58 protein-coding genes, 1 pseudogene and 1 riboswitch (1 of these 60 running past the window's edge) are annotated in these 57,671 nt (G+C 48.6%); of the genes and pseudogenes, 53 read left to right on the top strand and 6 right to left on the bottom strand.

The window, feature by feature from the left end; translation table 11 throughout:
- The 4 genes from B4C70_RS07485 to B4C70_RS07470 all read left to right on the top strand — a co-directional run.
- Positions 1–773 carry the 3' portion of a dihydroorotate dehydrogenase gene (locus tag B4C70_RS07485; protein WP_290778112.1) on the top strand. Its footprint begins 160 nt before the window's first position, so only the last 773 of its 933 coding nucleotides appear in the window; its start codon lies beyond the left edge, outside the window; it ends in the stop codon at positions 771–773.
- On the top strand, positions 748–1,449 hold the full coding sequence (gene pyrF, locus B4C70_RS07480) for an orotidine-5'-phosphate decarboxylase (RefSeq protein WP_290778109.1): 702 nt from the start codon (positions 748–750) through the stop codon (positions 1,447–1,449). The genes B4C70_RS07485 and pyrF overlap by 26 nt, the downstream gene beginning before the upstream one ends.
- Positions 1,443–2,078 carry an orotate phosphoribosyltransferase gene (pyrE, locus tag B4C70_RS07475; RefSeq protein ID WP_290778106.1) on the top strand — a complete coding sequence of 212 codons (636 nt, stop codon included), beginning with the start codon at positions 1,443–1,445 and terminating at the stop codon, positions 2,076–2,078. The genes pyrF and pyrE overlap by 7 nt, the downstream gene beginning before the upstream one ends.
- Before the next feature lie 80 nt (positions 2,079–2,158).
- Complete coding sequence (locus B4C70_RS07470; protein WP_290778103.1) at positions 2,159–2,968, top strand: GNAT family N-acetyltransferase; 810 nt, start codon at positions 2,159–2,161, stop codon at positions 2,966–2,968.
- 103 nt (positions 2,969–3,071) lie between these two features.
- On the opposite strand, the gene B4C70_RS07465 is transcribed toward B4C70_RS07470, so the two are convergent.
- Together B4C70_RS07465 and B4C70_RS07460 are read right to left on the bottom strand one after the other, a co-directional pair.
- Positions 3,072–4,043 (bottom strand): zinc-binding dehydrogenase, encoded by a 972-nt coding sequence (locus B4C70_RS07465; protein ID WP_290778100.1) that lies wholly within the window; start codon positions 4,041–4,043, stop codon positions 3,072–3,074.
- Between the two features lie 2 nt (positions 4,044–4,045).
- Positions 4,046–4,537 carry a lactoylglutathione lyase family protein gene (locus B4C70_RS07460; RefSeq protein WP_023468778.1) on the bottom strand — a complete coding sequence of 164 codons (492 nt, stop codon included), beginning with the start codon at positions 4,535–4,537 and terminating at the stop codon, positions 4,046–4,048.
- A 104-nt stretch (positions 4,538–4,641) separates the two neighbouring features.
- On the opposite strand from B4C70_RS07460, the pseudogene B4C70_RS07455 reads away from it, so the two are divergent.
- The 4 genes and pseudogenes from B4C70_RS07455 (at position 4,642) to B4C70_RS07435 (ending at position 7,680) form a co-directional block, all read left to right on the top strand.
- Positions 4,642–4,955 (top strand): annotated as a pseudogene (locus tag B4C70_RS07455) (winged helix-turn-helix transcriptional regulator).
- A 19-nt stretch (positions 4,956–4,974) separates the two neighbouring features.
- Positions 4,975–5,664: a metal-dependent hydrolase gene (locus B4C70_RS07445; protein ID WP_023468776.1), complete on the top strand. Its 690-nt coding sequence runs from the start codon at positions 4,975–4,977 to the stop codon at positions 5,662–5,664.
- Positions 5,665–5,869: 205 nt separating this feature from the next.
- Positions 5,870–6,772 (top strand): hypothetical protein, encoded by a 903-nt coding sequence (locus B4C70_RS07440; protein ID WP_290778094.1) that lies wholly within the window; start codon positions 5,870–5,872, stop codon positions 6,770–6,772.
- A complete protein-coding gene (locus tag B4C70_RS07435; protein WP_029342116.1) occupies positions 6,769–7,680 on the top strand; it encodes an FUSC family protein in 912 nt (303 codons plus the stop codon). The genes B4C70_RS07440 and B4C70_RS07435 overlap by 4 nt, the downstream gene beginning before the upstream one ends.
- Before the next feature lie 63 nt (positions 7,681–7,743).
- Here B4C70_RS07435 and B4C70_RS07430 read toward each other — a convergent pair whose 3' ends face one another.
- The gene (locus B4C70_RS07430) at positions 7,744–9,435 is read right to left on the bottom strand and encodes an Rqc2 family fibronectin-binding protein (protein WP_290778087.1); all 1,692 of its coding nucleotides are present in this window, start codon (positions 9,433–9,435) and stop codon (positions 7,744–7,746) included.
- Between the two features lie 168 nt (positions 9,436–9,603).
- Between B4C70_RS07430 and gmk the strand changes: the two genes are divergently transcribed.
- The 12 genes from gmk to B4C70_RS07370 all read left to right on the top strand — a co-directional run bounded on the left by gmk (position 9,604) and on the right by B4C70_RS07370 (position 22,351).
- Entirely contained in the window at positions 9,604–10,221 is a 618-nt protein-coding gene (gene gmk, locus B4C70_RS07425) for a guanylate kinase (protein ID WP_290778462.1), read from the top strand.
- A 1-nt stretch (position 10,222) separates the two neighbouring features.
- Positions 10,223–10,426: a DNA-directed RNA polymerase subunit omega gene (gene rpoZ / locus B4C70_RS07420; RefSeq protein WP_023468770.1), complete on the top strand. Its 204-nt coding sequence runs from the start codon at positions 10,223–10,225 to the stop codon at positions 10,424–10,426.
- Positions 10,427–10,482: 56 nt separating this feature from the next.
- Positions 10,483–11,673, top strand: a complete 1,191-nt coding sequence (gene coaBC / locus B4C70_RS07415; RefSeq protein WP_290778084.1) for a bifunctional phosphopantothenoylcysteine decarboxylase/phosphopantothenate--cysteine ligase CoaBC — start codon at positions 10,483–10,485, stop codon at positions 11,671–11,673.
- Entirely contained in the window at positions 11,670–13,994 is a 2,325-nt protein-coding gene (priA, locus tag B4C70_RS07410; protein ID WP_290778082.1) for a primosomal protein N', read from the top strand. The genes coaBC and priA overlap by 4 nt, the downstream gene beginning before the upstream one ends.
- Positions 13,995–14,003: 9 nt before the next feature.
- Positions 14,004–15,386: a methionyl-tRNA formyltransferase gene (gene fmt, locus B4C70_RS07405; RefSeq protein WP_290778080.1), complete on the top strand. Its 1,383-nt coding sequence runs from the start codon at positions 14,004–14,006 to the stop codon at positions 15,384–15,386.
- Positions 15,383–16,714 (top strand): 16S rRNA (cytosine(967)-C(5))-methyltransferase RsmB, encoded by a 1,332-nt coding sequence (gene rsmB / locus B4C70_RS07400; RefSeq protein ID WP_290778077.1) that lies wholly within the window; start codon positions 15,383–15,385, stop codon positions 16,712–16,714. Before fmt ends, rsmB begins: the two co-directional genes overlap by 4 nt.
- Before the next feature lie 18 nt (positions 16,715–16,732).
- Positions 16,733–17,467: a Stp1/IreP family PP2C-type Ser/Thr phosphatase gene (locus tag B4C70_RS07395; protein WP_290778074.1), complete on the top strand. Its 735-nt coding sequence runs from the start codon at positions 16,733–16,735 to the stop codon at positions 17,465–17,467.
- Positions 17,468–17,469: 2 nt separating this feature from the next.
- On the top strand, positions 17,470–19,404 hold the full coding sequence (gene pknB, locus B4C70_RS07390; RefSeq protein WP_290778071.1) for a Stk1 family PASTA domain-containing Ser/Thr kinase: 1,935 nt from the start codon (positions 17,470–17,472) through the stop codon (positions 19,402–19,404).
- A gap of 25 nt (positions 19,405–19,429) precedes the next feature.
- Positions 19,430–20,335: a ribosome small subunit-dependent GTPase A gene (gene rsgA, locus B4C70_RS07385; RefSeq protein ID WP_050677499.1), complete on the top strand. Its 906-nt coding sequence runs from the start codon at positions 19,430–19,432 to the stop codon at positions 20,333–20,335.
- Positions 20,336–20,337: 2 nt separating this feature from the next.
- Entirely contained in the window at positions 20,338–20,994 is a 657-nt protein-coding gene (gene rpe, locus B4C70_RS07380) for a ribulose-phosphate 3-epimerase (protein ID WP_029342106.1), read from the top strand.
- A 22-nt stretch (positions 20,995–21,016) separates the two neighbouring features.
- A riboswitch (TPP riboswitch) is annotated at positions 21,017–21,126 on the top strand.
- Positions 21,127–21,186: 60 nt separating this feature from the next.
- Entirely contained in the window at positions 21,187–21,747 is a 561-nt protein-coding gene (gene thiT / locus B4C70_RS07375) for an energy-coupled thiamine transporter ThiT (protein WP_290778066.1), read from the top strand.
- Position 21,748: 1 nt separating this feature from the next.
- Positions 21,749–22,351, top strand: a complete 603-nt coding sequence (locus B4C70_RS07370; RefSeq protein ID WP_290778063.1) for a thiamine diphosphokinase — start codon at positions 21,749–21,751, stop codon at positions 22,349–22,351.
- A 54-nt stretch (positions 22,352–22,405) separates the two neighbouring features.
- On the opposite strand, the gene B4C70_RS07365 is transcribed toward B4C70_RS07370, so the two are convergent.
- Entirely contained in the window at positions 22,406–23,809 is a 1,404-nt protein-coding gene (locus tag B4C70_RS07365; protein ID WP_290778060.1) for an amino acid permease, read from the bottom strand.
- A gap of 139 nt (positions 23,810–23,948) precedes the next feature.
- A complete protein-coding gene (gene rpmB / locus B4C70_RS07360) occupies positions 23,949–24,137 on the bottom strand; it encodes a 50S ribosomal protein L28 (protein ID WP_023468758.1) in 189 nt (62 codons plus the stop codon).
- A 283-nt stretch (positions 24,138–24,420) separates the two neighbouring features.
- Between rpmB and B4C70_RS07355 the strand changes: the two genes are divergently transcribed.
- The 11 genes from B4C70_RS07355 to rnc all read left to right on the top strand — a co-directional run bounded on the left by B4C70_RS07355 (position 24,421) and on the right by rnc (position 34,609).
- Positions 24,421–24,783, top strand: a complete 363-nt coding sequence (locus tag B4C70_RS07355) for an Asp23/Gls24 family envelope stress response protein (RefSeq protein WP_023468757.1) — start codon at positions 24,421–24,423, stop codon at positions 24,781–24,783.
- Between the two features lie 25 nt (positions 24,784–24,808).
- Positions 24,809–26,482 carry a DAK2 domain-containing protein gene (locus tag B4C70_RS07350; RefSeq protein WP_369815311.1) on the top strand — a complete coding sequence of 558 codons (1,674 nt, stop codon included), beginning with the start codon at positions 24,809–24,811 and terminating at the stop codon, positions 26,480–26,482.
- Between the two features lie 100 nt (positions 26,483–26,582).
- Positions 26,583–27,245: an L-serine ammonia-lyase, iron-sulfur-dependent subunit beta gene (gene sdaAB / locus B4C70_RS07345; protein WP_023468755.1), complete on the top strand. Its 663-nt coding sequence runs from the start codon at positions 26,583–26,585 to the stop codon at positions 27,243–27,245.
- A 4-nt stretch (positions 27,246–27,249) separates the two neighbouring features.
- Positions 27,250–28,146 carry an L-serine ammonia-lyase, iron-sulfur-dependent, subunit alpha gene (gene sdaAA, locus B4C70_RS07340; RefSeq protein WP_023468754.1) on the top strand — a complete coding sequence of 299 codons (897 nt, stop codon included), beginning with the start codon at positions 27,250–27,252 and terminating at the stop codon, positions 28,144–28,146.
- Positions 28,130–30,160 carry an ATP-dependent DNA helicase RecG gene (recG, locus tag B4C70_RS07335; RefSeq protein ID WP_290778057.1) on the top strand — a complete coding sequence of 677 codons (2,031 nt, stop codon included), beginning with the start codon at positions 28,130–28,132 and terminating at the stop codon, positions 30,158–30,160. Before sdaAA ends, recG begins: the two co-directional genes overlap by 17 nt.
- Positions 30,161–30,245: 85 nt before the next feature.
- Positions 30,246–30,815, top strand: a complete 570-nt coding sequence (gene fapR / locus B4C70_RS07330) for a transcription factor FapR (RefSeq protein ID WP_023468752.1) — start codon at positions 30,246–30,248, stop codon at positions 30,813–30,815.
- Positions 30,812–31,807, top strand: coding sequence for a phosphate acyltransferase PlsX (plsX, locus tag B4C70_RS07325; RefSeq protein ID WP_050677493.1), 996 nt, complete (start codon positions 30,812–30,814; stop codon positions 31,805–31,807). The genes fapR and plsX overlap by 4 nt, the downstream gene beginning before the upstream one ends.
- Before the next feature lie 16 nt (positions 31,808–31,823).
- Positions 31,824–32,744, top strand: coding sequence for an ACP S-malonyltransferase (fabD, locus tag B4C70_RS07320; RefSeq protein ID WP_290778054.1), 921 nt, complete (start codon positions 31,824–31,826; stop codon positions 32,742–32,744).
- Positions 32,741–33,472 carry a 3-oxoacyl-[acyl-carrier-protein] reductase gene (gene fabG, locus B4C70_RS07315; protein ID WP_290778051.1) on the top strand — a complete coding sequence of 244 codons (732 nt, stop codon included), beginning with the start codon at positions 32,741–32,743 and terminating at the stop codon, positions 33,470–33,472. The genes fabD and fabG overlap by 4 nt, the downstream gene beginning before the upstream one ends.
- Before the next feature lie 70 nt (positions 33,473–33,542).
- Entirely contained in the window at positions 33,543–33,782 is a 240-nt protein-coding gene (acpP, locus tag B4C70_RS07310; protein ID WP_029342095.1) for an acyl carrier protein, read from the top strand.
- A gap of 56 nt (positions 33,783–33,838) precedes the next feature.
- Positions 33,839–34,609: a ribonuclease III gene (gene rnc, locus B4C70_RS07305; protein ID WP_023468747.1), complete on the top strand. Its 771-nt coding sequence runs from the start codon at positions 33,839–33,841 to the stop codon at positions 34,607–34,609.
- A 70-nt stretch (positions 34,610–34,679) separates the two neighbouring features.
- Here the strand turns inward: rnc and B4C70_RS07300 are convergent, their stop codons facing one another.
- Positions 34,680–34,880 (bottom strand): DUF1128 family protein, encoded by a 201-nt coding sequence (locus B4C70_RS07300; protein WP_023468746.1) that lies wholly within the window; start codon positions 34,878–34,880, stop codon positions 34,680–34,682.
- Positions 34,881–35,006: 126 nt separating this feature from the next.
- Here B4C70_RS07300 and smc point away from each other — a divergent pair, with 126 nt between their 5' ends.
- The 22 genes from smc to codY all read left to right on the top strand — a co-directional run bounded on the left by smc (position 35,007) and on the right by codY (position 57,401).
- On the top strand, positions 35,007–38,570 hold the full coding sequence (gene smc, locus B4C70_RS07295; protein ID WP_290778048.1) for a chromosome segregation protein SMC: 3,564 nt from the start codon (positions 35,007–35,009) through the stop codon (positions 38,568–38,570).
- The gene (gene ftsY, locus B4C70_RS07290) at positions 38,567–39,571 is read left to right on the top strand and encodes a signal recognition particle-docking protein FtsY (protein WP_023468744.1); all 1,005 of its coding nucleotides are present in this window, start codon (positions 38,567–38,569) and stop codon (positions 39,569–39,571) included. Before smc ends, ftsY begins: the two co-directional genes overlap by 4 nt.
- A 99-nt stretch (positions 39,572–39,670) precedes the next feature.
- Positions 39,671–39,991 (top strand): putative DNA-binding protein, encoded by a 321-nt coding sequence (locus B4C70_RS07285; protein ID WP_023468743.1) that lies wholly within the window; start codon positions 39,671–39,673, stop codon positions 39,989–39,991.
- 12 nt (positions 39,992–40,003) lie between these two features.
- On the top strand, positions 40,004–41,353 hold the full coding sequence (gene ffh / locus B4C70_RS07280; RefSeq protein WP_023468742.1) for a signal recognition particle protein: 1,350 nt from the start codon (positions 40,004–40,006) through the stop codon (positions 41,351–41,353).
- A 93-nt stretch (positions 41,354–41,446) separates the two neighbouring features.
- A complete protein-coding gene (gene rpsP, locus B4C70_RS07275; RefSeq protein ID WP_023468741.1) occupies positions 41,447–41,722 on the top strand; it encodes a 30S ribosomal protein S16 in 276 nt (91 codons plus the stop codon).
- A gap of 62 nt (positions 41,723–41,784) precedes the next feature.
- Positions 41,785–42,294 carry a ribosome maturation factor RimM gene (gene rimM / locus B4C70_RS07270; RefSeq protein WP_023468740.1) on the top strand — a complete coding sequence of 170 codons (510 nt, stop codon included), beginning with the start codon at positions 41,785–41,787 and terminating at the stop codon, positions 42,292–42,294.
- Complete coding sequence (gene trmD, locus B4C70_RS07265) at positions 42,291–43,019, top strand: tRNA (guanosine(37)-N1)-methyltransferase TrmD (RefSeq protein ID WP_290778044.1); 729 nt, start codon at positions 42,291–42,293, stop codon at positions 43,017–43,019. The genes rimM and trmD overlap by 4 nt, the downstream gene beginning before the upstream one ends.
- 112 nt (positions 43,020–43,131) lie before the next feature.
- Positions 43,132–43,485: a 50S ribosomal protein L19 gene (gene rplS, locus B4C70_RS07260; RefSeq protein ID WP_023468738.1), complete on the top strand. Its 354-nt coding sequence runs from the start codon at positions 43,132–43,134 to the stop codon at positions 43,483–43,485.
- A gap of 104 nt (positions 43,486–43,589) precedes the next feature.
- Positions 43,590–44,129 carry a signal peptidase I gene (lepB, locus tag B4C70_RS07255; protein ID WP_034786034.1) on the top strand — a complete coding sequence of 180 codons (540 nt, stop codon included), beginning with the start codon at positions 43,590–43,592 and terminating at the stop codon, positions 44,127–44,129.
- A gap of 147 nt (positions 44,130–44,276) precedes the next feature.
- Complete coding sequence (gene ylqF, locus B4C70_RS07250) at positions 44,277–45,140, top strand: ribosome biogenesis GTPase YlqF (RefSeq protein ID WP_035396901.1); 864 nt, start codon at positions 44,277–44,279, stop codon at positions 45,138–45,140.
- A 51-nt stretch (positions 45,141–45,191) separates the two neighbouring features.
- On the top strand, positions 45,192–45,944 hold the full coding sequence (locus B4C70_RS07245; protein ID WP_290778039.1) for a ribonuclease HII: 753 nt from the start codon (positions 45,192–45,194) through the stop codon (positions 45,942–45,944).
- 12 nt (positions 45,945–45,956) lie between these two features.
- The gene (locus B4C70_RS07240) at positions 45,957–46,823 is read left to right on the top strand and encodes a flagellar hook-length control protein FliK (RefSeq protein ID WP_290778036.1); all 867 of its coding nucleotides are present in this window, start codon (positions 45,957–45,959) and stop codon (positions 46,821–46,823) included.
- The gene (locus B4C70_RS07235) at positions 46,820–47,080 is read left to right on the top strand and encodes an EscU/YscU/HrcU family type III secretion system export apparatus switch protein (RefSeq protein ID WP_214723618.1); all 261 of its coding nucleotides are present in this window, start codon (positions 46,820–46,822) and stop codon (positions 47,078–47,080) included. Before B4C70_RS07240 ends, B4C70_RS07235 begins: the two co-directional genes overlap by 4 nt.
- 87 nt (positions 47,081–47,167) lie before the next feature.
- The gene (sucC, locus tag B4C70_RS07230; RefSeq protein ID WP_290778033.1) at positions 47,168–48,328 is read left to right on the top strand and encodes an ADP-forming succinate--CoA ligase subunit beta; all 1,161 of its coding nucleotides are present in this window, start codon (positions 47,168–47,170) and stop codon (positions 48,326–48,328) included.
- A 13-nt stretch (positions 48,329–48,341) separates the two neighbouring features.
- Positions 48,342–49,259, top strand: a complete 918-nt coding sequence (gene sucD, locus B4C70_RS07225) for a succinate--CoA ligase subunit alpha (RefSeq protein ID WP_023468731.1) — start codon at positions 48,342–48,344, stop codon at positions 49,257–49,259.
- 83 nt (positions 49,260–49,342) lie between these two features.
- Entirely contained in the window at positions 49,343–50,170 is an 828-nt protein-coding gene (gene dprA / locus B4C70_RS07220; RefSeq protein ID WP_290778030.1) for a DNA-processing protein DprA, read from the top strand.
- Positions 50,171–50,217: 47 nt separating this feature from the next.
- A complete protein-coding gene (gene topA / locus B4C70_RS07215) occupies positions 50,218–52,314 on the top strand; it encodes a type I DNA topoisomerase (RefSeq protein WP_290778027.1) in 2,097 nt (698 codons plus the stop codon).
- A gap of 3 nt (positions 52,315–52,317) precedes the next feature.
- Positions 52,318–53,622, top strand: coding sequence for an FADH(2)-oxidizing methylenetetrahydrofolate--tRNA-(uracil(54)-C(5))-methyltransferase TrmFO (gene trmFO, locus B4C70_RS07210; RefSeq protein ID WP_023468729.1), 1,305 nt, complete (start codon positions 52,318–52,320; stop codon positions 53,620–53,622).
- A 145-nt stretch (positions 53,623–53,767) separates the two neighbouring features.
- Positions 53,768–54,673 (top strand): tyrosine recombinase XerC, encoded by a 906-nt coding sequence (locus B4C70_RS07205; RefSeq protein ID WP_231496840.1) that lies wholly within the window; start codon positions 53,768–53,770, stop codon positions 54,671–54,673.
- A 14-nt stretch (positions 54,674–54,687) separates the two neighbouring features.
- A complete protein-coding gene (gene hslV / locus B4C70_RS07200) occupies positions 54,688–55,239 on the top strand; it encodes an ATP-dependent protease subunit HslV (protein WP_023468727.1) in 552 nt (183 codons plus the stop codon).
- The gene (gene hslU / locus B4C70_RS07195; RefSeq protein ID WP_023468726.1) at positions 55,232–56,605 is read left to right on the top strand and encodes an ATP-dependent protease ATPase subunit HslU; all 1,374 of its coding nucleotides are present in this window, start codon (positions 55,232–55,234) and stop codon (positions 56,603–56,605) included. Before hslV ends, hslU begins: the two co-directional genes overlap by 8 nt.
- 16 nt (positions 56,606–56,621) lie before the next feature.
- Positions 56,622–57,401 (top strand): GTP-sensing pleiotropic transcriptional regulator CodY, encoded by a 780-nt coding sequence (codY, locus tag B4C70_RS07190; RefSeq protein WP_023468725.1) that lies wholly within the window; start codon positions 56,622–56,624, stop codon positions 57,399–57,401.
- The last annotated feature ends 270 nt before the right edge of the window (positions 57,402–57,671 follow it).

The following is a 57,671-nucleotide window of genomic DNA, read 5'->3' as shown; positions in this document are numbered from 1 at the left end:
ACGGAAACCCGACGCCACGTGTCGCAGAGAGTGGCATGGGGATGTTGAATGCAATCGGTCTCCAAAATCCGGGTGTCGATGGCATCTTAACGAATAAATTGCCATTCCTAGAGACGTTCGATACGGCGATCATCGCCAATGTCGCAGGTTCGACACCGGAAGAATATGAGTTCGTCGCGGAGAAAATGAGTCGGCATCCAGGCATTCATGCACTGGAATTAAACATTTCCTGTCCGAACGTCAAATCGGGGGGGATTCAATTCGGAACGGATCCGTTGCTTGCCGCTGAGTTGACCCGACGTGTCAAACGAGTCTCGACTAAACCGGTCTACGTCAAACTATCACCGAACGTCACCTCGATCGTCGAGATGGCGCGTGCCGTCGAAGCCGCTGGTGCAGATGGTCTGACGATGATCAATACACTAGTTGGGATGCGAATCGATGTCCGGACGGGACAGCCAATCCTTGCGAACCGTATCGGTGGATTATCGGGTCCGTCAATCAAACCAGTCGCGATTCGGATGATTCATGATGTCGCGCAAGTCGTTTCGATCCCGATCATCGGTATGGGTGGCGTGATGGAGGTCGATGACGTCCTCGAAATGATTTACGCCGGGGCTTCGGCTGTTGCCGTTGGTACCGCAAACTTCGTCAATCCATACATCTGTCAAGAATTGATTCAGCAGTTACCAGAACGGATGGACGAACTTGGCATCGATCATATTTTAGACATCAGGGGGAAAGCATATGAATCAACTTTACATCGCGCTTGATTTTCCGACCGAAGCAGAAGTCTTTTCGTTTCTCGAACGGTTCGAAGAGACACGACCTGCCGTGAAAATCGGGATGGAATTGTTTTATGCAGCAGGCGGAACTTTCGTCCGAAAACTCGTCGAGCGTGGACACGCGGTATTCCTCGATGTCAAAGTCCACGACATTCCAGAAACGGCACGCCGGACGATGCGCATCATCGGACAATTAGGCGTCGAACTGACGAACGTCCATGTTGCTGGTGGAAAAGAGATGATGATCGCTGCGCGAGAAGGACTGCGTGAGACGAACGCTGAGACACAACTGATTGGCGTGACTCAGTTGACATCGACGGATGAAGCGATGTTACGCGATTTAAAGATTGAAGGAGCGATGCCGGCAGTCGTTCGTGAATATGCGCAACTCGCAGAAGCAGCAGGACTAGATGGTATCGTCTGTTCAGCACTCGATCTTCCGGAACTAGTTTCAGCTTGTCGGACAGATTTTCGGTTCGTCACACCCGGCATTCGTCCGACGAACAGTCAAGCGGATGATCAAAAGCGGGTCGCGACCGTTCTTGACGCTCGTCAAAATGGAGCGACGGATTTAGTGATCGGTCGTCCGATTACGCGTGTAGAACATCCAGAACAGATCTATCTGATGTTACTTGAACAATGGAAGGGGCAATTCTCATGGTAAATCCAATCGCTAGTGCGTTACTCCGTATTGAAGCCGTCACCTTATCGCCGAACGATCCATACACATGGGCAAGTGGACTTCGTTCACCGATTTATTGTGATAATCGTTTGACGCTCTCGTACCCAGAAGTTCGTTCCTTGATTGCAGATGCACTCGCTGAGAAAGTGAAGGGACTTGCAGTCGATGTGATTGCTGGAACTGCGACGGCAGGTATTCCACACGCAGCATTCGTCGCGGAACGACTAGGATTACCGATGGTCTACGTACGTAGTGGCAACAAGAAACACGGTAAAGGGAATCAAATCGAAGGTGTCATTCAACCTGGACAACGTGTCGTCGTCATCGAAGACTTATTATCGACGGGGATGTCAGCAATCGAAGCGGCGGAAGCTCTGCAAGCGAAGGGAGCAAATGTCATTCGCATTCAAGCGATCTTCTCATACGGGATGGAGCGCTTGTCAAACAATCTCCGCGACGCAAAGATCGAAGCGGATGCATTACTGACGTTCGAAGCGTTACTCGAAACCGCACAACAACAAGGCGATATTACTATAGAAGAGCAAAAACAGTTGGCGGATTGGTCGAAAGATCCAGTCGCTTGGAGCGAACGTTTTACAGCGAACGCCTAAAATCGATAGATTCCGTCGGACGCCCTACGATTTCTAGTGAATGTTTTGGTACACTAGAAAAATAAAGGAGGTCGTCGACTATGGTGACGCATTATCGTGATTATGAACAGTTCAAAAAGGTCGTCCTCCCGTTTTTGCTTGAACGTCCGGATACCCATCAGTTGATTCTTGGCATATTAGAACGTGGGGATGAACCGCTCTTGATGGCAACGGCACAAGAAGGCGATCATCGTCTCGTCATATTGCAAACGATACCGGAGCAAGCCATCGTCGCAGGGGATGTGTTCTCGCAAGAAGGAATCCGAAAGCTTGCGCGAATTCTGGATAGTCCAGGATTCGTCGGAGAACAGGCTATCTTAGCGCCGCTGTTACTCCCACATTCCATGTATGAGGTACATATGGAACAGGGGATGTATGCATTGACGAAGGTCGAGATGCCGCAGGTTCCGAAAAATGTCGTCTTCCGACCGATTTCGGACGATGAAAGACAACAAGCCTTAGCGTTTGCGTCCGGATTTTTATATGAAGTTGAAACGCGACCTTCTGAGCGACAGCTTACGCAACTCCATCAGTCGATGACGCGACACATCCACCAAGGAAGCTTGATCGGACTGTTTCGTGAAGATGTGCTTGTCGCGATGGCAGCAGCGACGCGTCCGACGCAAACTGGGATTACGATTTCTTACGTCTATACGCCGAAAGAACTGCGTGGAAATGGGTATGCCTCTTATCTTGTCGCCAAACTATCTGAACATCTACTACAGTCTTATCCGGTCGTGACGCTCTACACTGATTGGTCGAACCAGACAGCGAATAAGATCTATCAGCATGTCGGTTTCGAGTTAGTCGGACGATCCTTACATATCAAGAAACAAGACCGCTACCGGTAAGTATCGAGTTTCTTGTTTCGATGTCTAGACATTGATATGCACAACAACAGCCGATCATCCTGTTATCTAAGGACGATCGGCTGTTTCATGTCAAATTGAGAAATCAATTGAATGTAGCGATGATTTTACCACGGACGTGGCGTTCAGATAGACGTTGCAATCCTTTGACGATGTCTGCTGCTGGAATCTCTTCTGTAACGAGTGGATCGAGTTCTTTTGCTGCGACGAATTTTAATAACTCGCTTGCCATATAACCGAGGTTTCGGATGGCACGGTCATCTTCGCTTGCATAAGCAGCCGCGAGTGCCACTTCATGGATCGAAGGGGAGAGCGTGAACGGCTTAACGACCGACTGATCGGGACCACCGGCGATGAAGGCAAGTTGCCCCGAGAAGGCAAGACGTCCGAGATCAGCTGTTGCTTCATCTCGACCGACCGTATTAAAAATCAAGTCAGCGCCGCGACCGTTCGTCCAATCGCGGATGACATCCGTGACATTTTCTTTTTTGTAGTCGATGGCAAGATCGGCACCGAGTCGCTTGACCCACTCATGATTTTCCGTCGAAGCAGTCGTCGCGACCTTAAGACCAAGGCGTTTTGCGAGTTGAATGCCGATGCCACCAACACCACCTGCACCAGCATGGATAAGGATCGTTTCTTTCCCTGTCGTGTTCATCTTCTGAACGATGGCTTCATAGGCAGTCATGCCTGCGCAAAGAATCGCAGCGGCTTCAGCGAATGAGATGTCTTCCGGAATCAGGGCGAGGGCACGTGTATCGACGAGGGCATATTCAGCAAAAGCACCATCGCGTTGCAGGTTCGTATGAATCGCTACACGATCGCCGATTTTCACTTCTGCGCCGGGTCCGATTTGTTCGACGACACCAGCTAGATCGACGCCTGGAATATGCGGGAACGTCCAAGCTGGATTGTTGGTCGCCTTATAGTCGACGGGATTCAGCGCGACGGTTTTGACACGAATCAAGGCTTGACCTTCTCCTGGCGTCGGTGTTTCGACCTCTTCGAATGTCCATTGATCAATGGCTGTACCTGAGTGATTTAACCATGCTTTCATGTTTAATACGCTCCTTCCGAATAGGTGAGTTCATACGAGTGAGAGTAGATTTCGACGAGGTTACCGAATGGATCCTCACAGTAGACCATTCGATACGGCTTGTCTCCCGGATAGTATTCGCGGATCGGCATCCGTTGTTTGCCGCCGTGGGCGACGATTTTTTCGACGAGTCCTTCGACGTCTGGATCTTGGATCGCATAATGGAAGATGCCTGTTTTCCAGAATTCGAAGTTATTTTCGGGTTGTTCATTGTTCGGGAACTCGAACAACTCGATTCCGATGCGGTCACCTGTCGCCATGTGAGCAATCCGGAACTTGTTCCATCCTGCACCAAAGACATCCGTACACATGACACCGATGGCAGAGTCATCTTCGAGGACATCAGATGGTTCCATGATGATATACCAACCCATCACCTCTTGATAAAAACGGACGGCTTCGTCGAGATTCGGTACAGAAAGACCGATGTGCGAAAAATTACGTGGATACGTTATGCTTAACACTCCTTTTGCAAAATGATTTACGCATACTCTAACTTACGCTACACTCGATTGCATAGTACGCACTTTGAAGTAACTACTCTGGAGGAGAGAACAACATGTCGACAGAACAATTTCCGGTCAATCGGGCGCTCGCCATCATCGGCGGAAAATGGCGTCCACAATTATATTGCACGTTAGAGAACGGTCCGAAACGTTTTTTAGAGTTACAACGTGCCATTCCCGGAATTTCTCGGAAAGTCTTGACGGATCAATTAAAAGAACTCGAACGTCTCGGAATGATGAACGGATTGAGTATGATGAAGCCGTCTTACATGTCGAATACAAATTGACAGAAGCGGCATTTACACTGCAACCAGCCATGAAAGGTTTATGCGCATGGGGGGAAGGGAATCAATTATCCGAATCCTAATCGAGAGGCAGTGAATTAGATGAAGCTAACTTATCATGGACAGTCAACAGTAACGATTGAAACGAATGGTCACCATCTCGTCATCGATCCATTCTTTAGTGGTAATGAAAAAGCGACGACGAATCCAGATGACGTCAAGGCAGATTTTATTTTGTTAACCCATGCCCATGCCGATCATATGCTGGATGCAGAGCGTATCGCGAAAGCCACGGGAGCAACAATCATTGCTACGCACGAACTGGCGACGTATCTGAGTTTCAAAGGCCTCAACGTTCATCCGATGAATCTCGGCGGACAGTTTGAATTCCCGTTTGGTAAAGTGAAGATGACACAGGCATTCCATTCATCAAGTATCATCGATGAGGAAAAACAGACGATTACGTACATGGGGATGCCGGCTGGATTCTTGCTGACGATCGAAGGAAAGGAAATCTATCATGCAGGCGATACGGCACTGTTCGGGGATTTAGCCCTTTATGGCGCTCATCACGAAATCGATTTAGCCTTCTTACCGATCGGTGATAACTTCACGATGGGTCCGGATGATGCGTTGATCGCTGCAGATATGTTGCAAGCGAAAGCCGTCGTACCAATCCACTACGATACATTTGATTTAATCAAACAAGATGCGAACGCATTCTGTGAAAAGATTGAAGCGCAAGGTCAAACGGGTCATCCACTCGCGATCGGCGAGTCACTCGAATTATAATCCGTTCTTAAGCAAAGGAGAGGAAACGTCAATGTTCCTCTCCTTTTTGTCGATTATTGTTCTGGAATGTCAGTGGTTCATCCGATGACGCTTCCTTCTTCCGCCCGATGGCGAAACGGTGAACTTCTTCTATGATAAGAAGGGGGCTGTTGACAGCCGATTCAGATATTCGGAATAATGGTAGACATGAGATGGAGGGGCTGACATGGAAGAGCATAACAGTAGGAGTGTGCGGAAACGAAAACAATCGTCGTTCACACGCTTAAAAAATAAACAAAAACAAAAGATGGATGCACGGTTGAACCGGATTGGAGAAAAAGGACCAGTGAAGCGACCGCTTTATTTATACGGTGGTGTCATTCTCGGACTTGTCGTCATCTATTCAATCACATTGCTCGTCTCAACGGAATTGTTATCACGAGGCGAAACATTCAAAACGACGAATCGCTATAAATCTCTCGCCATCGAGGCGCCGCACGCAACGGTACAATTCATTCGAAGCACAGATGGAAACGTCCAAATCAAGCTCGTCGATAGTGCGTCGAGTGGCAAACGACTGAAAATCAGTACATCGACGAATACGGTGACGGTGACAGGACGAGATGGTTGGCTATCTCGACTTGGCAATCGTCCGAGCGAAAAAACAGCAGACTATACGATTCAAGTGGGACTACCAAGTTATATGAACCGTGTCGATGTCGATGCTGGAACACTTAAAGGAATGGGCATCTACGCAAAAACGATCGAGATGGACGGAGAAGCGATGAGTCTCGATAAAGTAAAAGGTGATGAGATTACACTGAATGCTACACGTGCGATTTCCGTCAAGGAAATGGACGCCGTCCATGCGCAGGTGACAGGCGAGAGTGTCTCACTGGCAGACTATATGGCGAAATTGAGTCTTGATGTCACGACGATTGACGGCGCGACGAAGCTAAAACCAGATAAATCAGCCGGTACGATTACGATTGACACGGGAGGCGATATTAAAGCCTCTGACCGATATACGAAACAAAAGAATAAGGATGAGACGATTTATGAACTGTCGAAACAAGAAAAACCGGAAGTGACAGTCAATAGTGAAGTCGGGCAGGTGACGCTCGAGTGAAATTAAAGTTTCGGATTGGACTTCGAACGATCAAGACCGGTATCGCGGTAGCTCTTGCACTCAGCATCTCTTGGTATGTATTCGGTATTTATTCAGGAATGGGGGCTGTCGCAGCCATCGTTGCGATGCAACCGACGATCCATCGTTCATTTAAAATCGTCTTCAATCGAATTTTCGGAACGGTACTCGGACTGATGTGTGGACTCGCCATCGTTGCGACACTTGGTGCCAATCCACTGACGATCGGACTCGCCGTCGTCGTCTCGCTCGTCCTCAATTCGATGATTGGACGAACGGATATGTCGACGTTCGCGGCTTTTGCCATCGTCTTGATGTTCGAGAGCCCGACCGCTGACTACGTCCACTATGCCTTATCACGGTCGTTGTTGACTGTCGTTGGGGTATTATCTGCCGTCCTCGTCAATTACATCGTCTTCCCGCCACATTATGAAGACCGCTTACTGTTACTCGTCAAAAAAACGACGCAACAGTTGATGGAAGATTGGCGAAGCCTTGTGCAAGATGATGGACGCTTGCTGACTGTCCGTAAACAAATCCTCAAACATGAGGAAATGATGTTGATGCTTCAAGAGGATCAAAAATATCCACTAGTGGCGAGCGGTCAAAGTGAAGCGTTCATTCGACTGAAGGAGCTTGTTGATCTTGAAGACAAGTTGCTCGTCTTGCTTGAAAGCATTGCTAGTCACCGGGATATCCCGATGACAGAAGAACAAGAAAAGACGCTCGGTCAGGAAATTGATTTCTTACTCAGCCATCATTACGATGTCATCTTCTCCCACGAACGAAAACAAGCGATGTTCTCATTCGATCAAGAATTAAGCGAGGCGAAGGATATCATCCATGGGCATTTGCTCGATTACCGGGAACAGTTAGAAAAAATGAAGTGAAGATGAAAAAGCGCTGTTTCTCCTAAATGTCACTTAGGAGAAACAGCGCTTTTTTGTGTAGCATCATTGACGTAAGGATTGGACGACATCTGGATCAGGTGTGACGTAAAGAGTCGTTTGATCCGTGTAGATGACGAATCCGGGCTTTGCACCACTCGGTTTTTTGACATAACGTAGTTCCGTGAAGTCGACCGGAACTTGGCTCGACTCACGTGCTTTCGAGAAATAAGCCGCGACAATCGCTGCTTCCTTCAACGTCGTCTCGTCCGGTGCATCACTTTGAATGATGACGTGTGATCCCGGGATATCCTTCGTGTGTAACCACGTATCGGACCTGCGTCCGAACTTGAACGTCGCGTAATCATTTTGTTTATTATTCTTTCCGACGAAGAATGGAAGACCAGTCGAAGAACGGTATTCTTCGAGTTGTGGGAGCTGCGGTTTCTTTTTCTTCTTTTGTCGTTCGCGCAGATAACCTTCTTCGACGAGTTCCTCGCGCATTTCCCGGATGTCTTCCGGGGATGCGACATCGAGTTGCGCAAGTAAGCCTTCGAAGTACGCAATCTCAGCTTGGTTCTTCTCGAGCTGACGCGCGACTTCGACTTTGGCGGTTTTTAATTTGTTATACCGTTTGTAATAACGTTGCGCGTTCTCATTCGGCGAGAAACGAGGATCAAGCGTGATCGTGATCTCAACACCATCTGGATCATAGTAATCGACGACGGTCGCTTCCTTCATCCCGCGTTCGAGCTGATAAAGATAGGTCGTCAGCAGTTCCCCTTTATGTTTCCATTCATCCATCCGTAACGTCGCTTCTAAATCTTTTTCGAGTTTTGAGCGCTTTAAGATATTCTTATCGTACTCGCTCTTGATGAACCGTTCGAGATCGGCTGCTTGTTGTTTGACGCGATCGCGGTTTGCTTTTTGATGGAAGAAGGCGTCGAGGACTTGACCACTCGTCTCGAACGTCTTCTCGTCGATGATGGATCCTTCCGTTAGCCGGACCGGTGCGAAGCGTTCCTTACCACCTTCCATCCGTTGTAAGACATAAGGACCATCGAGTTCCTTCAGGACATCTTGAAAGGCAGACGCAAGATTCGTCCGGTTAGCAAGACCTGCCCGTGTGACGACTTCCTTTGCAATTTGCGGAGATAGACCACTGAAGAGACCAAGTAACTGTCGATCGAGTTTCCCAGCGTTCCAGTCGATTCGGTGAAGGGTCTTTTCGATATCTCCCGTAAGCGGATCAACTTTATCCTGTGCCGGCGGAAGCTGGTATGTCATCCCTGGCATGATCGTCCGGAAGGTATTTTGACTGAGTGGTAAGTGTTTGATCGCATCGAGGATCTTATCTTGTCCATCGGTCAAAATGATGTTCGAGTGACGTCCCATCAACTCGACATAGATTTTTTTCGCTTCCTCATCACCGAGTTCGTTCCGGGAGCGGACGCGCAAGACGATGATTCGGTCACGTTCGAGTTGTTCAATTGATTCGATGAACCCACCTTCGACATGTTTGCGGAGCATCATACAGAAGAGTGGGGGTTCACTCGGGTTGCTGACCGCTTCCGACGTAATGTGCATTCGTGCATACATGGCATTCGCAGAGGCGAGCAACAATACGTTTTTTCGCTCGGCCCGGACCTGGAATACTAAATCCAATGTATACGGTTGGTATACCTTATTGATCCGTCCTCCGACGAGCGGTTGGAGTTCTTCGACGACGCGTGTCGTCATCAATCCGTCAAAAGCCATACGATTACCTTCTTTCTTGATTTCGTTCTCACTTTCTAAAGGTAACAGAAATGGCATCGTTATGGTATGATAAAGCAGTCGAGCTAAAAAAGATGACTTGCGAACTTCCCGTCTCTACTGCTAATATGAAACAATGTGAAGTTTGTGAGATGGAGGGGTTTTGAAGTGATTTTCAAAGAGCGTGGCTTATTACTCGTATTATCTGGTCCAAGTGGTGTCGGAAAGGGAACGGTCTGTCGTGCCTTGCGCGAAGATCAGGATAATGATCTGCATTACTCGGTATCCTGTACGACGCGCCAACCGCGCGAAGGAGAAGCAGATGGTGTTCACTATTTCTTTAAATCGCGTGAAGAATTCGAAGAGATGATTGCGAACAATCAACTCTTGGAATATGCTGAATTCGTAGGGAATTATTATGGAACACCTGTCGAATGGGTGAACCAGATCCTAGATGAAGGAAAAGACGTCATTCTCGAAATCGAAGTTCAAGGGGCCATGCAGGTCAAAGAACATTTTCCGGAAGCTGTCTTCTTATTCCTTGCACCTCCAAGCCTCCAAGAATTACGGAACCGCCTCGTAGGGCGTGGAACGGAATCAGAGGAAGTCATCAAGCAACGTCTTCTCGTCGCTAAAGAAGAGATTGAGATGATGGATGCGTATGACTATGTCGTGACGAACGACGAAATTCATAAAGCCTGTGATCGAATTCAAGCAATCGTCACAGCGGAACATTGCAGTCGGGAACGTGTCGCTTCCCTATATAAAAAAGCCATGGAGGTTAAGTGATATGTTATATCCATCAGTTGATAAGCTTCAAAAGAAAGTGCCATCGAAATATACGATCGTTACAGTTGCCGCTAAGCGTGCGCGTCAAATCCAAGACGGGAAACGCGTGAGAGTCACGAACCCAAAATCGCATAAACCGGTCGGGAAAGCTTTAGAAGAGCTTTATTTCGAAGAAGTATCCGTCACGAACCAACCGCAAGACTAATTTTGAAGCAGCCACTTGTCATCGTGGCTGTTTTTTTCAATAAGGAGGACACCTACATGTTAACCAACCGAAACATTCTACTGTGTGTCGGCGGTGGAATCGCTTCCTATAAATCAGCAGCACTCGCTTCAAAACTCGTCCAAGCAGGCGCACACGTTCAAGTCGCGATGACGCGTAATGCGCAACAATTCGTCGGTAAGACGACGTTTGAAGCACTGACGCGAAAAGCGGTCTATGACAATGTCTTCATCGAGCATGATCCGTCAAAAATCGCCCATATCGATTTAGCGGACGAAGCGGATTTAATCGTCGTCGCACCAGCAACCGCGAACTTGATTGCAAAACTCGCGCACGGGATCGCAGATGACTTCATTACGACGACGATCCTTGCAGCAACGTGTCCCGTCATCGTCGCACCGGCGATGAATGTCAACATGCTCGAACATCCGGCGACTGTCCGCAATATCGAACAACTCAAGCAGGATGGTGTCCAGGTGATTGCACCGGGAGTCGGAAATCTCGCATGTGGTTGGGTCGGAAAAGGTCGTTTACCGGAACCAGAAGATTTGGTCGCAACACTCTCAACGTTCTTTGAAGAAAAATATCTAGCTGGGCGAAAAGTTTTGATCAGTGCAGGTCCGACCGTTGAACGGATTGACCCGGTTCGTTATTTGACGAATGATTCTTCAGGGAAAACTGGAATTGCGCTAGCAGAGGCGGCACGAGACGCAGGAGCAGATGTCACGCTCGTCCATGGTCCCCTTCGGATCGGATTACCGACCGGGATGGCGACGATTGCTGTTGAATCAGGGGAAGAGATGCTTGAAGCCATGTTACGTGACTATGAGACGCAAGACATCGTCATCATGTCCGCTGCCGTAGCTGACTATCGACCGTCTGTCCAGTACGATCAGAAGCAGAAGAAAATTCACGGACCATTGCGGATTGAACTCGAGGAGACGACGGATATTCTGAAGACGCTCGGTGAGCAGAAACAACATCAGGTATTAGTTGGATTTGCAGCGGAGACGACGGACGTCGAGACGTTCGCGAAACAGAAACTCGTCCGAAAGAAGGCGGATTTCATTGTCGCGAATGATGTCTCTCGTTCTGACATCGGATTTGTCAGCGACGAAAATGAGGTCGTCGTCTTCGGGAAGAATGATTCCGTCACGCGATACGATCAACAATTGAAATCGACGCTCGCTAAAGCGCTCATGCGCCAATTTGCGGAGGCATTGGCATGATAGCTGAAGTCATCGTCGATGTCGCAGCGGCCACTGTCGATCGTCCATTTGATTATGCCGTGCCGGAACTTTGGCAGGAGCTGATCGTTCCCGGGATGCGCGTCGAGGTTCCGTTCGGTCCACGTGCGTTGCTTGGGATCGTCGTCGGGACGAAAGCCACATCTGATCTGACGAACGTCAAATCGATCGTTCGTGTCTTAGATGAGACGCCGACCTATACGCAGGAATTACTCGAGCTGTCGGCTTATCTATCAGAAACGACATTGTGTTTTCAGGCGACGGCACTGCTTGCGATGCTGCCGGCTGCCTTGAAGGTGAGTTATGATAAACTGGTCATAGTCGAGTCGGGCCCACTTCGGGCATATCAAGGTAAGAAAATGAGTCAATTACCAACGGAAGTCCAACAAATCATCTTAACAGCGGCGAAACAAGCTGACGTGACGCTTCAACCGGTCATTCGTGAGAAAAAGACGTCTAAGACGGATAAACGGATTCGTCTCCTCGAGGAACAGGCAACTTTTACGAAACAAGCGAGCCAACAAGTGGCACTTTACTCGTATATCCAAGAATTTCCGAATGCGCTTTGGAGTGAAATCAAGCAGGCGACAGGCGCAACGAGCGCAACATTGAACGCCCTCGAGAAAAAGGGCATCATTGAAGTTGAGACGATTGATGTACGGCGAAATCCTTACGAGCATCTCGTCCAAGACATCTTTGTGCCGTCCTCTTTGACGGAAAAGCAACAGGAAGCTGTCTCGGCGATTACGGCTGAAGCTGAGACCGGAACGTTTTTGTTACATGGCGTAACAGGAAGCGGAAAGACGGAAGTCTATCTTGAATCGATTCATGCACAACTCGAACGCGGTAGACAAGCGATCTTGCTCGTCCCTGAAATCAGTCTGACACCGATGATGGTCAAACGGTTCAAACGTCGTTTCGGAGAACGGGTCGCTGTCCTGCATAGCGGTCTATCGCTCGGAGAAAAGTATGATGAGTGGCGCAAAATCGCTCAAGGCGAGGTCGATGTCGTCGTCGGTGCACGGTCCGCCGTGTTTGCGCCGCTGACGAATATCGGAATCATCATTCTCGATGAAGAACATGAAACAACCTATAAACAAGAAGAGAATCCGCGCTATCATACGCGTGATGTTGCAAAATGGCGAGCGGCCTATCATCGTTGTCCCGTCGTGCTCGGAAGTGCAACGCCATTACTTGAGACGTATGCGCGGGCACAAAAAGGGGTCTATCGTTACTTACCGCTTCGCGAACGATTCGGTGGGGAACTGCCTCCGGTCGACATCGTTGATATGCGTAAAGAACTTGAACGGGGCAATCGGACTCCGTTCAGCCTCGCGCTCGTCGAAGGTATCAAAGAACGAATCGAGCGTGGGGAACAGACGGTATTACTTTTGAACCGTCGTGGGTACACGACATTCGTCTTATGTCGGGATTGCGGGGAAACGCTTCAATGTCCGCATTGTGCCGTCAATTTAACGTATCATCAACATGAAGATCGCTTGAAGTGCCACTATTGTGGATTCGAGGCGGCGATGCCGAAAACTTGTCCGTCCTGTGAATCGACGAAGATTCGTCAGTTCGGAACGGGGACGCAAAAAATCGAGGAAGAGTTGGCGCATTTGATTCCGGAAGCGCGCATTATCCGGATGGATCAAGATACGACGTCTCGTAAAGGCGCACACGAGAAGTTACTCGATGCCTTCGAGCGTAAGGAAGGAAACATTCTTCTCGGGACACAGATGATCGCAAAAGGTCTCGACTTTCCAAATGTCACGCTCGTTGGGGTGCTCGCTGCCGATGCGACGCTCGGTATTCCGGATTTTCGGGCAAGTGAGCGAACATTTCAGTTGATCACGCAAGTGTCGGGTCGTGCCGGGCGGGGGCAACTCGCCGGACAGTCGATCATCCAGACCTATAATCCGGAACACTACGTCATTCAGACGGCAAAACAGCATGATTTCGAAACGTTCTATAAGCGGGAGATGCAGTTGCGCAAACTCGGGGGACACCCTCCATTCTGGTTCCTTGGTCTGATCACGGTCTCGGCGACACATCCACTCGAAGCACAAGCAGAAGCGCAACAGATTGCTTCTGAGCTGCGGGCTTTCGAATCGGAGGATTTAGTCGTCAATGGACCGTTCGATGCGCCACTTGCTCGACTGAAGAATATGTACCGACAACAGGTCTTAATTAAACATAAAGGGCAGGAAGATGTCCGGACACATCTCCGTGATATCTTAGCCCGTCGTCAAAAATCAAAAACACAAGTCGCGATCGACTTGAATCCATTTGTATTCATGTGAGGTGTCTGTATGTATAAAGTAGTAGAAGTACCAAATGATGTATTACGACAGGTATGTGAACCTGTCACGAAGTTCGATAAAAAACTCGGTAAGATGATCGACCGGATGTTCGATACGATGTACGAATATGATGGTGTCGGCTTAGCGGCACCGCAAATCAATCAACCGATCCGTGTAGCTGTCGTCCATACGGATGATGAGACAGGACCGATCGAGCTGATCAATCCGGAAATCATCGAAGCCGATGGTTCACAAATCGATGACGAAGGATGCCTCAGCATGCCAGGCATTTTCGGACCGGTCGAACGGTTCGACCGCATCGTCGTCAAGTCTCAAGATCGTCTCGGGCGGACGGTCAAAATCAAGGCAAACGGCTTTTTTGCACGTGCCATCCAGCACGAGATGGATCATTTAGACGGTGTCCTGTTCACGGATAAACTCGTCGAGCAAGAAAAACCGCGCGTCGTCTTCATGGGGACGCCTGAGTTTGCGGCAGGAACACTGCGTGAAGTGATCGATGCCGGATATGACGTCGTCGGTGTCGTCTCACAACCCGATAAGCCGGTCGGACGAAAACGGGAAGTCAAACCGACACCTGTGAAACTCGTCGCGATGGAACACGATATTCCTGTGTTGCAACCGAAACGGATTCGTGAAGACTATCAGGACGTCCTTGATTTAAAACCAGATCTCATTATCACGGCAGCTTACGGTCAGATTGTACCGACAGCGATTTTGGAAGCACCACGTTTTGGGGCGATCAATGTCCATGCGTCACTCTTACCGAAATATCGTGGCGGTGCACCGATTCATCAAGCAATCATCGATGGTGAAAAAGAGACAGGCGTGACGATCATGTACATGGTCGATCGATTGGATGCCGGTGATATGTTGTCAAAAATCATTGTTCCGATCGAAGAGAACGATACAGTTGGAACGATGTTTGAAAAATTAGCGGACGCAGGAGCGCGTCTGTTGCTTGAGACGTTACCGCGTTTGTTCGCAGGTGAATTGACACCGGAAGCACAAGTCGAGGCAGAAGCGACGTTTGCACCGAATATCTCACGTGAACGGGAACGGCTTGATTTTACGTTACCGGGTGAGACACTCTATGATCAAATCCGAGGAATGAATCCTTTCCCAAGTACGTACACGATGCTTGGTGATGATCGATTGAAAGTCTTTTTCGCGACGAAAGTCAAAGGAACGGGACGACCAGGTGAAATCATTGCTTTAGAAGCGGATGGTCCCGTCATCGCGACAGGTTCGGAAACAGCGTTGAAGCTGATCGACTTACAGCCGTCCGGAAAAAAACGGATGGATGGTGCCACGTTCATGCGCGGGATCGGTCAATCGCTTGAACTCGGACAACAAGTAGGTGAGAACGCATGAACGTACGTGACGCAGCAGTAGCGACACTAATGAAAATTGGTCAAGGTGGTGCCTTCTCGACAATCACAGTTCACCAGATGCTTGAAAAGCGTGCTATCTCAGCAACGGATGTCGGCTTGTTCACAGAACTCGTCTACGGGACGCTCAGTCGTGAATTGACACTGGATTATATTTTGGAGCCGTATCTAGCGAAACAGAAAAAACTTGATCCGTTCATGCGTCCATTATTACGGATGAGTGTGTATCAATTGTTTTATCTTGATCGTGTACCGGATCATGCCGTCATCCATGAAGCTGTCGAGATTGCTAAAAAACGTGGGAAAGTCCACGTCTCGAAAGTCGTCAACGGAGTGCTCCGGAATGTATTACGGGCGGGAATGCCCCATTTCGCTGAGATTGAGCCTGTTGCAAAACGAATCAGCGTCGAAACGAGTCATCCGCAGTGGCTCGTCGAACGCTGGATTGAACTGTTTGGTCCGGAAGAAACGCTTCAAATCTGTCAATTGAATAACACACCTGCACCGGTCACGGTTCGCATCAATCGGACGAAGACGACGCGAGAGGAAGCGATCGAGCTTCTACTCGACCAAGGTGTGACGGCAAACCCATCTACGGTCGCGCCAGATGGTCTCGAAATCGAACGAGGAAGCGTTCAAAAAACGGATCTGATTGACCGTGGGTATCTTTCTCTGCAGGATGAGAGCTCAATGCTCGTCGCCCGTGCACTCGGTGCAGAAACATCTGATCATGTACTTGACAGCTGTGCCGCACCTGGTGGGAAAGCGATGCATATTGCTGAAGGTTTGACGACGGGAACACTACAGGCACTTGATCTTCATCCACATAAGATTAAATTGATTGAACAGCAAGCGACACGATTAGGTCTTACGACTGTTCAAGCAGAAGCGTTAGATGCTCGTAAAGCAGGAGACCGCTTTGAAGTAGAATCGTTTGATCGGATTCTTGTCGACGCACCTTGTTCAGGACTCGGTGTCATTCGAAGAAAACCAGATATCAAATGGACGAAACGCCCGGAACAACTCGAGCAACTCCCGAAAATTCAACGAGATATTCTGACATCTGTCTTACCACTCGTTAAAAAGGGTGGAACCTTTGTCTATTCGACTTGTACGATTGATCCGACCGAGAACGAGGAGCAGACAGCGTTCATTCTCGATCAAGGGTTCGATTTTGACACATCCTTTGCGGCACGCATGCCAGAATCCGTCAGACATTTGATCGGGGATCGAGCAGAACTCAAGTTGTTACCGACGACAGTCGGAACGGATGGCTTCTATATTGCCGCGTTTAAAAAACGAGAAGATTGACACGAACGGAGGACTGTCATGGAGTTAGCTCACCTTTCGACTACTGGGAAAGTCAGGACTAAAAATGAGGATACGGTATTACTCGTCGGGAACGCTGAACGTGGTCTTGCCGTCGTTGCGGACGGTATGGGAGGTCATGCTGCTGGCGATATCGCAAGTGCAATTGTTCGCGAGGTATTTGAAGCATCCTTTTCACTCATGCCAAATCGTCCGATGGAATTGTCTGAATGGATAGAACAACGTGTAGCCGAGGCGAATGCCCGGATTCTTCAGTTTTCAAAAGACGAGCAACTTGCAATCGTCGGAACGACCATTGCCTGCGTATGCTGGATCGAAGATTTGCTCGTCATCGGTCATGTTGGAGATAGTAGGGTCTATGCCCTTGAAGGTACGGCGTTAAAACAATTGACGGATGATCATTCTTACGTCAACATGTTACGACAAATGGGGGAACTTTCGGATGAGGAAGTCGAAAATCATCCACGTAAGAATGTCATCACACGATCGGTCGGCTCGAACGAAACGGTCGAAGTCGACATTCAAGTCAGAGATGCTCCAGACTATGACCTCGTCCTCGTCTGTAGCGACGGGTTGACCGATGAAGTGCCAGATGATGTCATCGAACAGATCATCTTACAGGATGAGCCGCTTGATGAGATCGTTGGACGATTGGTGAAAGAAGCGAATGCTCGAGGAGGCGCGGATAACATTACGATTGCCGCCATCCGGTTCAAAGAAAGAAAGAGGGTCTGAATATGCGATACGGAGATCGATTAAATGACCGCTACCGCATAGAACGGCTAGTTGGAAGTGGCGGGATGGCGAATGTCTATCAAGCCTATGATGAGATTTTAAAGCGTCATGTTGCCATTAAGATTTTACGGACTGAATTTTCGCATGACGAACAGTTCATTCGTCGATTCGAACGTGAAGCGCATGCTGCTACCAGCTTGAATCATCCAAACATCGTTGCCGTCTATGATGTAGGCGAAGAAGATGCCATCTATTACATCGTCATGGAGTATATCGATGGTATGACATTAAAAACATTTTGTGAAAATCAAGCATTACCTGTGCCGCAGGCCGTCGATATCATCGCTCAAATTTGTGATGCGATTGATCACGCCCATGCACACCGGATCATCCATCGCGATATCAAACCGCAAAACATGTTGATTCGAGAAGATGGTACCGTCAAAGTAACGGATTTCGGAATCGCTGTGGCGATGTCGAATGCGACGCTGACGCATACGATGTCCGTTCTTGGGTCCGTCCATTACTTTTCACCGGAACAAGCAAAAGGTAAATTTGCGGATGAGAAGTCGGATATCTATTCGCTTGGTGCTGTCTTATACGAACTCGTCACAGGACAAGTCCCGTTCGAAGGTGATTCACCGGTTGCGATCGCTTTAAAGCATCTGCAAGATACACCGCGTCGCCCATCCGTCTTGAATCCGAAAGTGCCGCAAGCACTCGAGAACTGTATCATGCAGGCGCTTGCAAAAGCACCGCATGACCGTCAACAGTCCGTCGCAGCGTTTAAGGCAGATATGGTGACGGCGTTGTCTGACGAACGGGCAAATGAAAGCATCCGTGGCGCAGAAGAGGATGAGATGGAAAAGACAATGGTTTTATCACCTGTCCAAGTGCCAGAAGAATCAAAAGCGGAACTAGAATCACCCGCCGTCGCAACTGTTCAACCGAAAACACCGGAAAAGAAAAAGAAAAAACGCTGGTGGATCATCCTCTTGTTACTCCTTTTACTGGGTGGGGCGGCTACGACGTTCGCGATGTGGCCGGATCCAACGGTCACCGTACCATCTGTCGTCAAGACGGATGGAGACGATGCGGAAACGAAGCTTGAGAAACTTGGATTTGTCGTCGAGACAACGGAACGGAGTAGCGATACGGTCGAAGAAGGCGATGTCATCAGTCAAACGCCTCGTGAAAAAGCACAGGTCAAGAAGGGCTCGACAGTCAATTTGGTCGTTTCTACTGGTAGCGCTCCGGTTGAGGTATCGGATGTGACGGATGAAGCTGAAAAAGAAGCAATTGCAACGCTAAAAGAAGCAGGATTCGCAAAAGTCGAAGTCGAGCGAGAGAAGTCGGATGAAATCGCGCGAGGAAATGTGATTCGACAGTCAATTTCTGCTGGAACGGAAGTGATCGCAAAAGAACAGACGATTACAATCACTGTCTCAGAAGGAACTTCGTCCTTTGAATTGAAAGATTTGACGAACTTATCGAGTGATGAAGCAAAAGCGTATCTCGATGAAATGGGTCTCGACGGCACGTTTGAACAAGAATTTTCAAGTGACGTCAAGCTCGATCAAGTCATCCGTCAATTCCCGCAAGCAGGAGCACAAGTCGAACCGAACGACTCCGTGACTGTGTTCATCTCAAAAGGTGAGGAAGAAAAAACGGTGACGGCAACGTTCCCTGAAAAGGTCGTCTATGATGCGGTCAGCGAGAACGAGGACGAGGAACCACCGAAACAAGTCATCCGGATTGAGACGGAAGACGCGAAAGGGAAGCGGACCGTCATCGAGGAATCGATTGATCAAGATGAGACATTCGACGTGCCGGTGACGATTGATCCAGGAGAAGAAGGAAAAATTACGATCTATAAAGACGATACGGTGTATCGTTCAAAAACCATCACGTACAATCAAGCAAAAGACGCACAATGAATGTGATGAAAAAGGAGTGCATAGGATGACGGAACAACGCATCGAAGAGAATCGAGAAGGAACGATCATACGTCTGCAGGGTGGCTTTTATGATGTCATGACACCAGAAGGAGAGGTCCGTTCACGGGCAAGAGGGAATTTCCGAAAACGCGGCATCAGTCCAGTTGTCGGAGACGAAGTCGTTCTTCATATCGAAAGTGAGACGGGATATATTCTCGAAGTGAAGGAGCGGGACAACTTTTTAGTACGCCCTCCAGTCGCGAATATCGACCAGGCATTGCTCGTCGTCTCGGCGGCAGAACCTGATTTTTCAGCGCACTTGCTCGACCGATTTCTCGTTTTGATCGAAGCGAAGGAAATTCAACCCGTCATCCTGTTGACGAAGATGGATTTGCTGGACGATGTTAAAGGACCGGCTGTCCGAGAGGCGATTGCCGCTTACCGGAAGATTGGGTATACGGTCATCGAGACATCAAGTGAGACGTTGGCAGGTGTTGAGCAAGTCCGTCCGTTACTTGCTGGAAAAACGAGCGTTCTCGCCGGACAATCCGGTGTCGGGAAAAGTTCATTGCTCAATGCACTGGAACCCTCTCTTGATTTAGAAACAAGTGCGATCTCGAAATCACTCGGACGCGGACGTCATACGACGCGCCACGTCACATTGATGCCGCTTGCCGAAGGATTGATTGCCGATACGCCAGGTTTCTCGAACCTCGATTTTCCGTATGATATGGAAATCGAGGATGTACGGTGGAGTTTCCCTGAATTCGTGGCTGTACAAGATGATTGCAAATACCGAGGTTGCTTGCATTTGAATGAACCCGGTTGTGCCGTCAAGGAAGCCGTCGAAGCCCAAGAAATCATGTCCTCTCGTTATGAGAACTATGGTATGTTTATAGACGAAATCAAGAATCGAGCCCGGAGGTATTGAAGATGATTAAAATTGCACCATCTATCTTATCAGCAGATTTTGCGAATCTCGAACGCGATGTTAAAGCAGTCGAAGCAGCAGGCGCGGACTATATCCATTTTGATGTCATGGACGGTCAGTTCGTACCGAACATCTCATTTGGATTACCTGTGCTTAGCAGCTTACGTCAAAAGACGGATATGATTCTCGATGTCCATTTGATGATCGACCAGCCAGAACGTTTCGTCGAGGATTTCGTCAAAGCAGGGGCGGACATCGTGACGTTCCACGTCGAAGCGACGAATCATGTCCATCGTGTCTTGCAACAAATCAAAGCAGCGGGCGCAAAGGCAGGAGTCGTCTTGAATCCCCATACGCCATTATCAACGATTGAACACGTCCTTGAGGATGTCGATATGGTTTTATTGATGACGGTCAATCCGGGCTTCGGTGGACAAGCCTTCATCGAGCGTGTCATGCCGAAACTCGCAGCACTTGCACAAATGAAAGCAGATCGTGGTCTGACATTTGAAATCGAGATTGACGGTGGCGTCAATCCGGAAACGGCAAAGCTTTGCATCGATAACGGTGCGAACGTTCTCGTCGCAGGATCAGCAATCTACAATGCACCAGATTATGCGGAAGCGATCACTAGCATTCGTCAAGGGGCTGCCGTATAATAAGAACGAGAAAACGAAATATGATGACCGCAAGGGGTGTCGCTTGAAAAGCGGCTGAGAGGAGTCTTTTAGACTTTAACCCTTCGAACCTGTTCCGTTCAAACGGACGTAGGGATGTGGCGCACGCAGGCAGTACGGCGTTCGTCGTACTGCCTTTTTGCGTCCTCTCGTACAATGAAGGAGGAAAATAGCATGAAACGGTTACAAGTGATGATGGAAATTGCCATCTTCGCCAGTCTCGGAGTCGTCTTTGATTTACTGATTCCATTCAAAATGCCACAAGGAGGCTCAATCAGCTTAGCGATGTTACCGATCTTCGTCATGGCATTTCGCCACGGTGTCGTCGGAGGGGTCGTCACGGGAGCGCTTGTGGGTACGATTCAATTGATGTTCGCTCCACAAGTCTTGACGATTGTTCAACCGATGCTTGACTATACGATTGCGTATGGTGTCGTCGGATTAAGTGGTCTGTTCGCGCGTCAAGTCAGACTAGCTGCGCGCAATGGACAAAAGAAAAGCTTGATGGCGTTCGTTCTCCTGGCGACGTTATTAGGCGCAGGACTCCGTTATATCTGTCATGTCATCAGTGGAATCGTCTTTTTTGCTGAGTATGCCGAAGGTCCAGTCGTACCGTATTCATTGATTTATAACGCGACATACATGGTACCGTCTTACGTTCTTTGTGGTGTCGTTGCGGGTCTTTTATTTACGACTGCGCCACGCTTACTCCGTTATTCGGCACGAGGTGTCTGAGATGCGGGCGATTCTCGTCTGTGCCGGTCCGCGAGAAGAAGCGCCGGATTTACGGACGTTTTGTCAGCCAGGTGACTTTATCGTTGGTGTCGACGGTGGTGTTCAGACGATTGAATCGTTTGGGCTGACATGCGACCTGAAGATTGGTGATTTTGATTCTCTTGGTTATGTACCAGAAGGGGCAATCGTTCATCCGGCCGAGAAAGATGAAACGGATCTCGAACTGGCACTTCGTACAGTCTCAGAGAAGAAACAGTTTGAGGATACCTTCATTATCGGGGCGACAGGTGGGCGGCTCGACATGACCGTCCAAAATGTATATCTATTGAAGCGATACCCAGAGGCACGACTCGTGACGAAACGAGAAGAGGTACGATACTTGGCTGAGGGAACGTATGCAGTCGAAGCAGGGAGCTATCATTATCTTTCGTTCATTCCACTCGTACCATCGACTTTAAGCTTATCCGGAGTCAAATATCCACTTGATGCACATCCAGTACCGGTCGGAGGTTCCTTGACCGTCAGTAATGAATGGTGTGCGTCAGAAGCGAAGGTAGAGCTCCATCAAGGAGAACTATTGATGATGCGGACGCTTAAGGAATAGCACAATCATAGGAAAGAGGCCGTGGATGACTCCGCGGCCTCTTTTTAGATGAAATTATTCTTCGAATTGAGAAGGGGCGACACGGATGTCGCTTTGAGCGGATAGATGTTTTCCTTTGACGAAGAGATGATAACTTCCCCACATGACAAGGAAGAAAGGAACACCGATGTATAGAGCGATTCGTTGATCCGCTTGAAACGCAAGACTGACGAGGACGACGACGTTAAGTGTCAACGAAATCAGTGGTAACACCGGATAGAGTGGTGTCTTGAATTTCAGTTCGGATACATCGTGTCCGTTTCGGACGAACTGACGACGAAATGCAAGCTGCGAAGCAGAGATTGAAATCCAGCCGACTTGAGCCCCGAGTCCGGCTAAGGACAAGAGCCAAATGAAGACGGTATCTTCTGCAAAAAATGCGGTCAGAAGCGATAACATCGCGAACATCATCGTAAAGAGCAACGCCCGCATCGGCACACCACGTGCATTGACGTAAGATAATTTCTTTGAAATCATCCCTTCTTGCGCCATTGCCCATAACATCCGAGTCGTCGCATATAATCCGGAGTTTCCGACGGACAATAGTGCCGTCAAGACGACGATGTTCATCAAATCAGCAGCGTACGGAATACCGATCGCATCAAAGACCATGATGAACGGACTGCTGACTCCGCCAGCTGTTTCATACGGAATTAATGCACCAACGATCGTAATCGATAAGACGAAGAAGATGAACGTCCGCCAGACTGTATTGCGGATGGCTTTTGGAATCGATTTTTCGGGCGTGTCGGACTCCCCAGCCGCAACACCGATCAATTCCGTTCCTTGGAAGGCGAAGTTGACGGCAATCATCGTCGTCAAGACACCGAGAATCCCGTTTGGAAACCAACCGCTTGCCGTAAAATTCGCAAATAACGATGTCGGACGATCTGCTTCCATCGGTAACCAGCCGAACCAAGCAGCGCCACCTAGAATGATGAAGAACAGGATCGCGAGGACCTTCAAACTCGAGAACCAGAATTCAGCTTCACCGAATGCTTTGGCGGAGACGGCATTCAGACCGAACAGTAAGACCGTAAAGACGGTACACCAGACGACAACGGGTACGTTCGGAAACCAGCGGTCCATCAAACTGCCGGCAGCTGTAATTTCGAGTGCCACCGTCACGGCCCAGCCGAGCCAATAAATCCAACCGACGGCAAAGCCGACCCCTGGTCCGATGAAGCGGGTCGTATAGGTCTGAAATGACCCCGAGACCGGCAGATAGACCGCTAATTCTCCTAGACATAACATCGTCAGATACATGATGGTCCCACCCACGATGTAACTGAGGACCGCCCCGAGAGGTCCTGCTTGTGAAATCGTTAATCCTGACCCTAAAAATAAGCCTGTTCCGATGATTCCGCCGAGTGAAATCATGAACAGGTGTCGACTCGTCATCTCTCGTTTGAGTTGCATGATGACTTCCCCCAATTCTGACAAAATAAAGTACGTTCCTATTGTAAGCGTTTTCATAAAAGCAACAATTAGTTTATGAGAAAAATAAATGAGGGCATAAAAAAACCGGAAGGGAAGATTCCCATCCGGTGGTTGCGCCTTATACGCGTTCGACTTTACCTGATTTAAGAGCTCGAGCTGAAACCCAAACCTTTTTCGGCTTACCATCGACGAGGATACGTACTTTTTGTACGTTGACTCCCCAAGTACGTTTTGTTTTGTTCAATGCGTGTGAACGGTTGTTACCCGACTTTGGCGATTTCCCAGTAACGTAGCATTTACGTGCCATGCGTTCCGCCTCCTTTTATGTTGTTTTGCGTTCGTCCTAATAGACACTTTGCTATCTTAGCATGGTGTCAGGGCGGTTGCAACATAAAAAAAGTAGCTGACAAGAAAAAAACTTGACAGACAACCTCGAAATTTAAAATAATGGATGAGGATGATGGTAAAAGTTCGTTTGACCGCTACTATTTTTCACTTATTCATTGTATAGTCAGTACGGCGACTTTTCAATAGTAGGTCCTTATAGTAGAATTATGAGAAGAATACAATATTCAAAGGGGGCTACTCAGGTGGCGATCGAGATGAAAACGACCTATGGAAAGATTGATGTAGATAATGATGTCGTCGCGCAACTTGCGGGCGGCGCAGCAATGGAATGTTTTGGTGTCGTTGGTATGGCATCCCAGTCTCAAATCAAGGATGGTCTTGCTGAACTCTTAAAACGTGAGAACTTTGCACGCGGTGTCATCGTTCGACAGGCTTCAGAGCAGGTCCATATCGATATGCATATCATCGTAAGCTATGGAACGAAAATCTCAGAGGTGGCGAACAACGTACAGAGTCGCGTGAAATACACGCTCAGTCAGGCACTAGGTCTTGACGTGACATCTGTGAACATTTTTGTCCAAGGAGTCCGCTTGACGAATGTCTAAGGCGGGAATAGAGGAGGAAACTTTAGTGAGTGTAGATCGTTTAACAGGAGCGCAGTTAGTCAAGATGATTCAAAATGGCGCGGCGAATCTCTATCAAAATGCAGATTTCGTCGATTCATTGAACGTCTTCCCTGTGCCAGATGGTGATACGGGAACGAACATGAATTTGACGATGACTTCAGGAGCAAAAGAAGCAGGTAAATCCACTTCGGATTCTGTATCGGAAGTCGCGAACGTCTTCGCACGTGGATTATTGATGGGGGCGCGCGGAAACTCTGGCGTCATCTTAAGTCAATTGTTCCGTGGATTCTCGAAATCAATCGAAGGCAAAACAACGATTGATACGAAGGAATTCGCAGATGCGTTACAAAAAGGTGTCGATACAGCATACAAAGCAGTCATGAAACCGGTTGAAGGAACAATCTTGACGGTTGCCCGTGAAACAGCTGTCGCTGCTATCGCACAATCTGAGACGACGACGGATTTCTTAGAGTTGATGCGTCAACTCGTCGAAGCTTCGAAAGTATCGCTCGACGGAACACCAGAACTTCTTCCGGTATTAAAAGAAGTCGGCGTCGTTGACTCTGGTGGTCAAGGTCTCGTCTGTATCTATGAAGGATTCCTCGCAACACTCGAAGGAAAAGAACTCGACAAACCGCATGCGCCTGTCATGGAAGCACTCGTCGAAGCAGAGCATCATAAAACGGCTCAAAGCTTCATGTCGACAGAAGAAATCCATTACGGTTACTGTACGGAAATCATGGTTCGTTTCCAAGATGACAAGCTTGCGAATGCACCATTCAGCGAAGAAGACTTCCGTAACGAATTAGCGGAATTCGGTGATTCATTGCTCGTCGTAGCGGATGAAGAACTCCTTAAAGTTCACGTCCACGTTGAAACACCAGGAGAAGTCATCACAAAAGGACAACGTTTCGGTGAACTCGTCGCTGTTAAGATTGAAAACATGCGTCAACAACACTCGACGATCCTTGAAGAAGAAGGTGCGAACCAAGTCACTCCAGTCGCTGCACCGAAGGCAAAAGCGAAAGCAGCCCTCGTGACAGTCGCAATGGGTGAAGGAATCAGCGAACTCTTTAAATCACTCGGTGTCAGTGTCGTCATCGAAGGCGGACAAACGATGAACCCGTCGACTGAAGATATCGTTAAGGCGATCGAGGATGCACACGCTGAACACGTTTATGTCTATCCAAACAACTCAAACATCATCATGGCCGCTGAACAAGCAGCATCTGTTGCGAATTGTGGTGTGACGGTCGTGAAATCAAAAACAGTTCCACAAGGTTTAGCAGCAACAATCGTCTATAATCCAGAAGCGACTGTCGAAGAGAACGAAGCGCACATGGCAGATGCGATTGCAGCCGTTAAGTCGGGACAAGTCACATATGCCGTACGTGATACGAACATCGATGGTGTAGAAATCAAGAAGGACGACCATATGGCGATTGCTGAAAAACAAATCGTCGCTACGGACGCTTCAAGTCTTGGTGCAGTCAAGAAACTCGTCGATACACTCGTCACTGAGGACGACGAAATCATCACGGTTCTTTACGGTGAAGGCGTCTCAACAGAAGAAGTTGACGCACTCGTCGCGTACATCGAATCGGTCAATCCGGATGCTGAAGTGGAAGTCCACGACGGCAAACAACCACTTTATTCGTACATTTTAAGCGTCGAATAAAACCATCATACTGAAAAAGGGCGACTAGCCTTTTCACGAATCCCACCATCTGCGATAATAGAGGTGGGATTTCGTTTGTTTCATAGAGAGGGGAAAAGAAATGAAATATCGTAGCGTCTTTGACATCATCGGACCAGTCATGGTTGGTCCATCGAGCTCGCATACAGCAGGGGCTGCACGGATTGGATTGATGGCGGGTAAATTATTCGGGGAAACGCCTACTGTCATCCACATCACGTTTTACGGTTCATTCGCGGATACGTATCGTGGACATGGAACGGATGTCGCCATCATCGGCGGTGTTCTCGGATACGATACGTTTGACGACCGGATTCCACAATCGATCGATATCGCGAAGTCGAAAGGGATTGAGATTCATTTCGAGACGAGTGAAGCGTTGACGGATCATCCGAATACGGCTCGTGTCCATTTGACGAATGGAGTAGAAGAGTTTGAATTGGTTGGTATTTCAATTGGTGGGGGAACGATTGAAATCACAGAATTAAATGGTGTACCGCTTCGTTTGTCCGGTGGGGGACCGGCACTCGTCGTCTTGCACCATGACCGCTTTGGTGCGATCGCAGCCGTGACGAGCATTTTGGCTGATTACGAAATCAATATCGGGCATATGGAAGTGTCACGGCATGAAAAAGGAAAACAAGCACTTATGGCAATTGAGATTGATGACCGGATAACGGCAGAAGTGTTGGAAGAAATCGATCGGTTACCTCAAGTCGAGCGTGCCGTCATGATGGGAGAGTGAAGACATGTTTAAATCCGTAAAAGAACTCGTCGCCATCGCGACGGAACGAAATATTCCGATTTCGGAAGTCATGATCGAGCAAGAGATGACGGTTCGTCATTTAGAGCGAGATGAAGTCTATGCGATGATGGAACGAAACCTACAAGTGATGGAAGAAGCAGTCGCTCGTTCACTTGATGGTGACGGTGTCCAGTCGGTGACAGGACTGACCGGTGGGGATGCTGTCTTGCTTCAACGGTACCGTGCTTCGGGTAAAGGATTATCCGGTGATTTATTACTGGACGCCGTTAGTAAGGCAATCGGAACGAATGAAGTCAATGCTGCGATGGGAAAAATTTGTGCGACACCAACGGCAGGGAGTGCCGGCGTCGTACCAGGTACACTATTTGCTGTCAAAGATCGGTTAAACCCAACGCGTGAGCAGATGTTACGCTTCTTGTTCACATCCGGTGCGTTCGGCTTCGTCGTCGCGAACAATGCATCGATTTCCGGAGCGGCTGGTGGCTGTCAAGCAGAAGTCGGTTCAGCAACAGCGATGGCAGCTGCTGCCATCGTTGAGATGGCAGGCGGAACACCGGATCAGTCAGCGCATGCTTTTGCGATCGCGCTGAAGAACATGCTTGGACTCGTCTGTGATCCTGTTGCAGGACTCGTCGAAGTGCCATGCGTGAAACGCAATGCGATGGGCGGGGCGAATGCTGTTGTCGCTGCCGACATGGCACTCGCTGGAATCACGTCACGGATTCCGTGTGATGAAGTCATCTCAGCCATGCATGAGATTGGTCAGATGATGCCGTCTGCGCTTCGCGAGACAGCAAAAGGTGGACTCGCGAATACGCCGACGGGTCGCTGGCTCGAAGCGAAAATCTTCGGAGAGTTATCGAATGAATCCATCACGTGACGTCAAGACATTAAAAGGTGTCGGACGGGATTTAGCGAAAAAACTAGAAGAGATGAATATTCTCACCGTTGCGGACGTGCTCGAGCACGTCCCGTTTCGTTATGACGACTTCGTGACGGGAAGTCTAACGGAAGCAATCCATGAGGATAAAGTCAAGTTCACGGGTCAAGTCCAGTCTGAACCACTTGTGCGCTATTACGGCAAAGGAAAGAATCGTTTAACGTTCCGTCTGCTCGTTGAAGAACGGTATAGTGTGACCGTAACGATGTTCAACCGGGCATTCTACAAAGACCAATTGCAACTCGGAGCAGAAGTGACGGTCAGTGGCAAGTGGGATTTACACCGGATGACGATCTCTGCGACGGAATTGCAATTCGGGGCAATCGAAGGCGAATTGACACCCGTTTACTCGCTCCGGGGTGACATGCGGATGAAGACGTTTCGACGCGTCGTCGACTTGGCGTTCAAGGAGACTGAGGCATTAGCTGAACGAATCCCGGATAGCATCCGGAAGACGTATCGGTTGCAAGACCGGATGACGATGTTGAAGTCGCTTCATTTCCCAACGAATCGACAAGAGTTAACGGCTGCTCGTCGCAGTTATGTCTACGAGGAGTGCCTCTATTTCCAGCTGAAATTACAGGCGTTACGTCTTGGACGACGGAAAGGTCGAGGGATTGCTCTTCCCCTTCATGAAACGGATATTGCCAATTTCATCAAGAGCCTGCCGTTTCCGCTGACAGGTGCACAGCAACGTGTGACAAAAGAGATTCTAGACGACATCGGTCGAGGCGAACGAATGAATCGGTTGCTGCAAGGGGATGTCGGAAGCGGGAAGACCGTCATCGCTGCCATCGCCTTGTTCGCGACGGTTCGTGCCGGAAAACAAGGCGCCTTGATGGTGCCGACCGAAATTTTAGCGGAACAGCATGCAGCGTCGCTCGCCCCATTGCTTGAACCACTTGGGATCCGAGTCGGTCTACTGACGAGTTCCGTTAAAGGGAAAGCGCGTGCACACTTGCTCGAAGCCCTCGCGACAGGAGAGATCGACGTCTTGGTCGGAACACATGCGCTGATTCAAGACACTGTCCAGTTCAAGGCATTGCACCTCGTCATCACCGATGAACAACATCGCTTCGGTGTCGAACAACGGAAGCGGTTGCGCGCGAAAGCTGAACAGGCAGATGTATTATATATGACAGCGACACCGATTCCGCGTACGCTTGCGATATCGGTCTTTGGAGATATGGATGTTTCGATCATCGATGAGATGCCGGCGGGACGAAAGGAAATCGAGACCTACTGGGCGAAACCGCAACAGATGGAACGTGTTTTCGGGTTCGTCGAGAAAGAATTGTCGCAAGGTCGACAAGCCTACGTCATCACGCCATTGATCGAGGAATCCGAATCACTCGAAGTTCAAAATGCGATCGAATTACATGCGACATTGACCGAGCGGTTCAAGCCCTATCATGTCGGTTTGATGCATGGGCGCTTGACTTCTTCAGAAAAAGACGAGGTCATGCAGGCGTTTAAGGAGAATACTGTTCAAATCCTTGTTTCAACGACGGTCGTCGAGGTCGGCGTGAACGTTCCGAACGCGTCGATCATTGTCATTCATGATGCAGAACGCTTTGGTCTTGCGCAGTTACACCAATTAAGAGGGCGCGTCGGTCGAGGCGATGCCCAGTCTTACTGTATTCTAATCGCCGATCCCTCTTCCGATACGGGAAAAGAACGGATCAAGACAATGACGGAGACGAACGATGGCTTCAAGCTAGCGGAAAAGGATTTAAAACTGCGCGGAGCCGGAAATTTCTTCGGTACCGAACAAAGTGGATTACCGCGCTTCGTCTTGACTGATCCTGCGCTCGATATACAAGTCATGGAAACTGCGCGACAAGATGCAGTCCGCTTACTGCGATCGGACGCCTTTTGGCAAGCGCCGGAATACGATGTCTTGCGTGACTACATCGAAAGACAAGGGCTACTTGAAGGAGAAAGAATCGAATAATACTTGAAAGTGAACAACAAGGGATATATACTACTGTTAGTACCAGGTAATAATAGTGGTCATCCTTCTTGTGGGAGGAACATACATGCGGGTACCTAAAAAAGAGAGACAACAAGAATTATTACAGACGATCGAGCAAAATCCGTTCATCACGGATGAAGCGCTGGCGACGCGATTCCGTGTCAGTATCCAGACGATTCGTCTCGACCGGATGGAATTAAAGATTCCGGAATTACGGGAGCGAATTAAACACGTCGCGACCGAACGGCTGGATGATGTGCGTACGTTGACTGAAAATGAAGTCATTGGTGATATGATTGACCTGAAACTCGATACATCTGCGATCTCTATCCTTGAGATTTTGCCGGAACATGCGTTTAGTCGGAATGCGATCGCCCGCGGACATATTTTGTTCGCGCAGGCAAACTCGCTTGCGATTGCGCTCATCGACGATGAACTCGCGTTGACGACACGTGCGAACGTTCAGTTCACACGCTCCGTTCACGTCGGAGAACGCGTCGTTGCGAAGGCATTCGTCAGTTCCCATCGTCAAGATGGTCGTTCTGACATCACGGTGGAGAGTTATGTCGGTGAAGAATGTGTCTTCATCGGTGAGTTCACGGTGTATCGAAGTAGTAAGGAGGAATCGAAATGATTTTAGCAGTTGACGCTATGGGGGGCGACCACGCACCCCGTGCCATCGTAGAAGGGGTCGTTGCCTATTTGGCAGAACGTCCAAACGAAAACATCGATATCCGACTAGTCGGAGATGAGTTGAAATTACGCTCATACACAATCGAGGATCCGCGCGTGACGATCGTCCACGCGGCATCCGTCATCACCGGAGAAGATGAACCGGTACGTGCGATTCGCCGCAAGAAAGATAGCTCACTCGTTGTGGCTGCAAACCTGGTGAAATCAGGAGAGGCAGATGCCTTGATTTCAGCAGGCAACACGGGAGCGCTCATGACTGCCGGATTGTTCGTCATCGGTCGAATCGAAGGAGTTGACCGTCCTGCACTGGCCCCGACTTTCCCGACACGTAATGGGAAAGGTGTCGTCATCTTAGATGTTGGCGCCAACCCGGATGCGAAGGCAGAGCATTTGCTCGATTATGCCATCATGGGGTCTGTCTACGCAGAACAAGTTCGCGGCATCACACGTCCAAAAGTCGGACTCCTGAATATCGGATCAGAAGCCGGTAAAGGGAATGCACTGACGAAGGAAACGTATCCGCTACTTGAGACAGCACCGATTCATTTCGTTGGGAACGTCGAGGCGAGAGAAGCGATGAGCGGTGACGTCGATGTCATCGTCACGGAAGGTTTTGCCGGCAATACGTTACTTAAGAGTACAGAAGGGGCTGCCAGTATGATCATGGGTGTCATGAAAGAACAATTCATGAGCTCTTGGACATCAAAGCTCGCCGCTCTCGTACTAAAACCGAAGTTGAAAAAAATGAAGCAGTTGCTTGCTTATGAAGAATATGGCGGTGCCGGACTATTCGGCATAGCGGCTCCGGTCATTAAGGCGCATGGTTCAAGTAATGCCTACGCATTCAGCCGAGCGCTCGTTCAAGCTGAGAAGATGGTCGAACAAGAAGTCGTTGCCAAAATCGTTCAAGCGAAGGCAACAGAAGCACGTTAAGAAGGAGTGAGACGAGATGGGGAAAACAGTTTGGATGTTTCCGGGACAAGGGTCACAAACCCCTGGAATGGGACAGACGCTCATCACGCAAGACGAGACACGCCAAGCACTCGCTGACCTCGGAACGCGAATTGGTCTGGATCTGACGACGCTGATGACGACAGGGACGAAGGATGAATTGAAAGCGACAGATATTGCTCAACCAGCCATCGTCGCACACAGTGCATTACTCGCACAGCAGTACGCAGCACAAGGACATACACCTGATTTCGTACTCGGACACAGTGTTGGAGAATATAGCGCGCTCGTCGCAGCTTCTGTCATCACACCGTCTGAAGCCGTCTATCTCGTCCGCGAACGCGGAAAACTCATGAATCAAGTCACGGGTGGAACGATGGCGGCGGTCATCGGCATGAATGATGTCGAGGCAGCCCATCACGCGGTCGAATCGATTGCGGCGACGGGAGAAATCGTTCAAATCGCCAACTACAACTGTCCCGGGCAATTCGTCATCTCCGGACAAATCGCAGCGGTCGAATCCGCTACAGCGAAGTTAAAAGAGCTCGGAGCAAAACGTGTCTTACCGCTTGATGTTTCAGGTGCATTCCATTCGTCACTCATGACACCATTCGCACCACGATTCGAAGACATTCTCGTCTCGTCACCGTTTGAAGCGGCGAAGACGAAATTCATCTCGAACGTCGACAGTGCGCTCCATGATCAACCAGACGAATTGATTCGTTTGCTCGTTCAGCAGCTCTACTCACCGGTTCGATTCGAATCATGCGTTGAGCGTCTGATCGAAGAAGGTGCGGATACATTCATTGAGTTTGGTCCATCATCTCCGTTGAGCGGTCTCGTGAAAAGAATCAAAAAAGATGCGAAGATCATCAGCATCACGACACTTGAGCAGTTGGAAGCGGAGGGAATTCGTTGAGTAAAGTAGCACTCGTCACTGGCGCGTCACGCGGCATCGGAGCTGCCATCGCGAAGCGATTGGCAACAGATGGTTTCCGTGTCGTCGTCAACTATGCAGGAAGCACGGACAAGGCGGAAGCTATCGTCCGTGAAATCAAGGAAGCAGGCGGAGAGGCACTCGCGATTCAAGCGAATGTCGCTGAAGCAGATGCTGTCAAACAGATGATCAAACAGACGATCGACACATTCGGTCAACTGGATTGTGTCGTCAATAATGCCGGCATCACGCGTGATGGTTTGCTGATGCGTATGAAGGAAGCGGATTTCGATGCTGTCATCGATACGAACCTGAAAGGGGCGTTTCTCGTCACGCAAGCCGCGACACGTCCGTTGTTAAAAACAAACGGTCGTATCATCAACATCGCATCAGTCGTCGGTATTTCCGGAAATCCAGGGCAAGCGAACTATGTCGCAGCGAAAGCGGGTCTGATCGGGCTGACGAAATCCGTCGCACGTGAGCTCGCTAGTAAAGGCGTCACAGTCAATGCCATCTGTCCAGGATTCATCGAGACGGACATGACGGACGAATTGACAGAAGAACAGCGGAACCTGTCACTCGGGCAAATTCCTTTGAAACGCTTCGGTCAAACCGACGATATTGCTTCACTCGTCAGTTTCATCGCTTCAGATGAAGCACGATACATCACAGGACAAACTCTTGCCGTCGATGGCGGCATGACGATGTAACACAACTAACGGTAGTACTTTGCCAAATCGGCAATCATCTTATATACTCAACTCATGGAGGGATTTTAAAATGACAAAAGAACAAATCTTAGTAGACGTACAAGAAGCAATCGCAGAAAAATTAGGAAAAGAACAAAGTGAAATCACACTTGATAAATCGTTCAAAGACGACCTCGGTGCTGACTCTCTCGAAGTCATGGAACTCGTCATGGACTTAGAAGACAAGTTCGAAATCACGATCGAAGATGAGCAAGCAGAAAACTTGAAGACTGTCGGCGATGTCGTCAACTACATCGAAACACAAGTCTGATCATTGAAGCTGACCCACCGCAATTTGCGGTGGGCTTTAGCTGTTTAGGAGGAACTATGACGAATCAAAAAGGACGTCGTGTCCGAAAAGGACCCTATGTAAAACGACGCAAGGATGCTCGGACGCTCGCTCAAATCGAGCAGAAATTCGAAGCGTTACAAGAGCGCCTGAATATCACGTTTTCTAATGTCGAGCTATTAAAACAAGCCTTCACGCATTCTTCGTTCGTCAATGAACAACGCGAGTCTGAAGGGGATAACGAACGCCTAGAATTTTTAGGGGACGCGGTCTTAGAGTTGACGGTGTCACGCTATCTATTCGAACACTACCCGGAACGTTCCGAGGGGGAATTAACGAAATTGCGAGCGGCAATCGTCTGTGAACCGTCACTCGTCCAATTTGCGAATCACTATCAGTTTTCCGATATGATTCTGTTAGGTAAGGGGGAAGAACTGACCGGTGGTCGGAATCGTCCAGCCTTACTTGCGGATGTCTTCGAATCCTTCATTGGCGCCTTGTATCTTGATCAAGGCATCGAAGCAGCCGAACGATTCCTCGCCGAAGCGGTTTTTCCGAAAGTGGCGACAGGCTTTTTTGAAGAACAGACAGATTTCAAGAGTCAATTACAGGAAGCGATTCAACGTGTCGGTTTAGGTGTCATCGAGTATGAAATCATCGAGGAGCGCGGTCCGGCGCATAGTCGGGAATTTATCTCGCGTGTCCAAGTCGCGGATGAGCTGGAAGGGATCGGGACAGGCCGATCGAAAAAAGAGGCAGAACAGCAGGCGGCAAAACAAGCCTTACTTGAATTAAAGAAACAGTTTTAAGCAACAAAAGGCCGACCATCTCTCGAATGCGTGAGAGATGATCGGCCTTTATCGTGTGGAGTTCGCTTGATTAGACAGTCTTGAGGGATTTCAGTTCGTCGACGATCGCATCGACCTCTGCAAGTGATAACGAGTCGCGCATCATGACGAACTCATAAATCTCTTTTAAGTCCTCGTTTTTTGAGCCATCGAACTGTTCTGCTTTAATGACCCCTTTGTTGATGATGTTCAATTTATCTAAGATTGCTTCAATCATTTGTTCAATCGTCATCGTGTTATTCGCTCCTCTTCTTCTTGTTTCGCGTGATACTACCTTAAAACCTATCATGTTGCTAGCGTTTCGGCTATGGTAAACTGAAAGAAATTCAAAAGAAATTTAAACATACGGGTGATCAAGATGTACTTAAAAAGAATTGAAATCAATGGCTTCAAATCATTTGCCAGTCGAACTGAATTAGAATTTCTTCCGGGTGTCACGGCAGTCGTCGGACCGAACGGAAGTGGGAAATCAAATATATCGGACGCTGTCCGTTGGGTGCTCGGAGAACAATCTGCGAAGTCACTGCGCGGGGCGAAGATGGAAGACGTCATTTTTGCCGGCAGTCTGTCTGAACACCGGAAACAATTTGCCGAGGTGACGCTCGTCTTAGACAACGAGTCGGGAACGGTTGCGTTGCCGTATCAGGAAATAAGTGTCACGCGGCGTGTCAGCCGCAACGGAGACAGCGATTATTTTTTAAATAAAAAACCATGTCGCCTGAAGGATGTCCTTGATCTGTTCATGGACACAGGCTTGTCGCGTGATGCTTTTGCAATCATCGGACAAGGGCGAGTTGAACAAGTCATCTCCGGTAAACCGGAAGAACGCCGTGCTGTCATCGAGGAAGCAGCAGGCGTCTTGAAGTATCGTCATCGCAAGAAGCAAGCCGAGCGGAAATTAAGTGATACGGAAGCGAATCTATCGCGTGTCGATGATATTTTATATGAACTTGGCGGACGAATCGAGCCGTTACGTGAACAAGCGGCGCTCGCGAAAGAGTATCTCGTCGCTCGAGAACGGCATGATGTCCTCGAGCGTGCTATCTTGGCGCATGAAATCACGACGTATCAGACGGAGCTCGAAACATTAGCGCGTGACATCGCACAATGTGAAGAACGCCTTGCGTCTCAAAAGACGACTTACGAAGAGACCGTCTTGTCCCGAGAGAATCAAGAATCGACGCTCGAAGAAGAACGACAACAAGAAAACGCGTTGCAGGAGCAACTTCGACATGTCTCGACGCGACTTGTTGAGATCCAAGGTGCCCTTAACCTAGCGAAAGAGCGTGAAAAACACGGGACCGAGACGAAAGAGCGACTCGAACAAGAGGTTGCCGTCGTCGAAGAACGCGTCAAGGAACTGGAACTCGAACTGACCGCTTTACAGGAACGCCAAGCAGAAGTCGATCAGGAAGCAAAACGGATCACGGCTGAACGGGAAAGAGCCGATCAAGCACTGACACAAACCGATCGTGATTTCGATAAGGAAGCCGAAGTATTACGTTCGGAAGCCTTTGAAGTGGCGAGTCGATTAGCTGCGACGAATAATGCCTATAATCGAGCGAAGCAAGATCTCATGCAGGCAGAAGAACAACAACGTTCATTTACGGCGGACAGCGGTACGAAACAGTCGACGCGTCGTCAACTCGAGGAAGACGTAGCTCGTCTAGAGGCGGAAGTCGCTTCGATCCGGACGAAGTTGGACCAAGCAACGGAAGAAGAGACGACGGCACTTGCAGCACGAAATGAACAACAACATGCGTTACGACAAGTCGAACAGTCCGTTGCGGATTTAGAGCGACGTCGGCATAAGACGGAAGACCGGATTGAATTCCTTGAATCCGTCAAAGCCGACTATAGCGGTTATTTCGGTGCCGTGAAGACGATTTTAAAACAACGAGATCAGCACCCAGGTATTTACGGAGCGGTCGCGGAGTTGATTTCGGTTCCGGCGCGGTTTGAAGCGGCAATCGAGACAGCGCTTGGTGGGTCGATGCAAAACATCGTCGTTGATACCGATGCGACAGGACGTCGTCTGATCCAGGAGCTTCGGCGATTAAATGCCGGTCGAGCAACGTTCATGCCGCTCGCCTCACTCCAAGCACGCGAAGTCAATCGTTCAGTACGAGAACAAGTCGGTGGAATGTCTGGGTTCGTCGGGATTGCAAGTGATCTCGTGACGACAGACGAGACGTTGACGAAATTAAAGATGAACTTGCTCGGTACGACACTCGTCGTCGAGTCACTTGAACAGGCGAACCAAATCGCCCGTTCGACGGGACATCGCTATCGTCTCGTTACGCTCGAAGGAGATGTCGTCAACGTCGGCGGTACGATGACCGGCGGAAGTCGGAAAAAAGGCACACCATTGTTCAGTCAATCGCGCGAACTTGACGAGTTAAAAGAGGGACTGACGCGCGGACAAGCAGTCATTCGGGAGCAGATGCGCCGCTTGGAAGATCTGAGAGCGGCGATCCAGACTCTTGATGCTACGGCTCGGACACGGACAGAAACGATTCAAACATTACAAGGGCAACTCGAACAATCGCGCGATACGTTAGCAGATGCGAACCGTCATCTCGCTGTCATGACGTCTGAATTGTCGGTTGAAGATCGACAGATGGCACGTGTACTCGAACAAGAACAGGAAGCACGTCAGATCATCGAGACGTCGGAAGTCGAGATCGCAAAATGGACGGAGCGTCAAACGGAGCTCAGACAAGCCTTAGATCGTCTTAAGGATGCGCAAGCCCGTGGTGCCGTCACGATGGACGAACTGAAGAAGGAACAAGCAGAAGCAGTTCTCGAAGAGCGGACGATTCAAATGAAACAAGCGCAACTTTCGCAAGAGATCGAACGCCTGACGGAACAGCTCAGTCACGCGAAGCTTGAACGTGGTCATAAACGCCGTGACTTGCGTCATGTCCTCGAAGGATTCGACGAAGCGAAAATCGATGCCTTGCATGCGGAACAGCGCGAACAGGAACAGGAACAACAACGGGTCGAGACCGAACTCGTCGCGATCGGGCAACGGATTCAAGTACAAGCAGAATCCCTGCGCTTGATCCGGATCCGCGAAGCGAAGACGAAGGACGATCAACAAACGACGAAACAGGCACTCGAGCAGCTACGACTCTCGCAAGGGAAAACGAGCACGCGTCTTGAGACAAGACAAGAAATGCTGGAAGAGATGGGATTACTGCTCGAACTGATTGCACCACTTGATTTATCGTATGAAGAGGCAAAAGAGGAAATTCATCTGCTCAAACGCCAACTCGAAGAAATCGGCATCGTCAACATCGGTGCGATTGAGGAATTCGCAGAGGTCGATGAACGGTTTACGTTCCTATCCGCGCAACGGGATGATCTCGTCGCTGCTAAAACCGATCTCTATGGCGTCATCGAAGAGATGGACCGAGAAGTCATTCGATTGTTCCGTCAAACGTATGATGCTGTCCGAGAACACTTCCGGGAAACATTCCGCGAGTTATTCGGGGGCGGTGAAGCCGATCTAGTCCTCGTTGACCCGAGTGATCTGTTGACGAGTGGAATTGATATCGTTGCGAAACCGCCTGGTAAGAAGCTGCAGAATTTGTCGCTCTTGTCCGGTGGAGAGCGTGCCTTGACAGCAATCGCCTTATTATTTGCGATTCTAAAGACACGTCCTGTCCCGTTCTGTGTCCTCGATGAGGTCGAGGCGGCGCTTGACGAAGCGAACGTCGCGCGATTCGGCGAGTTCGTCCATCAGCTAGCACGCGAGACACAGTTCGTCATCATCACCCATCGGAAAGGAACGATGGAGGCGGCAGATGTCCTTTACGGCGTCACGATGCAGCAAAACGGGATATCTGAAGTGTTATCCGTTAAACTAGAAGAGGCACGACGTACATTAAGTGAAGAACCAAAGGAGATTAAACGATGAGTTTCTTTAAAAAACTGAAAGACCGCTTGACGACTTCGACACAAGAAGTCACGACTAAATTTACGGAAGGCTTGACGAAGACACGCGACGGATTAGCGAGTGCCGTCAATGATCTCGTCTACCGCTTCCGTGAAGTCGATGAAGACTTTTTTGAAGAGTTAGAAGAAGTGTTGATCCAAGCAGACGTCGGTGTGACGACGACGATGGATTTGGTCGAAGAATTAAAGACAGAAGTCAAACGACGTAACGTCAAGGATCCAAAACAAGTCCGGGATGTCCTCGTTGAAGTCGTCGCGAACATGTTAGTCGAAGAAGAAGAGACAGCCCTTGATCTTGATCATGAGCTGAATGTCATCCTCTTCGTTGGTGTCAACGGGGTCGGTAAGACGACAACGATCGGGAAACTTGCGAACCGATTAAAACAAGAAGGTAAGAGCGTCATGTTAGCAGCGGGAGATACGTTCCGGGCTGGTGCGATCGATCAACTGCAAGTCTGGGGCGAACGCTCCGGTGTACCGGTCATTCGTCAAGGCGAAGGCTCCGATCCGGCTGCTGTCGTTTATGACGCCGTCCAAGCAGCGAAAGCACGTAAGGTCGACGTCCTGATTTGTGATACGGCAGGACGCCTACAAAACAAGGTCAATTTGATGAACGAGCTCGAAAAGGTCAAACGCGTCATTGAACGTGAGATTCCAGGCGCACCCCATGAAGTGTTACTAGCACTTGACGCAACAACAGGGCAAAACGCGATGGTGCAGGCAAAAGCCTTCAAACAAGCGACGAACGTTAGCGGAATCGTTTTAACGAAACTTGACGGCACAGCAAAAGGTGGGATTGTTCTTGCGATCAAGAACGAGCTGAATCTACCGGTGAAGTTCGTGGGTCTCGGTGAAAAAATCGATGATTTACAACCATTTGACGCAGAACAATTCGTATATGGACTGTTCGGCGATGTCTTTGAAGAAAAAGAAAACGTCGACACGGAAGAAAGCGCGGAATAAGCGACGTTTCATGTAAAGAAAAAAACTTGACAACACACTGTGAGGGCTGTACTATACTATCTGTAAAGGAATTTCACTTAACATTGCGGAGGTGCTCGAATGACACTTGATAAAACGAACCGGATGAATTATCTGATTGACTTTTATCAGGAGCTTTTGACGCCAAAACAACGGAATTACATGTCACTCTATTACTTAGATGACTTTTCCTTAGGTGAGATCGCCGATGAGTTTGAAGTCAGCCGACAAGCAGTCTACGACAACATAAAACGCACGGAAGCCATGCTCGAGCAGTATGAAGAACGACTATCGCTGTTCAAGAAACACGAACGGCGAAAGCAGTTACTCGATCAGCTGAAGCAATGCGACCTTCCGGGTGAAGCCCTAGTGATCATTGAGACATTGGAGCAATTAGAGTAGGAGGCATTCTTAATGGCATTCGAAGGATTATCGGAACGGCTTCAAGCCAGTCTCGCTAAAATGCGAGGTAAAGGTAAGATTTCTGAAGCAGACGTCAAAGAGATGATGCGCGAAGTTCGCTTAGCGCTACTCGAAGCCGACGTCAACTTCAAGGTCGTCAAACAATTCGTAAATGATGTAAAGGAACGCGCCGTCGGACAGGATGTCATGACGTCTTTGACGCCAGGGCAACAAGTCGTCAAAATCGTCCACGATGAATTGACGAATCTGATGGGTGCAGAAGTGTCACCATTGACGCTTGCGAACCGTCCTCCGACCGTCATCATGATGACGGGTCTGCAAGGGGCAGGTAAAACAACGACAACGGGTAAACTTGCCAATCATTTACGTAAAAAACATAATCGTAGTCCTTTGCTTGTTGCGGCGGATATTTATCGTCCGGCAGCAATCAAACAATTAGAGACACTCGGAAAACAATTGGAGTTACCGGTCTTCTCGATGGGAGATCAGGTTAGTCCACAAGAAATCGTTACCGGTGCACTCGATTATGCAAAAGAGCATCATCACGATATCGTGTTGATCGATACGGCGGGTCGCTTACACGTCGATGAGGAACTGATGCAGGAACTCGTTGATGTTAAGGAGATCGCCAAACCGCATGAAATCTTCCTTGTCGTCGATTCGATGACGGGTCAGGATGCCGTCAACGTCGCAGAGAGCTTCAACGAGAAGCTTGGCGTAACGGGAGTCGTTCTGACGAAGCTCGACGGAGATACGCGAGGTGGTGCAGCACTCTCCATCAAGGCAGTCACCGGAGCACCGATTAAGTTCGTCGGTCTTGGAGAGAAGCTCGATGCCATCGAACCATTCTATCCCGAGCGGATGGCGTCTCGGATTCTAGGCATGGGAGACATGCTGACACTGATTGAAAAAGCAGAGTCACAAATGGACGCTACGCGTGCCAAAGAGTTAGAAAGCAAAATGCGCGATGCATCGTTTACATTCGATGATTTCATCGAGCAGTTGCAGCAAGTGAAACAGATGGGTCCACTCGACGAACTGTTGGGAATGATCCCTGGGGCAGGTAAAGGGAAGATGAAGGGGTTGAAAAACGCCCAAATCGATGAGAAGCAACTCGTGTATGTCGAAGCGATCATCCAATCGATGACGAAACGAGAGCGGACTGAACCTGAAATCTTGAATGCGAGCCGTCGGAAGCGGATTGCCCGTGGTAGCGGACGCAGTATCCAAGAAGTCAACCGCCTCATTAAACAGTTCGAAGACATGCGGAAAATGATGAAACAATTTTCCGGACAGATGGGCAAAGGGAAAAAGAAAGGCTTTGGCCTTCCATTCTTTTAAAAGTCTTTTCTCTTTTGCTGTAACGTTGTATACTAATGAAGTTGTCAATTTGACTAAACGAAAAAATCATTTACTATTTGGAGGGACTTACGAATGGCAGTTAAAATTCGTCTTAAGCGCATGGGCGCAAAAAAATCACCTTTCTACCGTGTGGTAGTAGCAGACTCACGTGCACCACGTGATGGTCGTTTCATCGAGCAAATCGGATACTACAATCCAGTTGCTAAACCAGAAGCAGAAGTTAAAATCAACGAAGAGCTAGCTCTTAAATGGCTCTCTGAAGGTGCTAAACCTTCGGACACAGTTCGTAACCTCTTCTCACAAGCTGGTATCATGGAGAAATTCCACAACGCGAAACTCGCGAAGTAAGACGTTAGGAGGTGAGCGAAAGCTTACCTCCTTTTTTTAATTCAAGAAAGGAAGTGAAACGAATGGAATGGTTGGAAATTGCGAAAATCGCCAACACGCACGGTCTAAAAGGGGAATTGAAGTTACTCGCAAGCACGGATTTTCCGGAAGAACGCTTTAAGGTCGGAAAAGAAGTCTTTCTCGGCTCTGAAGGCACGTATACACCGGTAACGATCAGTGGCTACCGAAAGCATAAACAATTCATCATGGTGACGTTCAAAGGGATGCATCATATCAATGACGTCGAGAAGTACAAAGGATTGAAACTCTATGTCCATGCAGAAGACTTACAGGACTTAGACGAGCATGAATTTTACTATCATGAGATCATCGGTTGTACTGTTTATGACGGTGAGACGAAAATCGGAGTCGTATCCGACATTCTAGAAACAGGCGCAAATGACGTCTGGACGATCAAACGCGACGGAAAAAAAGATGTCCTGATTCCGTATATCGAGCAAGTCGTCGCTTCCGTCGACGTCGAACAGAAACGCATTCAGATCACGCCGCTTCCGGGACTGATCGAGGAATGAACATCCGTGTATTGACGCTGTTTCCAGAGATGTTTTCAGCGCTTGATCATTCGATCGTCAAGCGAGCGCAAGACGATCAACACATCATACTCGAAACAATCAATTTTCGAGACTTTTCAACGAATCGACATGGTAAGGTCGATGATTATCCGTATGGCGGAGGAGCCGGCATGCTGTTGACACCTCAACCCGTCTTCGATGCGATGGCAAGTCTACCGGAACGAAAACGACGAATCATCGTCATGACACCGACCGGTAAACGGTTTTCGCAACGAATGGCGGAAGAATGGGCAAACGAAGAAGAACTTGTCTTCTTATGTGGTCACTATGAGGGATTTGATCAGCGAATCCATGATCAGTTGGTGACGGATGAGGTCTCGCTCGGAGACTTCGTCTTGACGGGAGGAGAACTCGCTGCGATGACGATGATCGACGCAGTCGTCCGCCTCTTACCGGACGTCCTCGGTGCTTCTGCGAGTCACGAAGATGATTCCTTCTCGACGGGACTTCTCGAATACCCGCACTATACACGTCCGGCAGAATATAAAGGGTATCGAGTACCCGATGTCTTGTTATCAGGCAACCATGCTCGGATTGAAAAATGGCGACGGGAACAGTCGCTGAAGCGGACATATGAGCGGCGCCCTGATCTTCTAGTGGATGCATCGTTAACGGATGAAGATCAACGTTATTTAGACTCGATTTCAGGATTGTCAAACGACTGAATCTATGATAAGTTAAAACATGTGGCAAAAGCCACCCATTAACGATGTTCCGCTGTCGGATGCTTGAAGCAAATGAAGATAAGAACATTGGTGAAAAAAGGAGAAATCATTCATGAACACACAACAATTGTTCCGTGAACTTACACAAGAACAAATCAAGTCAGACGTCCCTGCGTTCCGTCCTGGGGATACAGTCCGTGTACACGTTAAAGTCGTCGAGGGTACGCGTGAGCGTATTCAGCTCTTCGAAGGCGTAGTCATCAAACGTCACGGTGGCGGCATCAGTGAAACATTCACAGTCCGTAAAATTTCTTACGGAGTTGGCGTTGAGCGTGCTTTCCCGCTCCACTCACCACGTGTTGCACAAATCGAAGTCGTTCGCTACGGTAAAGTCCGTCGTGCGAAACTTTACTACCTCCGTAACCTTCGTGGTAAAGCGGCGCGTATTAAAGAAATTCGTCGTTAATCATGTGAAAAAGTGGCTTGTCTCCGGACAAGCTTCTTTTTTTTGCAGTTTATGCGTATACTAGTCCTTAGGAAGAAATTGCGTTAATCAAGGGAGTGGAATTCGTGAAGGAGTTATTCAGTTGGGTAAAGGCGCTCGTCGTAGCGCTCGTCATCGCGTTCATCATTCGAACGTTCCTGTTCGTACCTGTCATCGTTGATGGGGAATCGATGATGCCGACCTTACACAATGCGGATCGAATGATCGTCAATAAGGTCCCGTACTATTTTAATGAACCAGAAAGAGGCGATATCGTTGTCTTCCATGCAACGGAAACGCGAGACTACATCAAACGGGTCATCGCTGTTCCGGGAGATACGATGTATTACAAAGACGATACGTTGTATGTCAACGATAAGAAAGTCGCCGAACCGTATCTGAAAGAATACAAAGCCCAGATGAGTGGTGTGCCATTGACAGAAGACTTCACGCTTGAAGAGCGAACAGGAGAGACGACTGTTCCAAAAGGGAAAGTATTCGTCATGGGAGACAATCGTCAAAATTCAAAAGATAGTCGTGATATCGGTTTCGTGGATGAAGAACAAATCGTCGGAACGACGAACTTCGTCTTCTATCCATTCAATGATGTACGCTCTGTCGATTAAAACGAAAGAAGATGAGACGCTTGCCGTTAAAAGTAAGCAGCTCATCTTCTTTTCTTGTCTTAAGTTGCGTATACTAGGGAGTGGATGTTTTTTCATGTATCGTATGATCAGCAAGAAGTCCAGGAATATATGAAAGAGGTGAAGGATATGACGATTCAATGGTTCCCCGGTCACATGGCCAAAGCACGTCGGGAAGTCACAGAAAAATTAAAGTTGATCGATGTGGTGATCGAACTAGTCGATGCACGTCTTCCGATGTCGAGCCGTAACCCGATGGTCGAACAGATTACGGCAGGTAAACCGCGACTGATCGTCCTCAACAAGGCGGATATGGCAGACAAACGAGTGACGGAGCAATGGATGCAGGCATTACGAGCAGATGGTGTCGATGTCGTGGCGGTTGATGCGAAGCACAATAAAGGATTGAATCAAATCCATGAGGGCGCTTTACGACTAATGAAAGAAAAACACGCACGGATGCGGGAGAAGGGTCGGAACCCGAGTGCGATCCGTGCCTTGATCATCGGCATTCCGAACGTCGGGAAATCGACGCTCATCAATCGACTTGCCGGTCGAAATATCGCAATCACGGGTGACCGTCCAGGTGTGACGAAACGCCAGCAGTGGATCAAGATGAAGACAGGTGAGATGGAATTACTCGATACACCAGGTATCCTCTGGCCGAAGTTCGACGATCAAGTCGTCGGGTATCGGTTAGCAGCGACAGGAGCGATCAAGGATGATATCTTAAACATCGACGATATCGCGCTATTTGCCCTTCGTGAGCTAAAGACACGGTATCCGGAGCAATTGCGTGAGCGCTATCGTCTCGACGAAGTATCGGGAGAAGCGGTTGATGTACTCGAAGCAATCGGTAAAAAACGTGGTTTCGTCTCAGGTGGCTATGTCGATTTCGAGCGGACGAGCGAAATGCTCCTGCATGAACTACGAACGGAAAAGTTAGGTCGAGTGACGCTTGAAACGGTCGAAGAGTGGGAAACGCATGCATAACGGACTTGGACATCCTTTGATGTCCAAGTTTTTTTCAAAGGAGCAGGATGTATGAAGATAGCAGAATTAAAAGAACGATTGCAAAAAGCAACACTAGAAGAATTTATTCAGTTAAAGCAGGAACTGGCGTCAGATACGCGAAAAGGGGTGCATACACTGTTTCGTCAGACAGAACGACGATTTGCGCACGAAGAGCAGCAACGGATCGATTTCAAGGAACGACTCGCATTTGAAGACGAGTATCGTCAGCAAGGATACGTTCGAATTGCAGGAGTGGACGAAGTCGGGCGAGGTCCACTAGCTGGTCCGGTCGTCGCAGCAGCTGTCATCTTACCAGACGGATTCTATCATCCAGGACTAACGGATTCAAAACAGATGAGTAAAGTACAGCGGCAAGCGGCACTGAAGCATCTGCAAGAAGTGGCTGAGATTGCAATCGGCATCATCGAACCGGCTGAAATCGACGAAATCAACATCTATCAAGCATCGAAACGGGCGATGCAAGACGCAGTACACCAATTGCAACCGGATGCCTTACTTGTCGATGCGATGACACTCGACGACGATACACCACAACTCTCTCTTATCAAAGGAGATGCGCGAAGTGTCTCGATTGCTGCTGCAAGTGTCGTTGCGAAAGAGACACGAGATGCGATGATGGAACAATACGCAATCGAGTATCCGGGATATGGATTTGAAACACACGCAGGTTACGGAACACCCATACATTTACAAGCGCTCGATACACTGGGCGTCACACCGATTCACCGGAAAACATTCCGTCCTGTCAAAGAACGTCTTTAGGAGGAATCGAGCATGCAAATCGAACATCGTGCCTTACTTCCATTTAAAATCATCGATCATGCGAACCTACCGTTACGGGAAGGCGCAAACATCGTCGGTAAAGTATTGAAGCTGTTGCCCGACGGATTAATGGAACTCCAAGTCGGTCAACGCGTCTTGACGGCAGGAACGACGGCTGAACTAAAAGAAGGGAACATGTATCGCTTCCAAGTCGTTTCAGCAGAGGGACAACCGGTTTTAAAAATCATCTCGACCGAGTCTGTTCCGCAAAAGTCGGCTCTCCCCCAGTTACTCGACTCCTTTTTACAACGCCAGACGGTACCGACTGCGGAAACACGGGAACTCCTAAGGCAAATTGGTCAACTGGTGACGGAAGGAGAAGCGAAGCAGTTAAAACACGCCCTTACCGAACTCGTTCAACTGGCAAAGGGTGACGAGACAGGTCGAACGCTTGATCGAAAGACGAGTGATCAGATTTTAGCGCAACAACTCGTCCAAGCAACGAACGAAACAGGGAAAGGAGTCTATTTATTTCAATTACCTCAATTTGGACCATTCGAAGATGTTGATCTCATGATGGAAGCACCGTTCGAACGGACGTTTGATCCGAATCATGCCCGTGTCGTCTTATATCTTCAATTACCGACGCTCGGTGAGGTCGCTGTCGACGTCTTGATCGCAGACCGAAATGTTTCGATTTCCGTCTTTCATCCAAATGCGCACGTCAATACGTTCATGCAAGCCTACACACCGCAAATCCAGACTCGTCTTGAGGAACAAGGCTATGCATTGACGCGATTCGATTGGGTTGAACAGACGAAAGAGCGCGTACCGCATGATATCTCAACGCGTAACGGAAGGGTGGATCTTCATATATGAAAAAAGCAATAGCTCTATCATACGAAGAACAGATGCATGCCCCAAAAGTCGTTGCTAAGGGATCGGAACACATCGCAGAACGGATTTTAGAAGAGGCATTAAAACATGATATTCCGATCCGGCAGGACGAAACGTTGATGACGTTACTAGATGCTGTTCAAGTATCGGAACAGATTCCGGAAGAATTATACGGTGTCATCGCTGAGTTATTTGCCTTTTTATATCGTCTCGATCAAGATGAACTTCTGAAAAAATAAAGCTTTCGGTCGATAACGATAGACAGCGCTTCCAATTTTAACTACAATGAAAGAGCCGAAACTAAAGGGGTTAAGGGGGATTTTTTCATGAATGTACATGAGTATCAGGCAAAAGAATTACTTCGTTCGTACGGTGTACCCGTACCAAACGGAATCGCAGCCTTCACCGTCGAAGAGGCGGTCGATGCATCAGAACAATTGTCAGGCCCGATTAAAGTCGTCAAAGCTCAAATTCACGCGGGGGGACGCGGTAAAGCAGGTGGCGTCAAGCTTGCGAAATCGCAAGAAGAAGTGAAGGAATATGCGACGGAGTTACTCGGCAAAACGCTCGTCACGCACCAAACAGGTCCAGAAGGAAAAGTCGTTCAACGTCTTCTCGTCGAAGAAGGGTGTGCGATTGACAAAGAATACTATCTTGGAATCGTACTTGATCGTGTGACAGGTCGTGTCGTCATCATGGGATCAAGTGAAGGTGGTATGGACATCGAAGAGGTGGCGGAAGCGACACCAGAAAAAATCATCAAAGAAGTCGTCGATCCTGCAGTTGGTCTTCAAGGATTCCAAGCGCGTAAACTTGCGTTCGCAATGGGCGTTCCTGTGAAGCTCGTCAACAAGTTCGTCGGTATGGTCACGAAACTCTACAATTTCTTCGTCGACAAGGATTGTTCGATCGCAGAAATCAACCCACTCGTTACGACGAAGGATGGCGAAGTCCTCGCACTGGATGCGAAGTTGAACTTCGACTCAAATGCATTGTATCGTCATGTGGACATCGTGGCGTTACGTGATGAAACAGAAGAAGATCCACGCGAAGTCGAAGCATCAAAGAGTGATTTGAACTACATCGCGCTCGATGGAAACATCGGTTGCCTCGTCAATGGTGCTGGTCTTGCCATGGCAACGATGGATATCATCAAACACTTCAGTGGTGATCCTGCGAACTTCCTCGATGTCGGTGGTGGTGCGACGAAGGAAAAAGTAACAGAAGCCTTCAAACTGATCTTATCGGATGAGAACGTCAAAGGGATTTTCGTCAACATCTTCGGTGGAATCATGAAATGTGACGTTATCGCAGAAGGTATCGTTGCGGCGACAAAAGAAGTCGGTCTCGAATTGCCACTCGTCGTTCGTCTTGAAGGGACGAACGTTGATGCAGGGAAACAAATTCTCAAAGATTCAGGTCTAGCGATTACAGCAGCTACATCAATGGCAGACGGCGCAGAAAAAATCGCTGCGCTCGTGAAGTAAGGGGGAGCTAAAGATGAGTATTTGGGTGAACGAATCGACGAAAGTCATTATTCAAGGGATTACTGGTAACCAAGGGATGTTCCATGGTGAACAGATGATCGACTACGGCACAAACCTCGTAGGCGGTGTTACACCAGGAAAAGGCGGTACAGAAGTACTCGGTGGTGTTCCTGTCTTTGATACGGTCGCGCAAGCGGTCGAAAAAACGGGTGCGAACGCATCGATCATCTACGTACCACCAGCATTCGCAGCGGATGCAATCATGGAAGCAGCAGATGCGAACATCGCGTTGATCATCTGTATCACGGAAGGTATTCCAGTTCTTGATATGGTCAAAGTAAAACGTTACCTCGAAGGAAAACCAGTTCGTCTCATCGGACCGAACTGCCCGGGCGTCATCACTCCAGGTGTCGCGAAACTTGGTATCATGCCAGGATACATCCATACACCAGGTCATGTCGGTATCGTCTCACGTTCTGGGACTTTGACATATGAAGCTGTCCATCAATTAACGACGGCTGGCATCGGTCAATCGACAGCTGTTGGTATCGGGGGCGACCCGGTCAATGGAACGGACTTCATCGATACGCTCAAAGCATTCAATGAAGATCCAGAAACAAAAGCCGTTATCATGTTAGGGGAAATCGGTGGAACAGCTGAAGAAGAAGCAGCTGAGTGGGTCAAAGCGAACATGACGAAACCAGTCATTGGTTTCATCGGTGGTCAAACAGCTCCTGCCGGCAAACGGATGGGTCACGCAGGTGCGATCATATCTGGCGGTAAAGGAACAGCTGCTGAAAAAATCAAGACACTCCGTGCAAACGGAATCGAAGTGGCAGAAACACCAGCTGTCATTGGTGAGACGTTAATCCGTGTCATCAAAGAAGCAGGGATCTATGACGAGTGCGTGACGAACAGCACAGTCAAATAAATCAAAAAAAGAAGCTGTCCTGATCAAATCAGGACGGCTTTCTTCTATATAAATAAGAAGCTTAAATAAGGAGCGCTGATCTCATGAAACGTGAACTGTATGTCCGCTTCGCCATGTGTCAGGTACCGTACACGATCGTCCGATTGATTGAGCAATTCGGAATCGTTCCAAGTCATGAATTACCCGTTTCGACGCGTCTTCGAAAACGGTATGAACAAGCATTACAGCTTGATTGGATCGAAGAGTCGATTCTAGTCAAAGGAGATCCACTGTTTCCGACTGTGTTACTGACGATCCCTCAACCGGTCTATGCCCTCTTTTACCGCGGTGATCCGTCCTGCCTAACACTTCCACGCGTCAGTATCATCGGTAGTCGAACCCCCTCACCGCACCATCTTTCCCGCATGCGTTTCTTGCAACCCTTCTTTCATCCAGATCTCGCCACCGTTTCCGGAGGTGCCTATGGTATCGATGCCCTCGTCCATCGCTTGTCCTTAAAACATCAGCAGACAACGATTGCGGTTCTCGCAGGAGGACTTGATCGTCTATATCCTACTTCCCATGCTTCTCTTTTTGAACGCATCCTCTCGAACGGTCTTCTTCTCTCTGAATATCCACCCGGAACTCCTATTCAAAAATTTCAATTTCTAGAACGGAACCGGATCATTGCTGGATTATCTTCATCATTGATCATCGTCGAAGCGGCGAAACGAAGCGGTACGATGAATACTGCCAGTCATGCGCTTGACCAAGGAAAAGATGTCTATTGTTTGCCGGGTTGTCCCACGGAATCGTTCTTTACCGGAACGAATCAATTGATCGCAGAAGGAGCGATTCCACTCCTTGATCCGGAAGAAGTTTCAAAAAGTATTCGGCTGAACGTTGACAAATGGGAATCGAGACTACTATGATAAGTGAGATTAAAATACGAGTACGCCTCTAATAGGGAGCGATTGCAATGGCAAAATATCTAGTAATCGTCGAGTCACCCGCTAAGGCAAAAACCATTAAACGTTATCTCGGATCCAACTATACCGTGAAAGCGTCGATGGGGCACGTCATTGACTTGCCGAAAAGCCAAATGGGAGTCGACGTCGAACATGACTATGAACCGAAATATATCACGATCCGTGGTAAAGGTCCGGTCTTAAAAGAACTCAAGACAGCTGCGAAAAAAGCACAAAAAATCTATCTCGCAGCCGACCCCGACCGTGAAGGGGAAGCGATCGCATGGCATTTAGCTAAAGCATTAGGCGTTGATGAATCAACGGAGTGCCGCGTCGTCTTCAATGAAATCACGAAAGATGCCATCAAGGATTCGTTCAAGCGACCACGCAAGCTCAACTATGATCTTGTCGATGCGCAGCAAGCCCGTCGTATCTTGGACCGCCTTGTTGGTTACAGCATGAGTCCGTTATTATGGAAGAAGATTAAAAAAGGGTTATCTGCGGGACGCGTTCAATCCGTTGCCGTCAAGATGATCATCGATCGTGAACAAGAAATCAATGCGTTCATGCCTGAAGAATACTGGACGATCAAACTCGAACTCGATGCAAACGGTGAAAAGCTCGAAGCGAACTTCTACGGAGTCGATGGCAAGAAGCGTGAACTTCATTCGCAAGAAGAAGTCGATCAAATCTTGAATCAACTCTCAGAAGACTTTACAGTTGATTCCGTCACGAAAAAAGAGCGGAAACGGAATCCGGCGTTACCGTTTACGACGAGTTCTTTGCAACAGGAAGCAGCACGTAAGCTGAACTTCCGAGCGAAGAAGACGATGATGATCGCACAACAGCTATACGAAGGAATCGAAATTGGAAAAGAAGGTACAGTCGGTTTGATCACGTATATGCGTACCGATTCGACACGGACGTCAGATTCGGCGAACCTCGAAGCACACGGGTTCATTGAGCAGGCGTACGGAAAAGAATACATCGCAAGCGAGAAACGTAAAGAAAAGAAATCAGCGAACTCACAAGATGCACACGAAGCGGTTCGTCCGACTTCGACGATGCGCGAGCCACAACTCGTCAAATCGTATTTATCGCGTGATCAGTTCCGCTTATATAAACTAATTTGGGAACGGTTCGTCGCAAGTCAGATGGCGCCAGCGATTCTCGATACTGTCAAGATCGATCTCGTCTCGAACGACGTCATGTTCCGTGCGAACGGGTCGACCGTTAAATTCCCGGGCTTCATGAAGGTCTACATCGAAGATACGGACGATGAGGCGGTTTCAGACGTCAAGGAAGGACTACTTCCTCCACTCGATGAAGGGGAAGAGTTGAAAAAATCAGCAATCGAACCGAAACAACACTTTACACAACCACCGCCGCGTTATACGGAAGCACGTCTCGTCCGGGCGATGGAAGAGCTCGGTATCGGTCGTCCGTCGACGTATGCGCCGACGCTCGATACGATTCAAAAACGGGGTTACGTGACGCTTGAAGAGAAGAAATTCTTACCAACGGAACTCGGTGAACTCGTCATCGATATGATCAGCGACTATTTCCAAGAGTTCATCACTGTCCAGTTCACGGCAGACATGGAAGCTTTACTCGATGCGATCGAAAAAGGTGACATGCAGTGGACGGAAGTCGTCGATCCAATCTATAAGTCCTTTGCAAAGCGTCTGACACGAGCAGAAGCAGAAATCGAGAAGATTGAAATCAAAGATGAACCGGCTGGAGAAGATTGTGAAGTCTGTGGTCATCCGATGGTCATCAAGATGGGTCGTTATGGCAAGTTCATGGCGTGCTCGAACTTCCCAGAGTGTCGTAACACTAAACCGATCCAAGTCGAGATCGGTGTGAAGTGTCCGACATGTAGAACGGGCGACATCGTCGAACGTCGTAGTAAAAAAGGACGTTTGTTCTACGGTTGTTCGAACTATCCGGAGTGTGAGTTCGTCTCATGGGATAAACCGGTCGAAGAACCATGTCCGGTATGTAGTAGTATGATGGTACAAAAGAAAATCAAGAACGGTGTGAAAGTAGAATGTACATCTTGTGGACATCATGAAACACGCATCGATCAGGAGCAAGAGGAGGAATAACCGTTGAAACGTGTAACGGTAATCGGCGCGGGACTTGCAGGTTCTGAAGCAGCATGGCAACTTGCAAAACGCGGCGTACAAGTAGATTTATATGAAATGCGGCCTGTCAAACAGACACCCGCGCACCATACAGACCAATTCGCTGAACTCGTCTGTTCGAACTCACTTCGAGCGAACCAGTTAACGAACGCAGTTGGTGTCTTAAAGGAAGAGATGCGTCAGCTCGATTCCTTGATCATGAAAGCAGCAGACTTAGCGAGCGTTCCAGCAGGTGGAGCACTTGCTGTCGATCGGCATGACTTCGCAGGATATGTGACGGAAACGTTGAAAAACCACCCGAACGTTACAGTCCATCATGAAGAAATCGAAGCGATTCCAGATGGTCCGACGATCGTTGCGACGGGTCCGTTGACGAGTGCGGCATTATCGGAATCACTTAAACAATTCACAGGTGAAGATTACCTATACTTCTTCGATGCAGCGGCACCGATTCTCGATGGAGACACGATCGATCGTGAGAAGGTTTACCTGAAATCACGATATGATAAAGGCGAAGCTGCCTACTTGAATTGTCCAATGACGGAAGAAGAATTCCAGCTCTTCTATGATGAGCTGATCAATGCGGAAGTCGTCCCACTGAAGGAATTTGAAAAAGAGATTTATTTCGAGGGCTGTATGCCATTTGAAGTTCTCGCTTCTCGCGGACCGAAAACACTCTTGTTCGGACCAATGAAGCCAGTCGGACTGGAAGATCCGAAGACAGGCAAACGACCATATGCTGTCGTTCAATTGCGTCAGGATAACTCAGCTGGAACATTGTTCAACCTTGTCGGCTTCCAGACACATTTGAAATGGGGCGAACAAAAGCGGATCATTCGCTTGATTCCTGGTCTTGAGAATGCAGAAATCGTCCGTTATGGTGTCATGCACCGTAACACGTTCGTTAACTCACCGAATTTGTTGAAACCAACGTATCAGACACGTACACGTGACGACTTGTTCTTTGCTGGTCAAATGACAGGTGTCGAAGGGTACGTCGAGTCAGCAGCGTCCGGTTTGACGGCAGGAATCAATGCGGCACGTCTCGTCAATGAGGCGGAACCGGTTACGTTCCCGCAGGAAACGATGATGGGTGCGATGTCGCACTATATCACGACGACGGAAGGGAAGAACTTCCAGCCAATGAATGCCAACTTCGGATTGGTACCAGCACTCGTCGGTCATCCGGTTCGGATGAAAAAACCTGAGAAGTATGCGCTCTACGCAGAGCGAGCACTTGAAGCGATCAAAGATTTCACGGATATGTGATTTTTGATGGGGAGAAAGGCGTGATTTAGCGCTCTTTCTCCCCATTTCTTAATTTGTCATAAAAGCGTGATAATTTCGTTAATTTTTCGGTTTTTGGTCTATTGTCAGACTACTTGGTCTGTGCTATGCTAAGGGCGATTCGAGAATGAAATGGTCAGAAGGGGGCGCATTCATGGGGATAGACACTGCTTTTGAGCGACTGCTAGAAGATTTTATGCGGTATGTTCATATTGAACGTCAATTATCTCCGAATACAGGTCGCTCTTATGATCAAACACTTCGACAATACGCCGCTTTTTGCCGCGATCATCAGTTACGATCGATTGAATTGGCAAGTGCACGGCGTTATTTGTATGCTCTTTACGATCAGGAGCTAGCGCGGGCAACGATTGCACAAAAAGTTTCCTGCCTCAAACAATTTGGTCGTTTTTTGACACGTGACACCGATGAGCCTAATCCATTCGATGGATTAAAAGCACCAAAACGACAACAAGGACTTCCGACATTCCTCGTCCCAACGGAATATGAACGTTTCCTCGATGCCTTTCGATCGAGTGATACGCTTGGCAACCGGAATGTGGCGTTAGTAGAACTTTTATATGCGACGGGTATGCGGGTCAGCGAGGTCGTTCAACTGGATCTTCGTGATCTCGCGACTGATCACTCCTACGTCCATGTGTATGGAAAAGGTGGGAAGGAACGCATCGCACCAATCGGAACCTTTGCTAAAGATGCATTAGAACTGTACTTACCATCACGAGATCCAGTCGCAGGTCATGAGCAAGCATTGTTCTTGTCTCATTCAGGGCGTCGATTGACGACGGATGCGATTCGGAAAATCATGAAAAAAGGGGAACAACTCGTTGGGAAACATGTGACACCACATGCGCTTCGTCATAGTTTCGCGACAGATTTACTGGAAAGAGGCGCCGATTTGCGAGCGGTCCAGGAGTTACTTGGACACGCATCGCTGTCGACGACCGGTCAGTATACACACGTAACGACGGAACGATTACGACATGTTTATCAACAAGCACATCCTCGTGCCTAAGGGAGGAAACATTGATGTTTCATGCAACGACGATTTTTGCGATTCAACATAACGGACAATCCGCGATGAGCGGAGACGGACAGGTGACTTTCGGAAACCAAGTCATCATGAAGAAAAGTGCGAAAAAAGTACGGCGCCTCTACGGTGGCAAAGTCATTGCCGGATTTGCTGGAAGTGTCGCGGACGCGTTCACACTCTTTGAAAAATTCGAAGCGAAGCTTGAAATGTATAACGGGAACTTACAACGGGCAGCAGTTGAGCTGGCGAAGGAATGGCGAGGTGATAAGATGTTGCGTCAACTAGAAGCACTCTTACTCGTCATGGACGGAACACATCTCTTACTTGTATCCGGAAATGGGGAAGTCATCGAACCGGATGACGGCATTCTCGCAATCGGTTCAGGTGGTAATTATGCGCTTGCAGCAGGTCGCGCGTTAGCTCGACATGCAAGTCATCTCACAGCAGAGGAGATCGCTCGTGCGGCGCTTGAGACGGCTGGTGAACTCTGTGTCTTTACGAACGATCAAATCATCCTAGAAACGATCGGAGGCAATGACCATGCATGAATTGACGCCAAGACAAATCGTCGAGAAGTTAAATGAACATGTCATCGGACAAGCGGATGCTAAACGTGCGGTGGCGATTGCTTTACGTAATCGGTACCGTCGACAATTACTCGATGCATCGATGCGGGATGAGGTCACACCGAAAAACATCCTGATGATCGGACCGACCGGGGTCGGGAAAACAGAGATTGCGCGACGCCTCGCGAAACTCGTCCGTGCGCCGTTCGTCAAAATAGAAGCGACGAAGTTCACGGAAGTTGGTTACGTCGGTCGTGATGTGGAGTCCATGGTGCGAGATCTTGTGGAAGCGTCTCTACGTCTTGTCAAAGATGAGAAAAAGGAAGCGCTCAAAGATCGTGCGGAAGCAGTGGCGAACGAACGAATCGTTGATGCGTTATCTGGTAAAAAAGCGTCATCTGGTCTCGGTGGTGGAACGAATCCTTTTGAGATGTTGTTCGGCGGGAATCAGAAGCAACAAGAGCCGGATACATCGGAAGCGACAGCCGACCGCTCGTTACTTCGTCAGCAATTGCTGACGGGGCAGCTCGAGGATCGCATGATCGAGGTCGATGTCGAAGAACGCCAAGTGGATTTATTCTCTGGGCAACAAGGCATGGAGGGGCTCGCGAATCTTCAGGATATGCTCGGACAAGTCATGCCAAAGAAAACGAAAAAGCGTCAGCTCACAGTCAAGGAAGCACGACCAATCCTGACGGCAGAAGAAGCGGAACGGTTGCTTGACTTGAACGAAGTCCATGACGAAGCGGTCCGTCGCGCAGAACAGATGGGCATCATCTTCGTCGATGAGATCGATAAGATCGCGACAAAAGGACATGATTCAGCTGGTGTTTCACGCGAGGGTGTTCAACGAGACATCTTACCGATCGTTGAAGGATCGACGATTGTCACGAAATATGGTCCAGTCAAGACGGATCACATCTTGTTCATCGCTGCGGGTGCCTTCCATATGGCGAAACCATCTGATCTGATTCCTGAACTCCAAGGTCGTTTTCCGATCCGTGTCGAACTCGATAGTTTGACAGAAGATGACTTTGTTAAGATTTTAACTGAACCGAATCAAGCATTACTCAAACAATATAAAGCATTATTAGGGGCAGAGCACGTTCATGTCACCTTTACAGAAGAAGCCATTCGTGAAATCGCACGGATTGCTGCACAGGTAAACGATGAGACGGATAATATTGGAGCACGACGCTTGTATACGATCATGGAGCGCGTCCTTGAAGAATTATCCTTCGAAGCAGCAGACATGCCGGAGACGGATGTGACGATCACGCCACAATACGTGACGGAACGAGTTGGAAAAGTAGCAGATGATCGAGACTTAAGTCAGTTCATCTTATAAAGTGGAGGAAGAAAAAATGAATTTATTGGCGAAAACGCGGAAGCTGAATACGATGTTACAACAAGAAGCGAGCACACATGTTGATTTCAAGGTCATGGCTGATCGACTCAGCGAAGTCATGGAATCGAACACATTCATCGTAAGTCGGCGCGGTAAGTTACTAGGTATCGCAATCAAGCAACAAATCGAAAATGACCGGGTCCGTGGTTTCTTAGAAGAACGTCAATTCCCGGAAGATTACACGAAAAAATTATTTAACGTCACGGAAACGACAGCAAACATTGCCATCGATAGTGAACATACGGCATTCCCAGTCGACAACCGTGATACGTTCGAAACGTCGAAAACGACGATCGTACCGATCATCGGTGGTGGCGAACGCCTTGGTACGCTGGTCCTCGGTCGTATGGTGGAAGACTTCAATGAAGAAGACCTCGTGCTTGCAGAGTATGGTGCGACAGTCGTCGGGATGGAGATCCTTCGTGAGAAGGCACATGAGGCGGAAGATAAAGCACGGAAGAAAGCGGTCGTTCAGATGGCAATCAATTCGTTGTCCTATTCAGAACTTGAAGCGATTGAACATATCTTCGAAGAGCTGGAAGGAAATGAAGGACTACTCGTCGCTTCAAAAATTGCCGATCGCGTCGGTATCACGCGTTCTGTCATTGTCAACGCACTGCGTAAACTTGAAAGTGCAGGCGTCATCGAGTCGCGTTCACTTGGAATGAAAGGAACGTACATTAAAATTTTGAACGACAATTTCCTTTATGAGTTAGAGCGTATTAAATCGAACTAAAAAAATAATGAGATACAGCGTATTTTTCGTTAATCGTTTTTAACGTCTGTATTAGATAAGCGATTCTTCTTCAATGTGAGAAGAATCGCTTTTTTTGTTAAAGACGATTTCTTACAAACATCCATCAGGTGATAGAAGAAGCAATGCAGATCAACTCTTGTTTAAATGGTTATCGTAGAGTATCAATGAAAAATACCAAGAAAAGGGGTGGATAAAAAAGTTAAAAGAGAAGGAACTATTTTTATATTTATGACGAATTGTAATATTAAG

The sequence above is a fragment of the Exiguobacterium sp. UBA5002 genome (genome assembly GCF_002396765.1).
Taxonomy (GTDB): domain Bacteria; phylum Bacillota; class Bacilli; order Exiguobacteriales; family Exiguobacteriaceae; genus Exiguobacterium_A.
Note: the sequence above shows the minus strand (reverse complement) of the source record. Positions and strands in the feature narration are given on the sequence as shown.

Coding starts and splice junctions, on each gene's coding strand:
- rimM (WP_023468740.1), top strand. CDS start 41,785: ATGGAATGGTTGGAAATTGCGAAAATCGCCAACACGCACGGTCTAAAA.
- B4C70_RS07205 (WP_231496840.1), top strand. CDS start 53,768: ATGAAATGGTCAGAAGGGGGCGCATTCATGGGGATAGACACTGCTTTT.
- B4C70_RS07470 (WP_290778103.1), top strand. CDS start 2,159: ATGGTGACGCATTATCGTGATTATGAACAGTTCAAAAAGGTCGTCCTC.
- rnc (WP_023468747.1), top strand. CDS start 33,839: ATGACGAATCAAAAAGGACGTCGTGTCCGAAAAGGACCCTATGTAAAA.
- ylqF (WP_035396901.1), top strand. CDS start 44,277: ATGACGATTCAATGGTTCCCCGGTCACATGGCCAAAGCACGTCGGGAA.
- fabD (WP_290778054.1), top strand. CDS start 31,824: ATGGGGAAAACAGTTTGGATGTTTCCGGGACAAGGGTCACAAACCCCT.
- codY (WP_023468725.1), top strand. CDS start 56,622: ATGAATTTATTGGCGAAAACGCGGAAGCTGAATACGATGTTACAACAA.
- recG (WP_290778057.1), top strand. CDS start 28,130: ATGAATCCATCACGTGACGTCAAGACATTAAAAGGTGTCGGACGGGAT.
- sdaAB (WP_023468755.1), top strand. CDS start 26,583: ATGAAATATCGTAGCGTCTTTGACATCATCGGACCAGTCATGGTTGGT.
- smc (WP_290778048.1), top strand. CDS start 35,007: ATGTACTTAAAAAGAATTGAAATCAATGGCTTCAAATCATTTGCCAGT.
- ftsY (WP_023468744.1), top strand. CDS start 38,567: ATGAGTTTCTTTAAAAAACTGAAAGACCGCTTGACGACTTCGACACAA.
- rpsP (WP_023468741.1), top strand. CDS start 41,447: ATGGCAGTTAAAATTCGTCTTAAGCGCATGGGCGCAAAAAAATCACCT.
- hslU (WP_023468726.1), top strand. CDS start 55,232: ATGCATGAATTGACGCCAAGACAAATCGTCGAGAAGTTAAATGAACAT.
- plsX (WP_050677493.1), top strand. CDS start 30,812: ATGATTTTAGCAGTTGACGCTATGGGGGGCGACCACGCACCCCGTGCC.
- ffh (WP_023468742.1), top strand. CDS start 40,004: ATGGCATTCGAAGGATTATCGGAACGGCTTCAAGCCAGTCTCGCTAAA.
- B4C70_RS07465 (WP_290778100.1), bottom strand. CDS start 4,043: ATGAAAGCATGGTTAAATCACTCAGGTACAGCCATTGATCAATGGACA.
- B4C70_RS07430 (WP_290778087.1), bottom strand. CDS start 9,435: ATGGCTTTTGACGGATTGATGACGACACGCGTCGTCGAAGAACTCCAA.
- rpoZ (WP_023468770.1), top strand. CDS start 10,223: ATGTTATATCCATCAGTTGATAAGCTTCAAAAGAAAGTGCCATCGAAA.
- B4C70_RS07445 (WP_023468776.1), top strand. CDS start 4,975: ATGAAGCTAACTTATCATGGACAGTCAACAGTAACGATTGAAACGAAT.
- B4C70_RS07285 (WP_023468743.1), top strand. CDS start 39,671: ATGACACTTGATAAAACGAACCGGATGAATTATCTGATTGACTTTTAT.
- rpe (WP_029342106.1), top strand. CDS start 20,338: ATGATTAAAATTGCACCATCTATCTTATCAGCAGATTTTGCGAATCTC.
- pyrE (WP_290778106.1), top strand. CDS start 1,443: ATGGTAAATCCAATCGCTAGTGCGTTACTCCGTATTGAAGCCGTCACC.
- B4C70_RS07300 (WP_023468746.1), bottom strand. CDS start 34,880: ATGACGATTGAACAAATGATTGAAGCAATCTTAGATAAATTGAACATC.
- B4C70_RS07245 (WP_290778039.1), top strand. CDS start 45,192: ATGAAGATAGCAGAATTAAAAGAACGATTGCAAAAAGCAACACTAGAA.
- sucC (WP_290778033.1), top strand. CDS start 47,168: ATGAATGTACATGAGTATCAGGCAAAAGAATTACTTCGTTCGTACGGT.
- hslV (WP_023468727.1), top strand. CDS start 54,688: ATGTTTCATGCAACGACGATTTTTGCGATTCAACATAACGGACAATCC.
- B4C70_RS07395 (WP_290778074.1), top strand. CDS start 16,733: ATGGAGTTAGCTCACCTTTCGACTACTGGGAAAGTCAGGACTAAAAAT.
- trmD (WP_290778044.1), top strand. CDS start 42,291: ATGAACATCCGTGTATTGACGCTGTTTCCAGAGATGTTTTCAGCGCTT.
- sdaAA (WP_023468754.1), top strand. CDS start 27,250: ATGTTTAAATCCGTAAAAGAACTCGTCGCCATCGCGACGGAACGAAAT.
- pyrF (WP_290778109.1), top strand. CDS start 748: ATGAATCAACTTTACATCGCGCTTGATTTTCCGACCGAAGCAGAAGTC.
- topA (WP_290778027.1), top strand. CDS start 50,218: ATGGCAAAATATCTAGTAATCGTCGAGTCACCCGCTAAGGCAAAAACC.
- dprA (WP_290778030.1), top strand. CDS start 49,343: ATGAAACGTGAACTGTATGTCCGCTTCGCCATGTGTCAGGTACCGTAC.
- thiT (WP_290778066.1), top strand. CDS start 21,187: ATGAAACGGTTACAAGTGATGATGGAAATTGCCATCTTCGCCAGTCTC.
- B4C70_RS07365 (WP_290778060.1), bottom strand. CDS start 23,809: ATGCAACTCAAACGAGAGATGACGAGTCGACACCTGTTCATGATTTCA.
- acpP (WP_029342095.1), top strand. CDS start 33,543: ATGACAAAAGAACAAATCTTAGTAGACGTACAAGAAGCAATCGCAGAA.
- rpmB (WP_023468758.1), bottom strand. CDS start 24,137: ATGGCACGTAAATGCTACGTTACTGGGAAATCGCCAAAGTCGGGTAAC.
- B4C70_RS07440 (WP_290778094.1), top strand. CDS start 5,870: ATGGAAGAGCATAACAGTAGGAGTGTGCGGAAACGAAAACAATCGTCG.
- coaBC (WP_290778084.1), top strand. CDS start 10,483: ATGTTAACCAACCGAAACATTCTACTGTGTGTCGGCGGTGGAATCGCT.
- B4C70_RS07240 (WP_290778036.1), top strand. CDS start 45,957: ATGCAAATCGAACATCGTGCCTTACTTCCATTTAAAATCATCGATCAT.
- rsmB (WP_290778077.1), top strand. CDS start 15,383: ATGAACGTACGTGACGCAGCAGTAGCGACACTAATGAAAATTGGTCAA.
- fapR (WP_023468752.1), top strand. CDS start 30,246: ATGCGGGTACCTAAAAAAGAGAGACAACAAGAATTATTACAGACGATC.
- fmt (WP_290778080.1), top strand. CDS start 14,004: ATGTATAAAGTAGTAGAAGTACCAAATGATGTATTACGACAGGTATGT.
- pknB (WP_290778071.1), top strand. CDS start 17,470: ATGCGATACGGAGATCGATTAAATGACCGCTACCGCATAGAACGGCTA.
- priA (WP_290778082.1), top strand. CDS start 11,670: ATGATAGCTGAAGTCATCGTCGATGTCGCAGCGGCCACTGTCGATCGT.
- sucD (WP_023468731.1), top strand. CDS start 48,342: ATGAGTATTTGGGTGAACGAATCGACGAAAGTCATTATTCAAGGGATT.
- rsgA (WP_050677499.1), top strand. CDS start 19,430: ATGACGGAACAACGCATCGAAGAGAATCGAGAAGGAACGATCATACGT.
- rplS (WP_023468738.1), top strand. CDS start 43,132: ATGAACACACAACAATTGTTCCGTGAACTTACACAAGAACAAATCAAG.
- B4C70_RS07235 (WP_214723618.1), top strand. CDS start 46,820: ATGAAAAAAGCAATAGCTCTATCATACGAAGAACAGATGCATGCCCCA.
- B4C70_RS07370 (WP_290778063.1), top strand. CDS start 21,749: ATGCGGGCGATTCTCGTCTGTGCCGGTCCGCGAGAAGAAGCGCCGGAT.